Origin of the sequence: Shewanella sp. GXUN23E, assembly GCF_050865035.1 — a bacterium.
GTDB lineage: Bacteria > Pseudomonadota > Gammaproteobacteria > Enterobacterales > Shewanellaceae > Shewanella.
In genome coordinates, this window is record NZ_JBOZWP010000001.1 from 461,370 (window position 1) to 510,174 (window position 48,805).

At 52.6% G+C, this 48,805-nt stretch carries 49 protein-coding genes (1 of these 49 running past the window's edge); 19 read left to right on the plus strand and 30 right to left on the minus strand.

The annotated features are described in order from the left end of the window. Together ACRRUX_RS01965 and ACRRUX_RS01970 are read left to right on the plus strand one after the other, a co-directional pair. Window positions 1-997: the 3' portion of an aminoacyl-histidine dipeptidase gene (locus ACRRUX_RS01965; RefSeq protein WP_432526625.1), read on the plus strand. It extends 464 nt beyond the left edge of the window; the window shows 997 of its 1,461 coding nt (coding positions 465-1,461); its start codon lies beyond the left edge, outside the window; the stop codon is at window positions 995-997. 239 nt (window positions 998-1,236) lie between these two features. Beyond that, a complete protein-coding gene (locus ACRRUX_RS01970; protein ID WP_432526627.1) occupies window positions 1,237-2,682 on the plus strand; it encodes a helicase HerA-like domain-containing protein in 1,446 nt (481 codons plus the stop codon). A 118-nt stretch (window positions 2,683-2,800) separates the two neighbouring features. On the opposite strand, the gene ACRRUX_RS01975 is transcribed toward ACRRUX_RS01970, so the two are convergent. Beyond that, window positions 2,801-3,244, minus strand: coding sequence for a GNAT family N-acetyltransferase (locus ACRRUX_RS01975; protein ID WP_432526629.1), 444 nt, complete (start codon window positions 3,242-3,244; stop codon window positions 2,801-2,803). 193 nt (window positions 3,245-3,437) lie between these two features. Here ACRRUX_RS01975 and ACRRUX_RS01980 point away from each other — a divergent pair, with 193 nt between their 5' ends. Next, window positions 3,438-3,806, plus strand: a complete 369-nt coding sequence (locus tag ACRRUX_RS01980) for a hypothetical protein (RefSeq protein WP_432526631.1) — start codon at window positions 3,438-3,440, stop codon at window positions 3,804-3,806. Here ACRRUX_RS01980 and dinB read toward each other — a convergent pair. The 18 genes from dinB to ACRRUX_RS02070 all read right to left on the minus strand — a co-directional run bounded on the left by dinB (window position 3,785) and on the right by ACRRUX_RS02070 (window position 20,080). Further along, on the minus strand, window positions 3,785-4,852 hold the full coding sequence (gene dinB / locus ACRRUX_RS01985) for a DNA polymerase IV (RefSeq protein ID WP_432526633.1): 1,068 nt from the start codon (window positions 4,850-4,852) through the stop codon (window positions 3,785-3,787). The two genes, ACRRUX_RS01980 and dinB, sit on opposite strands and share 22 nt — an antisense overlap. 63 nt (window positions 4,853-4,915) lie before the next feature. Further along, window positions 4,916-5,392, minus strand: a complete 477-nt coding sequence (gene bfr / locus ACRRUX_RS01990) for a bacterioferritin (protein ID WP_432526635.1) — start codon at window positions 5,390-5,392, stop codon at window positions 4,916-4,918. Window positions 5,393-5,403: 11 nt separating this feature from the next. Further along, window positions 5,404-5,868, minus strand: a complete 465-nt coding sequence (gene bfr / locus ACRRUX_RS01995) for a bacterioferritin (protein WP_432526637.1) — start codon at window positions 5,866-5,868, stop codon at window positions 5,404-5,406. Window positions 5,869-6,097: 229 nt separating this feature from the next. Next, window positions 6,098-7,174: a GGDEF domain-containing protein gene (locus ACRRUX_RS02000; RefSeq protein ID WP_432526639.1), complete on the minus strand. Its 1,077-nt coding sequence runs from the start codon at window positions 7,172-7,174 to the stop codon at window positions 6,098-6,100. Between the two features lie 110 nt (window positions 7,175-7,284). After that, entirely contained in the window at window positions 7,285-7,512 is a 228-nt protein-coding gene (gene nqrM / locus ACRRUX_RS02005; protein WP_432526641.1) for a (Na+)-NQR maturation NqrM, read from the minus strand. A 37-nt stretch (window positions 7,513-7,549) separates the two neighbouring features. Next, window positions 7,550-8,581, minus strand: a complete 1,032-nt coding sequence (locus ACRRUX_RS02010; RefSeq protein ID WP_432526643.1) for an FAD:protein FMN transferase — start codon at window positions 8,579-8,581, stop codon at window positions 7,550-7,552. A 72-nt stretch (window positions 8,582-8,653) separates the two neighbouring features. Beyond that, complete coding sequence (nqrF, locus tag ACRRUX_RS02015; protein WP_432526645.1) at window positions 8,654-9,910, minus strand: NADH:ubiquinone reductase (Na(+)-transporting) subunit F; 1,257 nt, start codon at window positions 9,908-9,910, stop codon at window positions 8,654-8,656. A gap of 47 nt (window positions 9,911-9,957) precedes the next feature. Then, window positions 9,958-10,566: an NADH:ubiquinone reductase (Na(+)-transporting) subunit E gene (nqrE, locus tag ACRRUX_RS02020; protein WP_432526647.1), complete on the minus strand. Its 609-nt coding sequence runs from the start codon at window positions 10,564-10,566 to the stop codon at window positions 9,958-9,960. A 6-nt stretch (window positions 10,567-10,572) separates the two neighbouring features. Further along, complete coding sequence (locus tag ACRRUX_RS02025; protein WP_432526649.1) at window positions 10,573-11,205, minus strand: NADH:ubiquinone reductase (Na(+)-transporting) subunit D; 633 nt, start codon at window positions 11,203-11,205, stop codon at window positions 10,573-10,575. Next, complete coding sequence (locus ACRRUX_RS02030) at window positions 11,205-12,002, minus strand: Na(+)-translocating NADH-quinone reductase subunit C (RefSeq protein WP_432526651.1); 798 nt, start codon at window positions 12,000-12,002, stop codon at window positions 11,205-11,207. The genes ACRRUX_RS02025 and ACRRUX_RS02030 overlap by 1 nt, the downstream gene beginning before the upstream one ends. After that, window positions 11,995-13,194 (minus strand): NADH:ubiquinone reductase (Na(+)-transporting) subunit B, encoded by a 1,200-nt coding sequence (locus ACRRUX_RS02035; RefSeq protein WP_432526653.1) that lies wholly within the window; start codon window positions 13,192-13,194, stop codon window positions 11,995-11,997. Before ACRRUX_RS02035 ends, ACRRUX_RS02030 begins: the two co-directional genes overlap by 8 nt. Then, window positions 13,191-14,525 carry a Na(+)-translocating NADH-quinone reductase subunit A gene (locus ACRRUX_RS02040; RefSeq protein WP_432526655.1) on the minus strand — a complete coding sequence of 445 codons (1,335 nt, stop codon included), beginning with the start codon at window positions 14,523-14,525 and terminating at the stop codon, window positions 13,191-13,193. The genes ACRRUX_RS02035 and ACRRUX_RS02040 overlap by 4 nt, the downstream gene beginning before the upstream one ends. 608 nt (window positions 14,526-15,133) lie before the next feature. After that, complete coding sequence (gene luxS / locus ACRRUX_RS02045; protein WP_432526657.1) at window positions 15,134-15,643, minus strand: S-ribosylhomocysteine lyase; 510 nt, start codon at window positions 15,641-15,643, stop codon at window positions 15,134-15,136. A gap of 229 nt (window positions 15,644-15,872) precedes the next feature. Further along, window positions 15,873-16,973 (minus strand): TRAP transporter substrate-binding protein, encoded by a 1,101-nt coding sequence (locus tag ACRRUX_RS02050; protein ID WP_432526659.1) that lies wholly within the window; start codon window positions 16,971-16,973, stop codon window positions 15,873-15,875. 24 nt (window positions 16,974-16,997) lie between these two features. Continuing rightward, on the minus strand, window positions 16,998-18,362 hold the full coding sequence (locus tag ACRRUX_RS02055; protein WP_432526749.1) for a TRAP transporter large permease: 1,365 nt from the start codon (window positions 18,360-18,362) through the stop codon (window positions 16,998-17,000). Next, complete coding sequence (locus ACRRUX_RS02060; RefSeq protein WP_432526661.1) at window positions 18,362-18,910, minus strand: TRAP transporter small permease subunit; 549 nt, start codon at window positions 18,908-18,910, stop codon at window positions 18,362-18,364. Before ACRRUX_RS02060 ends, ACRRUX_RS02055 begins: the two co-directional genes overlap by 1 nt. A gap of 155 nt (window positions 18,911-19,065) precedes the next feature. Next, complete coding sequence (locus ACRRUX_RS02065) at window positions 19,066-19,365, minus strand: BolA family protein (RefSeq protein ID WP_432526663.1); 300 nt, start codon at window positions 19,363-19,365, stop codon at window positions 19,066-19,068. A gap of 109 nt (window positions 19,366-19,474) precedes the next feature. Continuing rightward, the gene (locus ACRRUX_RS02070) at window positions 19,475-20,080 is read right to left on the minus strand and encodes an alpha-ketoglutarate-dependent dioxygenase AlkB family protein (RefSeq protein ID WP_432526665.1); all 606 of its coding nucleotides are present in this window, start codon (window positions 20,078-20,080) and stop codon (window positions 19,475-19,477) included. Between the two features lie 100 nt (window positions 20,081-20,180). Here ACRRUX_RS02070 and ACRRUX_RS02075 point away from each other — a divergent pair, with 100 nt between their 5' ends. Further along, window positions 20,181-21,323 carry a methyltransferase gene (locus ACRRUX_RS02075; RefSeq protein WP_432526667.1) on the plus strand — a complete coding sequence of 381 codons (1,143 nt, stop codon included), beginning with the start codon at window positions 20,181-20,183 and terminating at the stop codon, window positions 21,321-21,323. Here ACRRUX_RS02075 and ACRRUX_RS02080 read toward each other — a convergent pair. After that, window positions 21,316-22,500: a DUF1501 domain-containing protein gene (locus ACRRUX_RS02080; RefSeq protein WP_432526669.1), complete on the minus strand. Its 1,185-nt coding sequence runs from the start codon at window positions 22,498-22,500 to the stop codon at window positions 21,316-21,318. The two genes, ACRRUX_RS02075 and ACRRUX_RS02080, sit on opposite strands and share 8 nt — an antisense overlap. 31 nt (window positions 22,501-22,531) lie before the next feature. Next, window positions 22,532-23,962: a DUF1800 domain-containing protein gene (locus ACRRUX_RS02085; protein ID WP_432526671.1), complete on the minus strand. Its 1,431-nt coding sequence runs from the start codon at window positions 23,960-23,962 to the stop codon at window positions 22,532-22,534. A gap of 198 nt (window positions 23,963-24,160) precedes the next feature. On the opposite strand from ACRRUX_RS02085, the gene ACRRUX_RS02090 reads away from it, so the two are divergent. The 3 genes from ACRRUX_RS02090 (at window position 24,161) to ACRRUX_RS02100 (ending at window position 27,443) form a co-directional block, all read left to right on the plus strand. Continuing rightward, complete coding sequence (locus tag ACRRUX_RS02090; RefSeq protein WP_432526673.1) at window positions 24,161-25,384, plus strand: DEAD/DEAH box helicase; 1,224 nt, start codon at window positions 24,161-24,163, stop codon at window positions 25,382-25,384. A gap of 425 nt (window positions 25,385-25,809) precedes the next feature. Beyond that, complete coding sequence (locus tag ACRRUX_RS02095) at window positions 25,810-26,853, plus strand: GMP reductase (protein WP_432526675.1); 1,044 nt, start codon at window positions 25,810-25,812, stop codon at window positions 26,851-26,853. A gap of 236 nt (window positions 26,854-27,089) precedes the next feature. Then, window positions 27,090-27,443 (plus strand): DUF4870 family protein, encoded by a 354-nt coding sequence (locus ACRRUX_RS02100; protein WP_432526677.1) that lies wholly within the window; start codon window positions 27,090-27,092, stop codon window positions 27,441-27,443. 52 nt (window positions 27,444-27,495) lie between these two features. Here the strand turns inward: ACRRUX_RS02100 and djlA are convergent, their stop codons facing one another. Genes djlA through ACRRUX_RS02115 form a run of 3 tightly spaced genes read right to left on the minus strand, consistent with a single transcriptional unit; the run spans window position 27,496 to window position 30,025 of the window. Continuing rightward, window positions 27,496-28,275, minus strand: coding sequence for a co-chaperone DjlA (gene djlA / locus ACRRUX_RS02105; protein WP_432526679.1), 780 nt, complete (start codon window positions 28,273-28,275; stop codon window positions 27,496-27,498). A gap of 41 nt (window positions 28,276-28,316) precedes the next feature. Beyond that, on the minus strand, window positions 28,317-28,997 hold the full coding sequence (gene murU / locus ACRRUX_RS02110; RefSeq protein ID WP_432526681.1) for an N-acetylmuramate alpha-1-phosphate uridylyltransferase MurU: 681 nt from the start codon (window positions 28,995-28,997) through the stop codon (window positions 28,317-28,319). Beyond that, window positions 28,994-30,025, minus strand: coding sequence for an aminoglycoside phosphotransferase family protein (locus ACRRUX_RS02115; RefSeq protein ID WP_432526683.1), 1,032 nt, complete (start codon window positions 30,023-30,025; stop codon window positions 28,994-28,996). The genes murU and ACRRUX_RS02115 overlap by 4 nt, the downstream gene beginning before the upstream one ends. Before the next feature lie 162 nt (window positions 30,026-30,187). Here ACRRUX_RS02115 and lptD point away from each other — a divergent pair, with 162 nt between their 5' ends. From lptD to ACRRUX_RS02150, 7 genes are all read left to right on the plus strand, one after another. Continuing rightward, window positions 30,188-32,500, plus strand: coding sequence for an LPS assembly protein LptD (gene lptD / locus ACRRUX_RS02120; RefSeq protein ID WP_432526751.1), 2,313 nt, complete (start codon window positions 30,188-30,190; stop codon window positions 32,498-32,500). Between the two features lie 148 nt (window positions 32,501-32,648). Further along, window positions 32,649-33,947, plus strand: a complete 1,299-nt coding sequence (gene surA / locus ACRRUX_RS02125; RefSeq protein WP_432526685.1) for a peptidylprolyl isomerase SurA — start codon at window positions 32,649-32,651, stop codon at window positions 33,945-33,947. Between the two features lie 4 nt (window positions 33,948-33,951). Further along, window positions 33,952-34,935: a 4-hydroxythreonine-4-phosphate dehydrogenase PdxA gene (gene pdxA / locus ACRRUX_RS02130; RefSeq protein ID WP_432526687.1), complete on the plus strand. Its 984-nt coding sequence runs from the start codon at window positions 33,952-33,954 to the stop codon at window positions 34,933-34,935. An 11-nt stretch (window positions 34,936-34,946) separates the two neighbouring features. Continuing rightward, on the plus strand, window positions 34,947-35,753 hold the full coding sequence (rsmA, locus tag ACRRUX_RS02135) for a 16S rRNA (adenine(1518)-N(6)/adenine(1519)-N(6))-dimethyltransferase RsmA (protein WP_432526689.1): 807 nt from the start codon (window positions 34,947-34,949) through the stop codon (window positions 35,751-35,753). A gap of 44 nt (window positions 35,754-35,797) precedes the next feature. Then, window positions 35,798-36,178 (plus strand): Co2+/Mg2+ efflux protein ApaG, encoded by a 381-nt coding sequence (gene apaG, locus ACRRUX_RS02140; protein WP_432526691.1) that lies wholly within the window; start codon window positions 35,798-35,800, stop codon window positions 36,176-36,178. 15 nt (window positions 36,179-36,193) lie between these two features. After that, the gene (locus ACRRUX_RS02145) at window positions 36,194-37,018 is read left to right on the plus strand and encodes a symmetrical bis(5'-nucleosyl)-tetraphosphatase (protein ID WP_432526693.1); all 825 of its coding nucleotides are present in this window, start codon (window positions 36,194-36,196) and stop codon (window positions 37,016-37,018) included. A gap of 209 nt (window positions 37,019-37,227) precedes the next feature. Then, a complete protein-coding gene (locus ACRRUX_RS02150; RefSeq protein WP_432526695.1) occupies window positions 37,228-39,249 on the plus strand; it encodes a methyl-accepting chemotaxis protein in 2,022 nt (673 codons plus the stop codon). 38 nt (window positions 39,250-39,287) lie between these two features. Here ACRRUX_RS02150 and ACRRUX_RS02155 read toward each other — a convergent pair whose 3' ends face one another. From ACRRUX_RS02155 to rplU, 5 genes are all read right to left on the minus strand, one after another. Next, on the minus strand, window positions 39,288-39,671 hold the full coding sequence (locus tag ACRRUX_RS02155) for a DUF3718 domain-containing protein (RefSeq protein ID WP_432526697.1): 384 nt from the start codon (window positions 39,669-39,671) through the stop codon (window positions 39,288-39,290). Window positions 39,672-39,807: 136 nt separating this feature from the next. After that, window positions 39,808-40,290 (minus strand): type 3 dihydrofolate reductase, encoded by a 483-nt coding sequence (folA, locus tag ACRRUX_RS02160; RefSeq protein WP_432526699.1) that lies wholly within the window; start codon window positions 40,288-40,290, stop codon window positions 39,808-39,810. Window positions 40,291-40,435: 145 nt separating this feature from the next. Further along, window positions 40,436-41,602, minus strand: a complete 1,167-nt coding sequence (gene cgtA / locus ACRRUX_RS02165) for an Obg family GTPase CgtA (protein WP_432526701.1) — start codon at window positions 41,600-41,602, stop codon at window positions 40,436-40,438. A gap of 152 nt (window positions 41,603-41,754) precedes the next feature. Continuing rightward, window positions 41,755-42,009, minus strand: coding sequence for a 50S ribosomal protein L27 (rpmA, locus tag ACRRUX_RS02170; RefSeq protein WP_037439204.1), 255 nt, complete (start codon window positions 42,007-42,009; stop codon window positions 41,755-41,757). Between the two features lie 15 nt (window positions 42,010-42,024). Beyond that, window positions 42,025-42,336, minus strand: coding sequence for a 50S ribosomal protein L21 (gene rplU, locus ACRRUX_RS02175; protein WP_115136185.1), 312 nt, complete (start codon window positions 42,334-42,336; stop codon window positions 42,025-42,027). A 277-nt stretch (window positions 42,337-42,613) separates the two neighbouring features. On the opposite strand from rplU, the gene ispB reads away from it, so the two are divergent. Both ispB and ACRRUX_RS02185 read left to right on the plus strand, forming a co-directional pair. Continuing rightward, window positions 42,614-43,585 (plus strand): octaprenyl diphosphate synthase, encoded by a 972-nt coding sequence (gene ispB, locus ACRRUX_RS02180; protein ID WP_432526705.1) that lies wholly within the window; start codon window positions 42,614-42,616, stop codon window positions 43,583-43,585. 160 nt (window positions 43,586-43,745) lie between these two features. Continuing rightward, window positions 43,746-44,291 (plus strand): type II secretion system protein, encoded by a 546-nt coding sequence (locus tag ACRRUX_RS02185; protein ID WP_432526707.1) that lies wholly within the window; start codon window positions 43,746-43,748, stop codon window positions 44,289-44,291. A gap of 53 nt (window positions 44,292-44,344) precedes the next feature. Here the strand turns inward: ACRRUX_RS02185 and ung are convergent, their stop codons facing one another. Next, entirely contained in the window at window positions 44,345-45,013 is a 669-nt protein-coding gene (gene ung, locus ACRRUX_RS02190) for a uracil-DNA glycosylase (protein ID WP_432526709.1), read from the minus strand. A gap of 167 nt (window positions 45,014-45,180) precedes the next feature. Between ung and ACRRUX_RS02195 the strand changes: the two genes are divergently transcribed. From ACRRUX_RS02195 to ACRRUX_RS02205, 3 genes are all read left to right on the plus strand, one after another. Continuing rightward, window positions 45,181-45,792 (plus strand): type II secretion system protein, encoded by a 612-nt coding sequence (locus ACRRUX_RS02195; RefSeq protein ID WP_432526711.1) that lies wholly within the window; start codon window positions 45,181-45,183, stop codon window positions 45,790-45,792. 408 nt (window positions 45,793-46,200) lie between these two features. After that, a complete protein-coding gene (locus ACRRUX_RS02200; protein ID WP_432526713.1) occupies window positions 46,201-48,018 on the plus strand; it encodes an ABC transporter transmembrane domain-containing protein in 1,818 nt (605 codons plus the stop codon). A gap of 51 nt (window positions 48,019-48,069) precedes the next feature. Then, the gene (locus tag ACRRUX_RS02205) at window positions 48,070-48,627 is read left to right on the plus strand and encodes a type II secretion system protein (protein ID WP_432526715.1); all 558 of its coding nucleotides are present in this window, start codon (window positions 48,070-48,072) and stop codon (window positions 48,625-48,627) included. The last annotated feature ends 178 nt before the right edge of the window (window positions 48,628-48,805 follow it).

The window sequence follows — 48,805 nt, forward strand, 5'->3', positions numbered from 1 at the left end:
GGAAGCTGGTTTGCTGCAAGCGGATATTCTGATCAACACAGATTCCGAGCAGGAAGGCGAAATCTACATGGGCTGTGCCGGTGGCGTAGATGCTGCGATTACCCTGCCTATGGTCTGGGAAGCACCGGCTGAAGGTTATCAGAGCTTTGAATTGAATCTCAGTGGCCTTAAAGGTGGTCACTCAGGGGTGAATATTCATCTGGGCCGAGGCAATGCCAACAAGTTGCTGGGACGCTTCCTGTTTGAACACGCCGATGCACTGCAGCTGGAACTGGCCAGCTTTACCGGTGGCTCGCTGCGCAATGCCATTCCCCGCGAAGCTGGCGTAGTGATCATGGTGCCCGAGGAACAGATTGCTGCCCTGCACACCAAAGTCGCTGAATTTGAAGCCCTGATCCGTGCAGAGCTGGCCGTTGCCGACCCAGCCGGAACCCTGACTTTGAAAGCCGTTGCCACCCCGACCAAGGTGATGAGCGAACAAAGCCAGAACACCCTGATCGATCTGCTCAATGCCTGCCCTAACGGTGTGATGCGCATGAGTGACGAAGTTGCCGGCGTGACCGAGACCTCACTGAATGTCGGCGTGATCAGCACAGATGAACAGGAAGTGAAAATTCTCTGCCTTATCCGTTCTCTTATCGACTCTGGTCGCACTCAGGTAGAAGGCATGCTGATTGCACTGGCCAATCTGGCAGGCGCTGAAATCGAACTCTCCGGCGCTTACCCAGGTTGGAAGCCTGACAACAGCTCACCTGTCATGGCCATCGTGCGTGAAACCTATCAGGACATCTATCACAAAGAACCTGTGATCATGGTGATCCACGCGGGCCTGGAGTGTGGTCTTTTCAAGAAGCCTTATCCTGAAATGGATATGGTTTCCATTGGCCCCACCATCCGCTTCCCACACAGTCCGGATGAGATGGTGAATATCGAAACCGTAGGTCAATACTGGGATCTGCTGCTGGCGGTGCTGGAACGCATCCCTGAAAAAGCCTGAGCCAGAGCCAGAACCTGAGCAGCAATCATTTGATTGAGATGAAAAGGCCACCGCAAGGTGGCTTTTTTGTGGCCGTCACTCAGAGATCTACCTCAATTCCGGTTCATCCTGTCAGCATCCAGCAAATTCATTGATCAATATTGACCAATAAAGGCCACAGTGCCTAAGTTGGAGACTTAGAGGCTGACTGCAACAGTTGCAGTCAACGGGCTGGAGCACCAAGGCGTGGAGAGCAATCCATGAATCAAATTCTTCTGGGTGGAAATGGCAACAATCAGGTGTTTCTCAATGCAGCCATGGCCAATCGCCACGGCTTGATAGCCGGTGCCACGGGAACCGGTAAAACCATCAGCCTGCAATTACTGGCAGAGTCCTTCTCACAACTGGGCACCCCCTGTTTTCTGGCCGATGTGAAAGGGGACCTCAGTGGCCTGGCAGCGGCAGGTTCCGGCAGCGACAAACTGCAAAGTCGCTGTGAACAGATAGGCGTCCCCCTGCCCGCCTTTGCCCCCTGTCCAGTGCTGCTGTGGGACATTTTTGGCAAACTTGGCCTCAGTGCCCGTACCACCATCAGCGAAATGGGTCCGCTGCTGCTTGCCAGCCTGTTGGAACTCAATGACACCCAAACCGGTGTGCTGTACGGCTGTTTTGACTATGCCGACGAGCAGGGGCTGTTACTGCTGGATATGAAAGATCTGCGGGCATTGCTGGCATTTATGGCCGAGAACGCCAAGTCCCTCTCAGGCCAATATGGCAATATCAGCGCATCATCTGTGGGAGCCATTCAGCGCCGCCTGCTGGTACTTGAGCAGCAGGGCGCTGAGCATTTCTTTGCCGAACCGGCACTGGCACTGACCGACCTGATGCAGACCGACTTCTCCGGCAAAGGAGTCATCAGCATTCTGGATGTCACCACACTTATCCATCAATCTCCGAAACTGTACGCCACCTTCCTGCTCTGGTTACTTGCCGAGCTGTTTGAACAACTGCCCGAGCAGGGCGATGCCGACAAACCCAGACTGGTATTGTTTTTTGATGAGGCCCACCTGCTGTTCAACACCGCGCCCAAACCGCTCATCGATAAAGTAGAACAGGTCGTCAGGCTGATCCGCTCCAAGGGAGTTGGGGTGTTTTTTATCAGCCAAAGCCCCATGGATATTCCCGAAGCAATACTGGGACAACTGGGGTGCCGTATTCAGCATGCCCTGCGCGCCTTTACCCCCAAGGATAAAAAGAACGTCAAAGCAGTCGCCGATAACTTCCGGCCCAATCCCGGGTTGAATACTGCCGAGGTCATCACCGAATTGGGCACAGGTGAGGCGCTGGTGTCAGTGCTGGATACCAAGGGCAGACCACAACCGGTAGAGAAGATCCTCATGTGCCCACCGGCAAGCCGCATTGGCCCCCTGAGCCAAGCTGAACGCGAGCAATTACTGGCTCGCTCTCCACTGACCAACCGATATCGGGATACCATCGACAGAGAGTCTGCCTTTGAACTGCTCGCCAAACGTCGCGACAAAGCCGATACCGACGCCCCCCAGCCCAAAGCAGATACCAGGGCCCCACAGCCTTCAAGACGCGGCGATTCCGCCGGTGATGCCTTTTTCAAAAGTCTGGCACGCACCTTTGGCAGTAAACTGGGTCAAAGTCTGGTTAGGGGAATTCTCGGCGCGCTGAAACGCTGACAATGACATCGCGCAACACCGAATGATTTACAGCTTACCGGGATTAACCAGACAACATGGTCTCTGGTTCCGGCTTCATTGTCTGCCTGCTGGCAATCCACACATGGCAAGGCAGGCATTAAAGATAGAGTGAATAGCTGTAGAAGTCCTCATTCACTCGTCGATAGCCCTGCTTTTCATACAAGTGCTGGCCCGCGATATTGGTATTCTGGGTCGACAGATCCATTCTGCTGGCCCCCGATGCCTGCGCGAATGCTCTGGCAGTCTGCATCAGGGCTGAAGCAACGCCGGATTGCCTTGCGCCGGCGGCCACATACAGGTCGTACAGAATCATAATGCGGCAGGCTTCAACAGAGCAAAAAGAGGGATATAACTGGGTAAAACCAATCGTCTGCCCTTGTTGCATAGCCAGAAAAATCACTGATTCATCATGGTTTAAGCGTGCCGAGATAAAGTCACGCGCAAGCTGAAGATCCGATGGACACTGATAGAATATCCGGTAATCGTTAAACAGGCTGGCAAGTGCATCAAGGTGCGAAAGATCGGCGCGAATTATGTTCATCAGCAAATCTCGCTGAGGCTCGGAGTTAATTACATCAGGCTAGCGGCTTTTGTCAGAAAGTCTATTGTTGGCTGGCCATAGCGGATGAAGATCCTGTGCATGTCCTCGCAAGAGTGCAGCCAAATCGACCGGTACCAATAAGAATTGACGAGCAGATCCTGTGTTTATTGTGTTGTTTGTTTTCTCACTTATCTTGATCAAACTTTCGCTGACCGGCCTTGGTTTCACCAGCATAGCCGCAGGCAGTATAAGCTGGTTGTGCTGCCACTGTCTGGGCAATTCTGTTACACCGCAGTTGCGGCGCAAATTCTCCAGACTGTTTGCCACCACGGTGGTGCTGCACACCGGTATCTATATCGCACTTATCGCCAAGATGCTGCTGATGGATGAACTGGCCGATTTCCCCGGATTCCTGCTCAGCCACCTGTTATTACACCAAATCCTGAGCGCACTTATCAGTGCGCCATTAGTATTGATGGCCGTGGATATCTATAACTGCCGACGTCAACTCAAAATCCAACTTATGGGTACCGGCAATCATCAGAGCGCCAAATCCAGTTGACATACCGAGGCCGGTTGCTCATGACGGGGCTCAGCCAGTCCGGCTGAAATGCCCACCAGACGAATGCCCCGCCCTTCAGCGCGCGCCATTGCCTGAGCCAACAACTCCTGAAACAGATTCACCGACAGACTGTCACTGCGATGCTCTATGGTTGTCTGCTTAAAATCGGCAAATTTAAGCTTCACCACTTGTTTGTGAATTGCCCGGTCCGCCGCACCTCTGCTCATCCGGGTCGACAATTCAGGGATCAGCCCTGAAAGCACAGAACTTGCCTGAGACAGGCTGAAGATATCCTGCGCCAGGGTGGTTTCCACCCCGACGGACTTCCTGACCCGATTGGGCGACACCCCTCTGGGGTCAATCCCCTGGGCCCGCTCAACCAGTAAGGCACCAAATTTACCAAATCGCTCCCTGAGCATGCGGGCGTCCGCTTGCTGTATATCGGCGCAGGTAAGCAGTCCCATATCAGCCAATTTTTCACCAGTAACCTTGCCAACACCCGGGATCTTACTCAGGGGCAGGGTTTTGACAAACTCCGCCACGGCTTCAGGGGGGATAACATACTGGCCATTGGGTTTGTTGAGATCTGAGGCAACTTTGGCGAGAAACTTGACCGGCGCGACACCTGCTGATGCCGTCAATCCGGTTTCCTTAAAAATGTCATTGCGAATAGATTCGGCAATCAAAGTGGCAGAGCCCCGACAACAGCGACAGTCAGTCACATCAAGATAAGCTTCATCAAGCGAGAGTGGTTCGATAAGGTCGGTATAACGGGAAAAGATAGTGCGGATCTGTGCTGAGACCTGTTTATATACTTCCATACGACCTGGCACCAAAGTCAACGCGGGACAAAGACGCAAAGCATAAGCTGATGCCATGGCGCTGCGCACCCCAAACTTACGGGCCTCATAGTTACAGGTGCTGATAACTCCCCGGCGGTCACTGCGGCCACCAACGGCAACCGGCTTACCTCTGAGTTCAGGAAAGTCTCGCATTTCGACTGCTGCATAGAAGCAGTCCATATCAACGTGGATTATTTTACGCACAGTGTTCCTCCATCACAAAGAATACTGTACATATAAACAGTGTCAAGTCCCTAATTCACGGGGTCAACCAGTCCCTATTTTTGATTGCAGATAATTGGCCAGTCCCATTCTGTCGATCAATCTCAATTGCTTCTCCAGCCAATACATATGGTCAGACTCTGTTTCTTCGAGCAAAACTCCGAGAACGTCACGGGTTTGAAAGTCCCCTTTCTGCTCACACAGGGCGATGACCTGACGCAAATCTTCGGCGACCTTGTATTCATATTGCAGATCGTTTTGAAGCATTTGCTGAGTATCTTTACCTATAGTCAGAGGCCCACGGGATGCGACATCCGGCGTCCCCTCAAGAAACAAAATACGCTGAATCAACTTGGATGCGTGGACTCTTTCATCATCTGACTCATGATTGATTCGCTCGTATAACTCGTTAAGCCCCCAGTCCTCATACATTCTGGCATGCACAAAATACTGATCCATGGCGGTCAGTTCATTGGTTAACAAGCGGTTTAATGCATCAATCACTTCTGCATGGCCTTTCATCTCGCGCCTCCTCAAATCTGAGATTGCAGGTAGTTTTCAATCCCTGTCATTCCAATCAACTCAAACTGGGCTTCCAGCCAGTCCAGATGTGCTTCCTCATCTTCGATGAGCTCCTGGAGGAGCTCCCTGCTGACGTAATCCCTGTGTAGCTCGCAAATTACAACTGAATCCCGCAGCAAAGTCAGCTCTGCCCGTAACATCTGCATGTCGCAGTCCAGCATCTCTTCTGTATGCTCACCAATCATCAGCTTATCGAGCATCTGCAGATTCGGTAGTCCCTCAAGAAACAGGATTCGCTCCATCAATTTATCGGCGTGCTTCATGTCCTGAATGGACTTGCGGTATTCCGCACCATTAAGCCCATCCAACCCCCAATGCCTGAACATACGGGCATGAAGAAAATACTGATTGATAGCCGTCAACTCAGATGTCAGCACTTTATTTAGCTGGCTTATCACGACGGTTTGGCCCCGCATGCTGGCCTCCTGATTTTGGTTGCTTCAATTTCAGTAAATCATGCCGTCTGGAATATTCAATTTGTTTATTTCCGCCGACGAAGTTGCGATACCTGTGATCTTTCAGCCAATAACGCCCCTTGCCGGAATTAGCGATATAACCCGTTGTTTAAGGCCTGAATAAATAAAATGCCACCCAACAGGGTGGCAATCTTTAACAACAGGGGGATATAAAACGATGAATGGACATTTAAAAAAGTTCTATGTCATCCTCAAAATGTTCCGTGGCAACAATCCCCTGCTCCAACAAATCACAATAAAAAGCGATCTCGCCCCGGCCATGTTCTTTCACGTGATACAAAGCTCTGTCTGCCTGTACCAACAAGTCAGTCGGATTCTCGGCCCCGGAAGCATTAACGCCTCCCATAGAGCAGCGAACCGGCCAGAGTTTATCGTTACGGATCACTGCTATCTGCTCCTGAAATTGCTTGAGGATAGCGCGGGCCTGCTGCTTGGTGCGTGGAGCCAGCAATACGACAAATTCATCACCACCAAAACGGAACAGCAAATCTTTCTCATCAAATACCTGGATCATGGTATTGGCCACCAGCAGCAATATTTCATCACCATAAAGATGACCAAAAGTGTCGTTGATTTTTTTGAATTTATCGACATCAAAGATCACCAGCCAGAAATACTTTGGTTCGCCACTTTGTTCACAATAGCTTTGGTTATCGTCCTCAAGTACGGCCAGCACCTGGGAGTAATAGGCCTTTTTATTCAATAATCCGGTCAGGCTATCTGTTTCCATATCCAGCATCACATTGAGGAAGTTCTCATAGATGCGGGCAAAACCATTGAGTAACACCAATTGGTGACTACTCATGGGCATCAGAGATTGCAACAACAAGACTTTGACCGTGATGCCATTGACCATAATCGGTAAGGCCGTGAGTACCCCTTCTTCATGCTGCTCACTCACCAACTCCCCTGAACGGGCGCAGGCCTGTACACAGTTGTTCAGTGAAGAAACCGGTAAAGAGTTGTTCCTGGGTAACATACAGGCAGGAAAATGCACGGGACTTTTGACAGTGACAAAGGCTACAGCCGGAACGTCCAGAGCACTGCGGATAGTTTCCACCAGACTCTCGCCCAAAGCTCTTATCTGGCGCTTCCCGGTCAGTTGCACTACCGAATTAAGTACAGTCTCTGAAGCTTTACCAACCAGCTCAGCAGCTACCTCCACTGAACTGGCCTTCAGTGAGTCAACGCTGGACTCATTGTTGAATTCTGTGTGCGCTATCCCCTGCACGGATGAAGCTGTCATGCGTTGGCACCTATATCACTCTGGATACTTATCAGTATAGTCAGGATTAACAGGCGCAATGACGGAAACAAAAAACGGCGCCCACCGGGCGCCGCTTTAATTCTGACAACTCAGAGAATGCGGTTTTGGGTTAACCTTTCCTTGCGCGCGGCTTCTTCCGCAGCCATTTTTGCCTTGCGATTATCACAGGGCTCTTCGCAATCACAGGCTTTCTCTATACCCAGAGCGCCAAGACCGCCGCAGCTACCGGCAACCGCTTTGCGTTTAATGATGTATCCAATTGACATCAGCACAAAAAACAACAACAACACCACAAATGCCGCCAGAAATGTACTCATAATGTACTCCTACTGCTGAGTTAACTTCCCACGCTTCCTATGCATTATCCGCGGACTTGGGAATATAGCGTTTGAATGCTTCACTGTAATAGGTTTTAAACCCTTCGTCCTGCTTTTCAATCAGCATGACGGCCAAGCCCAACTGTTGCGCCAGCGCCAGCGATTCATCGGTTCCCATTACCATCATCGCAGTCGCCAGACCATCAGCAACCATACAGCTCTTATCCAGCACAGTCACAGACGCCAGCTTATGCTTCACCGGATAGCCGGTTCGGGGGTCGATAATATGGGTAAAACGCTGCCCTTCCTCTTCATAGTAATTACGATAATCACCTGAAGTGGCAATGGCGATATTTTCAGGTTCAATCACCAGCTGCACTGTTCGGGCATCTTCTGTGGGACGCTCAACAGCGATACGCCATGGATGCCCGTCAGCCTTGGTACCTTTGAGCGACACTTCCCCACCGATTTCGACCAGATATCCGGTAACACCGTATTTGTCGAGAATGGCAGCGATCTTATCAACCCCAAAGCCCTTGGCAATGGACGAAAGATCAACATAAAGCTCTGGTTTGGTTTTTTCCAGTCGGTCACCGGAAATACGAATACCATCAATCCCCGTGTGCGCCATGGCGTCTTCAATGTCAGTTGCCGATGGTACGGTGGTCGGGCGCGCATCCGGTCCAAACCCCCACAAGTTAACCAAGGGGCCCAGAGTGATATCCAGCGCACCATCGGTCAATTGATACAATCTTATCCCTTCCTGCACGACCTTGAGGGTGTCCGGAGAAACCACCACACTCTGCGCCAGCGCCAATTGATTGAAACGGGACAACTCGGAGTTGGGACGATAGGTCGACATCTGATCGTTGACCTGCTCCAAAGCCATATCCACTTCAGCCTGAAGCAACTGAGCATCAGGCAATCTGTCATTTGGAACCAATTTAATGTGGTAGGTGGTGCCCATTGTGCTGCCGGACAAAGACATCAACGGCGAAGAGTTGGAACAGGCAGTAATAAAAAAGGCCAACCCCACCAAGGCCAGCCAGTTTCCTACGGTCTTAATCATTTTGACCATTACCCTCAAAAACCTATCAAAGAAAAACGCTGCGTGACAGTATATCACGCAGCGCACCGGGTATTAGCCGCCGAAATCATCCAACAGGATATTTTCGTCTTCCACACCAAGGTCTTTAAGCATACTGATTACCGCCGCGTTCATCATTGGCGGGCCACACATGTAGTATTCACAATCTTCCGGCGCTTCGTGGTCACGCAGATAGTTCTCATACAAAACGTTGTGAATGAAGCCGGTGTAACCATCCCAGTTGTCCTCAGGCTGAGGATCAGACAGCGCCACATGCCATACGAAGTTATCATTCTCTGCCGCCAGGCCATCGAAATCTTCCACATAGAACATTTCACGCTTGGAGCGAGCACCGTACCAGAAACTCATCTTACGCTTTGACTTCAAACGCTTGAGCTGGTCGAAAATGTGTGAGCGCATTGGCGCCATACCGGCGCCCCCGCCGATAAACACCATCTCGGCATCGGTGTCCTTGGCAAAGAACTCACCGAATGGGCCGGAGATAGTGACCTTGTCACCTTCCTTCAGGCTCCAGATGTAAGAAGACATCTTACCGCAAGGCAGCGACAGGTTACGTGGAGGTGGCGTAGCAATACGCACGTTCAGCATAATGATGCCAAACTCTTCCGGGTAGTTCGCCATAGAGTAAGCACGAATAGTTGGCTCATCCACCTTGGACTCCAGTTTGAAGAAGCCGAAATGCTCCCAGTCACCACGATATTTCTCTGGAATATCGTAATCGGCATAGCGTACGTGGTGGGCAGGCGCTTCAATCTGAATATAACCACCGGCGCGGAAAGGTACTGACTCGCCATCGGGGATCGCCAGTTTCAGCTCTTTAATAAAGGTCGCCTTGTTATCATTGGAGATAACAGTACATTCCCACTTCTTGATGCCGAAGATCTCTTCATCCAGCTCAATGTCCATATCAGATTTCACGTTAACCTGACAGGACAAACGACAACCCTTCTTGGCGTCACCCTTGCTGATATGATCCAGTTCAGTGGGCAGAATATCACCGCCACCTGACTTCACTATCACCCGGCACTGACCGCAGGAGCCGCCGCCGCCACAGGCAGATGATACGAAAATACCGTTGTTGGCCAGCGCCCCCAACAACTTACCACCGGCTCCGGTTTTGATGGCCTTTTGTGGGTCATCATTGATGCCAATGGTCACGTCACCGCTGGATACCAGCTTGGACTTGGCGAATAAAATCACCAACACCAACACCAGTACAATGGCGGTAAACATACTCACGCCAAGATAAACATCCAGCGGAGTCGACTTAAAAATACCAAGAATATCCATGTACTTATCCTTAGAAGGTCGATTCTGAAAAGTCGCTCAGGAGCCTCTTACAGAGACACACCGGAAAACGACATAAAACCTAAGGCCATCAGACCTGCTGTGATAAATGTAATCCCAAGACCGCGCAGCCCATCGGGCACGTCGGCATACTTCAACTTTTCACGGATACCGGCCAGCAACACGATTGCCAATGCCCAACCGATACCTGAGCCGATACCAAACACCAGACTCTCGCCCAGGGTATAGTCACGTTCAACCATGAAGGATACCGCACCGAAAATCGCACAGTTCACGGTAATCAGCGGCAGGAAGATACCCAGCGCGTTGTACAGTGGTGGGAAGTACTTATCCAGCGTCATTTCCAGAATCTGCACCAGCGCTGCAATCACACCGATGAAGGTAATGAACTTCAAAAAGCTCAGGTCCGCTTCAGGCAATCCCGCCCATGACAACGCGCCCGGTGCCAGAATACCCTGATAGATAATCTGGTTAACCGGCACGGAAATCGCCAGTACCACAATGACCGCAATCCCCAGGCCCATTGCTGTGGTCACCTTTTTGGAAACCGCCAGGAAAGTACACATCCCCAGGAAGAAGGCCAGCGCCATGTTCTCGATAAAAATGGAGCGGATTAACAGACTGATATAATGTTCCATCTCATCTTATCCTTTTGCTTCAACTTGCTCTGGCTTGTAGGTACGGATAACCCAGATGATGATGCCGATCAGGAAGAAGGCACTGGGTGGCAGCAACAACAAACCATTGGGCTGATACCAACCGCCTTCGGACACCTTGGAAAAAATCTCCACGCCAAACAGGCTGCCGTTACCAAACAGCTCACGGAAGAAGCCTACAGTCAGCAAAATCGCACCGTAACCCAGGCCGTTTCCGATACCGTCCATAAAGCTCATCAGGGGAGGCGTCTTCATCGCATAAGCTTCAGCGCGGCCCATTACAATACAGTTGGTAATGATCAGACCCACGAACACCGACAGCTGTTTGGCCACATTGTAGGCGTATGCCTGCAACACCTGATCCACCACGATTACCAGGGAGGCAATAATGGTCATCTGTACAATAATCCGCACACTGCTTGGAATGTGGTTACGGATCAGCGAGATAAACAGGTTCGAAAAGGCCGTTACTGCGGTCAGTGCAATGGTCATAACCAGTGCAGTTTCCAGCTTGCTGGTCACCGCCAGCGCACTACAAACCCCAAGGATCTGCAGCGCAATCGGGTTGTTGTTGATAATAGGTCCGGTGAGAACCTGCTTCAGTTCTTTAGCGTCAGCCATTAGCTCAGTCCTCCATTACGGGCCTTGTTGATAAACTGCTCAAAGCCTTCTTTACCCAGCCAGAACTGCAGGGAATACTGTACGCCGTTACTGGTCAGGGTGGCGCCAGACAGGGCATCTACACCGTACTCAGTTTGAGCAATAGCAGGGTTCTTGGTGACCTGAATCGCCAGCTCACCTTTGTCGTTATACAGCTTCTTGCCGTGCCACTTGGCTATCCACTTGGGGTTCTGTACTTCACCACCCAGACCCGGTGTTTCACCTGAACCGGTGAAGTCGTAATACACCAGGTTCTGCACTGTGTTCATGTCAGGGTCCAATGCCAGGAAGGCATACATGGTCGACCACAAACCGTATCCCTTGATGGGCAGAATGACCGAAGTCAGCTTGCCGGCATCATTGTGCACCAGGTACACCACGGCCTCATTGGCAACACGCTTGACCGAAGCAATGTCTTTTTCCGGCACAAACGACTTCTTGGGATCCCGGGCAGCCTTTTCCATGTCAAAGTTGTTGCCATCAACACCTTCAAGAAAGTCTCCGGTTGCCAGTGAAATCACTCTGGCCTGCACATACTTGTCGTAGGTATCCAGGATCTGCTGTTTGCTCATTCCCGCATTCTTGGCATTGAGCAGGTTAGCGGCTTCCAGAATATACTTCTGGCGATCCAGCAATTTGTTTTCCTGCTGAATGGGCTTGAGCACCACCGCTGCCGTCGATACGAAGATAGAGCAAATCAGACACAAGCCTACGACTACAAAAAGTGTTCTTCCGAACGAGTCCTTCTTACTAGCCACGAGCGATCCTCCGCTTGATATTGGCCTGAACCACAAAATGGTCGAACAGGGGAGCAAACAGGTTGGCAAACAGAATCGCCAGCATCATCCCCTCAGGAAACGCAGGGTTGATAACACGGATAAAGACCGCCATTGCGCCGATAAGCGCACCGTAAGCCCACTTGGCCTGGTTAGTGAAAGAGGCAGACACAGGATCAGTCGCCATAAACATCATACCGAAGGCAAAGCCACCCAAAACCAGGTGCCAGTACCATGGCATGGCGAACATTGGATTGGTTTCGCTGCCAACCACATTCAGCAGTGTTGAAACAGCAATCATACCCAGCATTACACCGGCGATAATTCGCCAGGACGCGATACGGGTATAAACAATCACCAAGCCACCGAGCAGAATCGCAAGAGTCGATACTTCACCCATGGAACCGGGGATAAAGCCGAAGAAAGCATCCCACCACTCAGGCGTCACACCGTATTGCAGATTGCCGGTTGCAGCCTGACTCAGCGCAGTTGCACCTGAATACCCATCGGCGACAACCCAGGTGGTATCGCCGGACATGTTCAGTGGATAAGCAAAGAACAGGAAGGCGCGGCCAGCCAGCGCAGGGTTCAGGAAGTTGCGTCCGGTACCACCGAACACTTCCTTGGCAACCACTACACCGAAGGTGATCCCCAGCGCCACCATCCACAGCGGAATGGTGGCCGGCAGCGTGAGAGCAAACAGGATAGAAGTGACAAAGAAGCCCTCGTTGACTTCATGGCCACGCACAGAGGCAAACAGCACTTCCCAGAAACCACCGACCACAAAGGTCACCGCATATATCGGCAGGAAGAAACAGGCGCCGTACCACATCAGTGCAGGCCAGCCTGAAGCCGCGCTCAGTTCAGTACCGAACAAACCAAACAGCGATACCTGCCAAACATCAGGCGTACCAAAGCCGGCAATCAGCGCTTCCTGTGCCTGCAGACCCACGTTGTACATACCGACAAACATTGCCGGAAAGGTACAGGCCCACACGGTGATCATCATGCGCTTCAGATCCAGATTGTCGCGAACATGGGTACGCCCCTTGTTCACTTTACCCGGCGTATAGAAAATCGTGGCGGCGGCTTCGTACAGAGCGTACCACTTCTCGTATTTACCGCCCTTTTCAAACTGCGGCTCAATACGTTCGATAAAATCCTTCAAGCTCATAAGCCTTCCCTCTCGATCGTATCCAGACAATCCCGCAGGTAGACACCATAGTCATACTTACCGGGACAAACGAACGTACACAGGGCCAAATCTTCTTCATCCAACTCCAGTGCACCCAATGCCATGGCTTCTTCGGTATCGCCGGCCACCAGGTCACGCAACAACATAGTCGGCAGAATATCCAGAGGCATCACACGCTCATACGCACCAATGGGCACCATGGCGCGATCTGAACCACCGGTAGAGGTAGTCATATTAAACAGGCCAGAAGACAGGTGACTCAGGAAAGCCCGGGTCAGCGAGTATTTGTCTTTACCCGGCAGTGCCCAGCCAAAGAGCTCTTTCTCGGTACCTTCTTCCAGAATCGTTACCTGATTATGGTAACGACCCAAGAAATCCTGAGGTCCCTTGGCGGTACGGCCATTAAGTACAGAGCCGGAAACCACGCGCAGATTGCTGCCTTCAGTTTCTCCGGCAGTCAGTTCACTGATCTGAGCACCCAGACGCGTACGCAGCAAACGCGGCGCTTTGGCCTTGGGCCCACCGATAGCGACAACCCGATCAGTAAACAGCTCACCCGTGGTGAACAGTTTGCCGATGGCAATCACGTCCTGGTAACCGATATACCATACGGTACGTTTATTGGAGGCAGGCAGTAAAAAGTGAATGTGGGTGCCCGCGTTTCCTGCCGGGTGAGGTCCAGCAAACTCCTCTACCTGAGTATCGCCCGCAGGAATATCAGCTCCGGCAGCTTTACACAGGTAGACCTTGCCGTTGGTCAACTTGCCAAGCAGAGTCAGACCATTGGCAAAATCATCCTTATACTCTTTGATGATTACCGAAGGATCTGCAGCCAGCGGCTGAGTATCGATAGCTGTGACAAAAATCCCGGCCGGAGTTGCGTCAATGGCAGGCACTTTGCTGAAAGGGCGGGTTCGCAGGGCTGTCCACAAACCTGAATTGATCAGATTGCTGCGGACCTGAGAATCGGTCAGGGTGCCGAGGCTTTGGGCATCGTATTTATCGAACGCGACGGCATCGTCACCTTCAACTTCGATGACCACTGACTGCAGTACACGCCTCGCGCCACGGTTAATATCGGTTACAGTACCACTGGCTGAAGCTGTATACAGGACTCCAGGATTCTTCTTGTCTTCGAAGATCACCTGGCCCTTTTGCACCTTATCTCCTACCCGAATCTTCATGGTAGGACGTAAGCCGATATACTCTTCACCCAATGTAGCTATGTGTTTTATGGCTGGGCCATCATGGATGGCTTGCTCTGGTCTGCCTGAGATAGGCAGGTCCAATCCTTTCTTAATTGTAATCATATCCACAAGCACTACGTTTGAAGGAAAGACAATGCGCCGCATTCCCGCCTCAATTTCAAAGAGTTAGTCCCAACCCCCAAATTGAGCTAGCGCAGATTTATCACAGAAATGCGACAACAATCACGCTGTTCGCGCGCATTTTACCCCAATAACCACATCTCTGCTACGAAAATAACGACCATTTATCTGTGATCCAACAGTAAAAATGCCAATATTTGCGACAGCATGCAGCTTATGTGAGCAGCAAACCTAGTAAAAATCACAATTTGCAATAAATGCAAAAATAAAACATTAGTTTTTAACGATTTACTGTAAAAATTCGCGATAAATAACGGAAGTTGTCGAATTTACAGACTCAACACCGGGTTTATAGACTAAAGCCCGCCAACCTGCCATCAGGTAAGGCACACCTCAGAGTCTCCGGTAAGACTGCCAATCGGTTCATTGGCATGCCTCTCATAAAAAAGTAGCAGCGAACAATCAAAAACCAAGTTCCGCCGCCCAATCGCCATGACAAACATCACAAATCAGAATGTAACAATACTGCACGGCGCACACTCGAAAATGAATGATGGCAACATGGTTAAGTTCAAACAGGGAAACCGGCCTTACAGACCTTTAAGAATGTCATCGCTCAGCGTCAGATCCTGATTGCGGTTAATCCCTACGCCGGCAGCCAGAATACTGCGGGCGATTTCCTGAGCTTGACTCAGTGAATGCATGGCATAAGTACCACACTGATATTCATTCAGTTCGGGGATTTTGCTTTGGTCGGCAACCTCGAGAACATCTTGCATGGCAGCAAGCCAGGCATCAGCAACCTGCTGCTCATCAGGCTGACCGATAAGACTCATATAAAATCCGGTTCGACAGCCCATGGGAGAAATATCAATAATCTCGACCTGGTCGCCATTCAAATGGTCTCGCATAAAACCAGCGAACAGATGCTCCAGGGTGTGAATCCCCTTCTCGCTGAGGATAGCCTGATTGGGAATACAGAAACGTAAATCAAAAACAGTGATGGCATCACCTGAGGGGGTACTCATGGTTTTGGCGATGCGCACAGCAGGGGCCTGCATGCGGGTATGATCAACGGTAAAACTGTCCAGCAATGGCATAAACGTCTCCAGGGTACATTCCATTTCCCAACGGAAGGGACAGCATGGCCCTTTGATACCTGTCATCGCCTCCGAAAACAGACCTGTTTTACAGAGGACCGGACAGCGCCGGACTGCCTCTTCCTTGAGCAAGCGCCTGTTAATCAAGGCACAACAGACGCTCACAAGCGAATTACAAGGATATCACCAATTACACACCCAAGAGTAGCCTGTGATTGACAGACTGACATCAATGGGGTTTTCGTGCCTCTGTGTAGGCATCCTCTGCGATGGCGTGGTATCGACGCACTCCCTGCTCATATTGGCGATAAGCATCATGAACCTTTTTCATCATAGGATCTTTCTGGGACTGCTCGGCGATAACCTCGTAAGATACCTCCCGTAACCTGTCGAGCACCTCATCGGGAAATGCCCGCAGCTGTACCCCATTGTCGTTGACCAATACATCCAGCGCCTCTACGTGACGGGTGGTGTATTCATCCAGCATGTCCTGATTGATGGCTTTGGCAGCGACTTTAACCATCGCCTGCAAGTCCCCGGGCAATTGCTCGAAAGCCTGCTTGTTAATCAGAAACTCCAGGGTCGTGCCCGGCTCATGCCAACCCGGGTAATAGTAGTATTTGGCCGCCTTGTGCAGACCAAAAGCCAGATCATTGAAAGGCCCGACCCATTCAGTGGCGTCTATGGTGCCGGTTTGCAGGGCGGTAAAAAGTTCACGACCAGGCAAGGTCACCGGGGTGCCCCCCAAACGCTCCAGCACTTCGCCACCCAGTCCGGGCAAGCGCATCTTGAGCCCTTTAAGATCATCCAGTGAATTGATCTCCTTATTGAACCATCCGCCCATTTGCACCCCGGAATTACCACCGGGCAAAGGCAGAATACCGAAAGGAGCGTACACTTCTTCCCACAGCTGCTGACCACCGCCGTATGTCAGCCAGCCGTTCATCTCTTTGGCATTCAGTCCGAAAGGTACTGAGGTGAAAAACTGCGCGGCCGGTGCCTTGCCTTTCCAGTAATAGGCCGCACTGTGGCCCATTTGCACTGTGCCCTGACTAACCGCATCAAATACCTCAAAAGCCGGTACCAACTCACCGGCACCATAAACTTTGATCTTCAGTCTGCCTGCAGACATCTCATCGACCAGCACGGCAAAACGCTCCGGTCCCATTCCCAGACCAGGGAAATTTTTCGGCCAGGAGGTTACCAGATTCCACTCATAGCTTTTCCCTGTATCAGCAGGAGTATTGCCCTGCTGCGGCTTTGTTTCATCACCACAGCCGCCAAGCCAACCCACTAGCATCAATAACCCCACTGCATATATGCGCTTCATCTTCATTCCCTTTCCCTGTTCCCGTTACCCGTAGATCTGCTGGGGCAGCCAGGTGGCCAGCTCCGGCCAGAAGCTCAGCAGTACCATCAGCAGTAATTGAATGATCACAAAAGGCACCACCCCTTTGTAAATCTGTCCACTGGTCACCAGCTCCCCCGCGACACCCCTCAGATAAAACAACGCAAATCCGAAAGGCGGTGTCAAAAAAGAGGTCTGCAGGTTGACTGCTATCATGATGCCCAACCACACCGGGTCCAGCCCCATTGCCAGTAAAATAGGTGCTACCAGAGGCACCACCACAAAGGTGATTTCAATAAAATCCAGAATGAAACCAAGCAGGAATATAACCGTCATCACCAGCAACATGGCGCCCAGTGCGCCGCCCGGCATATTGGAAAACAACTGGTGGATCAGCGCCTCCCCACCCAAACCGCGAAACACCAGCGAGAAGATAGAGGCACCGATTAGGATCATGAACACCATGGAAGTCACTTTCACGGTACTGAGCATCACCTCTTTCAATCCCTGAAAAGACAACTGACGTTTCAATAAGGCAATCAACAGCGCCCCCGTACCGCCTACTGATGCCGCTTCGGTTGGCGTGGCAATGCCCATCAGGATTGAGCCCAGCACCAACAGGATAAGCGCCAGCGGCGGCAGCAAAGCGGCTATCGTCCGTAGCCAGAAGCCATTGTCGAATTTTTCGGCATCATTGCCCGGCGGAAACTGTCCGGGCCTGCGCCAGATCAGCACCAGTGTGTAACCGCAATAAAGCAGCACCAGTACCACGCCAGGGATCAGCGCACCGGCGAACAGATCGCCGACAGACACAGATTTGGGACTGAAAATCCCCATGGACAACTGTGCCTGCTGATAGGCGTTGGACAGTACATCACCAAGTAAAATCAGTGCAATAGACGGTGGAATGATCTGCCCCAGAGTACCGGTGGCACAAATCGCTCCGGCACTGAAGCTTGGACTGTATCCCCGGTTGATAAGCGCCGGCAGCGACATCAATCCCATGGTCACGACCGTGGCCCCGACAATGCCGGTGCTGGCTGCCAGCAACATGCCGACAAAAAACACGCTGAAAATCAGGCCACCCCGCAAACGTCCGAACAGATCAGCCATACTGGTCAGCAATTGCTCTGCAATCCGCGATTTTTCCAGCACAGTGCCCATAAACACAAATAGAGGTACAGCGATAAGAATCGGGTTATTAAGTACGCCGTAAAGGCGACTGGGAAGCGCCTTGAGCAGCAGCGGATTAAATTCACCGATAAGCGTTCCGACACCGGCGAACATCAGGGCGACACCCGCCAGCGTAAAGGCCACTGGATACCCCAGCATCAGCACCAGACAAATGCAGACAAACAATAGCAGCGCCATCACAGTACATCGCCCTCCCGGCTGTTTGTCTCATCCGGACAACCGGCTGTTTCCCGGCCAAACAACGCCTGGCTGTGGGTCCACAACTCAACTATGCCCTGTATCAGCAGGCTGACCACCAGCGCCAGTAACAGCGACTTTTGCAGATACACCAAAGGCAAACCGCCCGCTTCTGCAGACTTCTCGGTGATCCGCCAGGACGCAAGCACATAGTCCCAACATTCCCAGGCAATGAACAAGCTGACCGGCAGGAGTAACAACAGCGTGCCGAGTAAATCGACCCAATGGCGTGTCCGGATCGAAAAACGGCGATAGAAAATATCTACCCTGACATGGGCATCGTGTTTGAGGGTGTAACCGGCGGCCAGCGTAAATACAGCCCCGTGCAAATACAAAGCGCTGTCCTGCAATGCGGTGGCGCCGGTATTAAAAGCATATCTGAGGATTACCACCGCCAGAGTCAGCAGCAAGAGCAGCAATGTAGCCCAACTCACGGTGCGACCGACTTTCTCAGTCAACCATGACAGGCCGGAAATCAATTTGTCCATGCAATTTCACTGTTTTGTTGTTCTGATTTTTTGGCAACATATTGATAACAGAAAAATTGCAAACAGGGAATTGACCAACTGGAGTAAAACGGGGAAGGAAACGAATTGGGTAGAGAGCACCGGTAACGGCAGGGCGTCACCGATGCATGAAAAAGTTAACCTTTACACTTGGGAGACACTGGCGCCCCATCACGGCTCTGCCACTCTTTGTCGGTATAAGTGTGCATAGTCAGGGCATGAACGCCACCGGCGAGCTCATCCGCCAGCAGATCATTGATCAATCTATGCCTGGTAATCAACCGCTTGCCTTCAAATTCACCACTGACAATCACCACTTTGAAATGGGTTTCAGAATTAGGCGGTACGTGGTGACGGTTACTTTCATTGAGGACTTCCAGGAAGGAAGGGGAAAATGCCTGGGTCAGTTTATCGGTAATGCTGGTCTGAACGCTCATACTTCAGCTCTCTGAAAATAAAAATGCTCCCGAAGAGTACTGGCGCCCCGGCCAACAGTCAAACCCGTGCAGCAGCGCGGGTAACATCGTCCGTCAAATAAATGAAACATTACACTGTGCAGGAGTGGAAACCCGGGATCAAACAACGAAAGGTAAAATTCCAGCGGGTGCCCTGCTGACGCAGACGTTTGGGCAGTGCATGCTGCCAATCCTGTTGCATGGGAAAATGCATCAGCAGCAAATCACCGGACTCAAGATGTAAAGTTTGCTTTTGCCCGGTGCGGTTGTGCCGCACCACAAAATCCCGCCCGTCACCAAGGGATACGGAGGCAATATCACTGCCTGGCAGCAACTCGGCCTCATCATCCGCGTGCCACCCCATACAATCGCGGCCACCGGCATAACGGTTAACCAGTACGCCATTGCTCATTAATCCAAAGTCGCGCCGCAACTGTTCTCTGAGTCGCTGCGCATAGTGAGGCCAGGGCGTGGGAGATACCAGCAATCCCGAATACTGATATTCAACACCTGCATCGCCAAACCAAATCTGGGTTCTGGGGATCCGGTGGGCCTTACCATAAACCGTCACTTCCGGGCGCTCATAGGGGTAAGTTTCCGCCTCCTCCATCAACAGAGTTTGCTGGCGGCCGGACAGATACCCCTTAACCCAGGTCCAGGGTTCATCCGCCGATGCAAACAGTAGCTGCTGTCTCATCAAAGTCTCTCCAGGTTACCGCCGATACTGAATATTCGCACCCGCCACAGTTTTGTAGGTTATAATTCCACTTTTGATTTTCTCCATCGCAGTGTGACATATGACAACCCAGTTTTCAGCCACAGGTGTCGAGCTCGACCTACACCGTTACCCTCAGACCCAGATCTCCAATCTGCAGGCCTGGGATGCCGCCGATGAGCATTTGCTCAAGTGGTTGGATGAACACACTGACACCCAGCCATTAACCGGCCCGCTGTGCCTGATAAACGACAGCTTCGGCGCACTGACCTGCGTCATCAGGGCCAAATGGCCGACGGTACCTTTATGGCTGGAGACCGATGCCAGAACCAGTTTGCTGGGATGCCAGCAAAACCTGCAGCGCAATCAACTGAGCACTGACGGTATCCAGTGGTACAACAGCCGTGAAATCCTGCCCGGGACACCTCAGCAGGTCTTGATGAAACTACCGAAAAACCTGGCCTATTTTGCCCATCAGCTAAGCCGCCTGTCAGCCGTGTTGCCGCAGGGCAGCCAACTGCTTATTGGGGCCAAAGCCAAGTCCATCAACCAAAGCCTGCTGTCGTTGATTGCCAAACACCTGGGAGCTGCCAGCGCCAGTCTGGCCTGGAAAAAGACCCGGATCATCACGGTCATTGCCGATGGCAAATCAAGACCCGAACCTGCGCCTTTACACTGGAACGTACCAGAGCTCAATCTGACGCTGAGCAACCTGTCCAACGTGTTTGCCGCCAATAAACTGGATATTGGTGCCCGCATCATGCTCGACAATTTGCCCGTTGACGAATTTCAACAGGTGATCGATTTGGGCTGTGGCAACGGCATCCTGGGACTGCGGGCGGCGCAATTGTATCCCAAAGCCAGCATTCACTTTGTAGATGACTCAGAAATGGCCATTGCCAGTGCCAGGTTTAACTGGCAAACCAATGGCTTTGAGCCAGAGCGGGGACATTTTCACTGGGATGATTGCCTGACTAATCTGGATGCCGGAGTACAGGCCGATTTGGTACTCTGCAACCCGCCCTTTCATCAGGGTGAAGCCATCACAGACCATATCGCCTGGCAGATGTTCAATGATGCGCGCAAGCGCCTCAAACCCGGCGGGTTGCTGCACATAGTCGGCAACCGGCACCTGGGCTACCACATCAAACTCAAAAGACTGTTTGGCAACTGTAAAACCGTTGCCAGTAACGGCAAGTTCGTGATCCTTCAGTCGGTTAAGTAAGCAGGTGTTGCGGCGTATTTTCAACAGAAGAGCGCCGCACCAGGCCCGGCAATGGAACGATACTTTCGCTGCCGGGAAATACCTGCTGCAGCTCAGCCAGTCCCAGCCCAAGATGCGCTGCCAACACCCCTTTTATCACCGCACGCAAGTCTGTAGTGGGCGCCAAATCCCGTCCCTGATACAACTCTGCGGCGCCAAGCCCGGGCCAATCCGCCAGCACTTGCCCACCATTAACGGCGCCGCCGGCCAGCAGCACCACGTTGGCAGTGCCATGATCCGTTCCTTTGGTGCCGTTTTGTGCCGCTGTGCGGCCAAATTCGCTGGCAGCAATCACCACAGTGTCCTGCCAGTGCTCACCCAGACTGGTTTTCAACGCGGCCAGTCCTTCATCCAGCAGCTGCAGCTGTCGCTTCAGCCTGCCGGCCTGATCAGCATGAGTATCCCAGCCGCCCAGCTCCAGCGCGGCAATATTGGCGCCGCCTGGCTGAGACAGAAATTCACCGGCCTTGGCCGCCAGTGCAGTAAACTCCCGATTGAGTTTGGCTGAGCCCGCCATTTGCTCCACCTTTATCGCCTGCGCAAAATTGCTGGCTAATTGCTCATCAGCGACCAGCATCTGCCCAATCAATCTGGCCTGTCGGTCCCTGAGCTTGAGTCTATTGGGATACCAGCTCAGAGGCTGCGCTTCTCCCTGCATGATCAGCGGCAAACCGGCATCAATGGCAATGCCCTGCCGCTGTCTGTCCAGTAGCAACAAACGGTTCAACCAGCCTGTGGCGAAAAACGGGTCAGCCGTACCATTTTCCATGACTTTCTGACCATCGAAATGGGAGCGATCCCGATAAGGCGTAGCGCAGGCATGCACCCAGGCCAGCTGCCTGTCAGTAAACCAGGTATGCAGCACCGGCAGACTGGCATTGAGTGCGAAAAAATTATCCAGCGGCAGCAACTCGTTGTTTGCCAATGCCAGAGAGGGCCTGAGCTGTGCATAATGCCGATCGCCCACTGGCACCACCACATTCAGGCCATCCATGCCGCCACGAAGACTCAGCCACACCAGGCGTTTAACCCTGTTCACAGGCGCAGACCCGGCGCTGACCTTTGCCAGCGCCAGACCGGGACACATCGCCAGCGCACCACTGGCCGCCAGCGCCATCAAAAATTGCCGTCGCTCCATGTCTATCTCCATCGGCGGTTAATAGTTGCTTTCAGCAATATTGAAACTGTGGGCTGAGCCACAGCAGCGTAAGTGCCGTTACCGGATCCTGTGCCTGCCGGACGGCTGACGTCAGATGCTCGTCAGCCTCACCTTCAAACACATTATCCAGCATCCCGGAATAAAGGCTGGAGGCGTACTCATCGCCCCTGAATTTGGCCTCCCTGAGCAACAGTCCGGCCATGACACCGGCTACCTGCCACCTTTGCATCAGCGCCGAGGGGCTATTGTAATCGCTGTCGCGATCACTCCATCCTGCCGGAGAGCCTGCATAAAATGGCTGCTGCCCCAACAGCATCAGTGCGCGCTGAATACTGCGACAGTCTGCAATTAAGGCACCTCCCCGCAAAGCCGCAAACAGCCACAGCTGCGGCGGTCGAAATCGCACCTTTTGCGCTTGCCAAACTGAGGGATGGGAAATAAGCGCCTGATAAACCGGCAACAATTCGCCTTTGTGCTGGAGATATACCCGGGTGAGTTCATCAACCAGCTCACCGTCATCGCGACCGATAAAATGCTGGCTGAGTTTTCCGGCAAGATGCCGGGCAGTCTCTGGATGCAGCGCCAAATCTTGAAGGCAGCTCCTTGCCTGCTCAATGCCCTTACCCGAATAGCAATTACCCAGTACAGTGACATCGCCCGGTTGATGCATGCCCGCCACAAAGCCAAAGGTGCCGGCCCGTTTGCCCTTGTACACCACTGTCCAACCGGTCAGGGCATGAGCCAGTTGGCGTACATCCTGTTGTTGATAACCGCCGTTGACCCCCAGGGTGTGCAGCTCCAGAATTTCCCGGGCCAGGTTTTCATTCAGCCCCCGCCCTTTTTTCTTGTTCTGCGGATTCTTGCCCTGAGCATGTTTTCCCAGCGCATTCTCGCCCTGAGCAGAGTCTGGGCCGGTGGAAACCGCATTATCCAGATACAGCAGCATGGCAGGATGCTGAATCACAGCAATCAACAGGGCCGCGAAATTGCCCCTGAAACCGGGACGGATCACCTCATTTTCGATACAGGCGGTCAGCGCCCTGACCTGACGGGCATCGCCGGAAACGGCAAAATGATTACTCCAGAATTGTACCAGCCGCTCATTGAACCCCTGCCGTGTCGTCAGGGTTTGCGATGCTCTGGCCGCCATCTGCTCAAGATAAGTTTGCCTCAGATACTGACTGACCTGATGCTGGGCAGCGCGTTTGGCTTCGGCGCCCTGCGCCTGCTTTCTGAGGTTTTTAAGGGAATCAATCTGCAGCAGGATCTGCTGGCTTGAGGGCAGAGCCTGCAGGTCCGCATGCTTTGATAAAGGCGCTGTCAGCTGCACCTCAAGCCAGCGCCTGGCCCCCAGCACGCGGACATCGGCCAATTCCCCGGGCAGCGGGCCAAAACCTAAGCGCTGACAGGCCAGCACAGTTTGCGAGTATTGAAAATCCATAGGCGCCTTAAATTAAATCTCTGGCTCCTGAGTGTATCGGCTTGAACGTCAATGGACAGAAGCCGCAGGTAAAGTTAGGTAAAGGCAGACAACGCCAACCAACAAGCAGATAAACAGCCCAGCAACTATTGTCAGTCGCTTTGCGCAGCAGTGCCCCCCTGCTACAATCGCGGCCTGTTTATCCGCCGGTAATCTCTTATGTCCTTTGCTTCACTCAATCTCGCCCCAGTTATTGTCGCCAACCTGCAGCAGCTTGGGTTTATCACGCCCACAGCCATTCAGGCCAGTGCGATTCCTGTGGTGCTGGATGGCAAGGATGTGATGGCCGGCGCCAAAACCGGCAGTGGCAAAACCGCCGCTTTTGCCCTGCCGATACTGCAAAAACTGCTGGGCAGTGACGCAGATGGCTCAAGCAAAGCCCTGGTGTTGGTGCCCACCCGGGAGCTGGCGCAGCAGGTACAGGCCAATATCAGCCAATACGCTCAGGGACTTGGTCTGCATTGCGTATGCCTGTACGGCGGCGCCGCGTTTGAGGCTCAGCAAAAAGCGCTGGCGCAGGGAGCGGATATTCTGGTGGCTACCCCGGGGCGACTGCTCGACCATGTGCGCAAACGTACAGTAGACCTTCGCCATATTGATTTCCTGGTGCTGGATGAAGCCGACCGCATGCTGGATATGGGCTTTAAAGATGAAATCCAGATGGTGCTGAAGAAGATCAACAAGCAGCGTCAGACTCTGCTGTTTTCCGCCACTTTCGATGACAACATCTTCCGCTTCAGTAAAGGGCTGCTGCAAAGCCCTGTGCTACTGGAAGTGGATAAGCGCAATGCAGGCAATCAGGATATCGAGCAGCAGATTTATGAAGTCGATGATGACAGGAAAGCAGGTTTGCTGTGCCACTTGCTGCGCCATAAAGCCTGGCCTCAGGTGCTGGTATTCAGCCGTACCAAAGAAGGCGCCGACAAGCTGGCGACAGCTCTGACTGCAGCGCAAATCAAGGCACAGGCATTTCATGGAGATCTGTCACAGAAAGCCAGAGACACAGTGCTGACCAGTTTCAAAAATGGTGAACTGCAGGCACTGGTCGCCACCGACGTCGCTGCCCGCGGGCTGGATATCGACGAATTACCTGTAGTGATCAATATGGAGCTGCCGTTTGTGGCCGAGGATTATGTGCACCGCATTGGTCGTACCGGTCGCGCCGGCAACAAAGGTCTCGCCATTACCTTTTTCACTCAAAAAGATGCCCGCGCCATGGAAGAGCTGGAGGCGCTGCTGGATACCCGTCTGCCACGCCAGTGGTATCCCGGATTTGAGCCGGATCTGACCCGGGAGGATGATAATCCACGGCTGTCCAGGGCAGCGCAGAAACAGAGGGCCCGCAAACGGGCACTCGGTGGCAATACTCGCAGACGTCGCTGAGTAACGGATAATGCCTGTCTAGCGACGGTCGGTTCAGGTGCTCAGGATAAGTCGCAAAACGAGCGTAACAGCCCGTCTACAAAGATAAAGGCACAGACAACCCAAAAACACAGTGTTCCAAAACAAAAACACTATCAGGACATATTGCCAGAAAATAAAAAAGCCCTTACTAAACAGTAAGTAACAATGGGTGTGAATTGAAAAGTGGGGAAGTGGCGGTGAATTACTGTGCAAATAACAGGATAAAAAGGACAGACGTCTGACTTTAGCTATTGCCTTGGTAAAATCCCTGCCTATAATGCCGAAAACCGGAGCGTCTGCCAACGCTCCGGTTTTTTTGTGCCTGCTCGACAACAACTTAGAGACTTATCTGCCAACAGGACTCTAAGGAGAGCACGCGTCCGATAGATGTAGAGGAACTCCAAATGCGTATCGAACAAGACCTGAAATTGGGTTTTAAAGATGTTTTGTTTCGCCCGAAACGCTCCACCCTGAAAAGCCGCTCTCAAGTTGAATTAACCCGCGAGTTTACCTTCAAGCATAGTGGCCGTCAATGGGCCGGCGTACCTGTAATCGCCGCCAATATGGACTCAGTGGGTTCATTTGCCATGGCCGCCGCACTGGCCAGACACGGATGCATGACCGCAGTGCACAAGCACTACACAGTGCAGGACTGGAGTGAGTTTGTGGCCAGCGCCGACAAGCAAACCCTCAACAATGTCATGGTGTCCACCGGTACCTCTGATGCTGATTTCCAGAAAACCAAAGACATCATGGCCATGTCCGATGAGTTGATTTTTATCTGCGTCGATATAGCCAATGGATATTCCGAGCATCTGGTGGAATATGTGCAGCGTGTGCGTGCCCAATTCCCTGACAAAGTGATCAGTGCCGGCAACGTGGTGACCGGCGATATGGTGGAAGAGCTGATCCTGGCCGGCGCCGATATCGTCAAAGTGGGCATTGGCCCAGGCTCAGTGTGTACCACCCGGGTGAAAACCGGGGTTGGCTATCCACAGCTGTCAGCCATTATTGAGTGTGCTGATGCAGCTCACGGTCTGGGCGGTCAGATTATTGGTGACGGCGGCTGTACCTGCGCCGGCGATGTGTCCAAAGCCTTCGGTGGCGGCGCCGATTTCGTGATGCTGGGTGGCATGCTGGCCGGTCACGAAGAGAGTGGCGGTGAAGTCATTGAACAGGATGGCAAACACTATATGAAGTTCTACGGCATGTCGTCCCAGTCTGCCATGGACAAGCACTCTGGCGGCGTGGCCAAATACCGAGCTGCCGAAGGTAAAACCGTGTTGCTGCCCTACCGCGGCAGTGTGGAAAACACCATCGCCGACATCCTGGGCGGCGTGCGTTCTACCTGTACCTATGTGGGTGCTGCCAAGCTCAAAGAGCTGACCAAGCGCACCACCTTTATCCGGGTGCAGGAGCAGGAAAACAACGTGTACGGCAAAGAGTAATCCTCTGCCATACCAATTAAGGCCACCTCAGGGTGGCCTATTGGTTTATCCCTTCAGCAAAGTCGCCGGCAGATAATCAATCCCCTGATTACCGTCTTGCCAACTCATTTTCCTGTCCCTCTGCACATCGGCAGATTGGCGTTGAACCTCCCGCGGATTTCAACGCAACGCGAACACTTTCTATCTGTAAACAAGCTTGGCATACTCTCTCGTTCAACACTCAGGGAGGCCATCTTATGGAACGAGAAATAACCACAGCCGGCGACAGCGGTGCAGGTGGTGCGAAAATTGTGTATCTGCTGTATCTGGTGGGGTTGGTATTTGGTATCACCGGCATAATCGGTGTGATATTGGCGTACATCAACAAAGATGATGCCCAGCCGTGGGTGCAGACCCACTATCAATACCAAATCCGCACCTTCTGGATTGGTTTGCTGATGATGTTTGTCGGTATCCTGCTGGCACTGATTGTGGTCGGCTATCTGATTTGGCTGTTCTGGTTGGTCTGGTTTATCGTTCGCAACATCAAGGGCTTCCAGGCGCTAGAAAAGCAACAACCTATTGCCAATCCAACCAGCTGGCTGTTCTGAGCTGATAACACAACGGGGAGCAATGCTCCCCGTTAGTGATTAATGGCAAATATCAGCGCATGCCACGCTCAGCTTTAATCCTGTCGTAAGCCCTTTGCACATCCTGCGCAGTTTGTTTGGCCAGCTCCATCATCTCAGGAGGCAAGCCTTTGGCTACCAGTTTGTCCGGGTGGTGCTCGTTCATTAATTTGCGATAGGCCCGCTTCACATCCTGATCCGCAGCACTGGCAGCAATCCCCAGCACTTTATAGGCCTGCTCAATCGGCTGCACCTGAGTCCCACCGGACTGACGGAACCTGAACTCCGCCTGCCAACGACTCAACAATTCGTTCAGCTGCGATGCCTTAAAGCCCAGTTCAGTGGCAATCACCTGCAATATCTTTTGCTCTTTGGGTTGCAACTCGCCATCGGCCAGCGCCGTCTGGATCTGGATTTCCAGGAACATCTGCAGCAACTCTGGGCGCCCCAGAGTCAACAAGCGAAACGCCCGCAAACAGCCTTTCAAATCGAAGTCAGCCGCTTTGCCATCGCGAAATGCCTGCTGTGCATCTCTTCTGGCATCGCCGGTCAGACGCATCTGATCCATCACCAGTGATGCCAGCCGGATATCATCTTCAGTCACCCGGCCAGAAGCTTTGGCTACATGCCCCATAACAGCAAAGGTAGAGTTGAAAAATACCGCCTGACGATTGGTGCCCCGACGGCGGATAGCCTTGAGCTTGCCACCGCGAGTATCCCACCAGTGACCAATCACCAGCCCCAACAGGGCGCCGGCAAACTTGCCGAACATAAAGCCAATACCGACCCCGAAAAATTTGCCCCACAAACGCATGGAAAATCCTGTGTTATCAGATTTGATTATTGTTGCTGGCCTTATTTGGCCAGAAGTCTGGCTTCCAGTCCGGCCAGTCGCTCTACTGTGCCAACATCGCACCAGTAGCCGGTAAAATGCTCCCCGGCAATTCTGCCCGCCGGCATCTCGCGGCGCAGCAGCAGTGGAGTGCCGAAGGCACCTTCTGGGCTGTCTGCAAACAGTGCCGGATGATACACGCCCATCCCGGCAAATGTCAGTCGGCTCTGGTCACAGGATTCAAATACCAGCCCGTCCTGTAGCAAAAAATCGCCATTGGGATGCTGCGGTGGATTATCCACCAGAAACAGTTTGGCCAGCGCACCTGCGGGCAGTTGCAGTGCAGATTTGGATGGCAGGTCATCGATGAAGATATCGCCGTTGATCACCAAAAAGGGCTCTCTGCCGTCAGGTGCCAGCAGCGGCAACGCCTGCTTGATGCCGCCACCTGTCTCCAGTGCCGTGGCTTCCGGACTGTAGGCGATGCTCAGCCCCCAGCGACTGCCGTCGCCCAGCGTCTGCTCCAGCATGTGCCCAAGCCAGGCGTGATTGATGATCACAGAGGTAAAGCCAGCCCGCGCCAGATTTTCCAGGTGGTATTCAATCAGTGGCTTGCCACCGGCTTTGACCAGAGGTTTGGGGCAGGAATCCGTCAGTGGTCGCAACCGCTCACCGCGCCCTGCGGCCAGGATCATGGCTTTCATTGCTCGTCCTCCAGACGCAGTGAAGGTTGCTCCTGCCATTGCAACACTGCAGGCTGCACAGTGCTTACCATCCACTCACTGAGGGCGTGCAGCTCGGGATAACGCCGGGCGATATCCACTATATAGGTCAGGGTCAGCGGAATATCTTTAAGGTAACCGGCTTTGCCATCGCGATGGAACAAACGGGCAAAGATACCGGCAGCCTTGATATGGCGCTGCAGTCCCATCAGATCGAACCAGCGCTGGAATTGCCCGCGTGATACGTCCACAGGCAACAGCCCTTGCTGACGAAGCATGTCAAAATACTCATCCCGCAGGGTATTGATCAGAGCGTCATCCCAGCGCACATAACAGTCCCGCAGCAAAGAGACGGCATCGTATGTAATCGGCCCAAGCACCGCATCCTGAAAATCGATAAGCACCAGCTCATCATTTCTGACCATGATATTGCGACTGTGAAAATCCCGGTGCATCCCGCCTTTGGGCTGCGCCATGGCGCTTTCCGTCAACAGCGCGAAACTGCGCTCAAGCAGGGCTTCAGGTATATCTTCCAGTTTGAGATGTACCTGAAGCAGCCATTCAGAGAAAATGGCCAACTCACGCTCAACAAAGGCAGCATCATAATCGGTCAGCACTCCAAGCTCACTGCGCTGAATACCAAGTACCTGTGGCAGCATGTTCAGCGCCCTGCGATACCAGTACGCCACATTGTCGGCATTCAGCAAACTGCCCAGTTGCACATCCCCAAGATCTTCGAGCAACATCAGTCCATCTTTGTCATTGGCAGCAATCACTGCAGGTACGGCAAGTCCAGCATTGGCAAAGGCATTATCCAAGGCCAAAAATGGTGCAATGGGAACCAACTCGGGTGGAGAATCCACGGCGATCAGACTATTTTCAGCAGTTTGCACCCGGAAATAGCGACGAAAACTCGCGTCCCCGGATATCAGGCAAACAGAAAAACCTGCTGGCAATTGCTGCTGCAACCAGGCCTGCAGACAAAGAAATCTCGGGTCTTGCAAAGTCATCTCGTGGCTCTTGGAGAAAAATTGCTTTATTATACCCGCCATAACATCCGGAAACAGCCAAGAGTATGAATTTCTTGGTTTGACTGAGTTGCGCAAGGATAAGTGCAACCTTTCCCTCCGATTTTTGTCCAGACAAAGAAATCACATACTTTATTGTTCAAGATGCAGATCCGTTACCTTGTGGCCCTGAGCCTGTTACCTCAACTCGTTATGGCAGGCGAAGCACCCGCTGAGCAAGCGTCTCAGTGCGTTGTTCAACCTCCTGTGCCGGTTCCCGATCTCCAGTCAGACAAACAAAATAAAGATCAACTGATCCGTATCAGCTCGGTTGATTCCCAGGCCCAGATGGGCAAGCAGGCCAGATTCTCCGGCGACGTGACAGTGACGCAGGGCAATCGGCTTATCAAAGCCGACGAAGCCGTACTGGATCAGCACAAAGAGCAGCTGGATGCCAATGGCAATCTGGTATTTCAGGACAGCGCCTTTACCGTGACGGCCGACGCGCTGCAGGCTCGCATGAAGAACAACAGCGCCACACTCAAGGGCGCTCAGTACTGGCTCCATGGCCAACAGGTACATGGCGATGCCAGCGAACTGGAAATTACACCTGACAACAACCTGCTGCTGAGCGAAACCAACTTTACCACCTGTCCCCCGGGAGACAGCTCCTGGTTGCTGGAAGCCGACAAAATCAAAATCGATTCCAAAGAGGAATGGGGTGAAATCTGGGATGCCAGACTCAGAGTAGGCGGTATTCCGGTACTGTATGTGCCTTACATGACGGTACCTGTATCGGACAAACGCAAGACAGGTTTGCTGTTCCCGACGTTCAGCACCAGCTCAACCAATGGGGTTGAGTTTGCCCTGCCCTGGTACTGGAACATTGCACCTGAATACGACATGACCTTTACCCCGCAGTACATGTCCAATCGTGGTCTGTTTCTGAAGAACGAGTTCCGTTATCTGGCCGGTGAAGCACAACAGGGCAAAATCAATCTGGAATATCTGGGCAGTGACCGCAGTCTGGCGGGCAGCCCGGACCGGTATCTGTACCACTGGGATCACCAGGGCGCCATCGATAAGAACTGGCGGGTACTGGCAGACTACACAGATGTGTCCGACAACAACTTCTTTAACGATCTGGATTCTGACGTTGCGCAGGCGACCGATAACCAGCTGTCCCGGGTGGGAGAACTATCCTATTTCCAGAACAACTGGAACGCCGGTATCAGGGTACAGGACATCAAGGTACTGGGGGAAAATGACGAACCCTATCAGGTGATGCCCCAGGTTAATTTCAATTATTTCTCACCGGATCTGTGGCAATACCTGGATTTCAACTTTGCCTCAGAAGTGACCAATTTTGCCCATAAAGATGCCGGTGAACTGGCTTCCAGCGGACAACAGATCCCAACGGCAACCCGTTTGCATCTGGAACCCTCGCTGACCTTCCCGGTTTATGGACCTGCAGGTTCGTTCGTCAGCGAACTGAAGCTGTACCAGACCAATTACTGGCAGCGTGATTTCGCCACGGATTCCGGCATGGCGTCCCATGTCAGCCGCACTATCCCGCAAGCCCGCCTCTATGGTCAGGTGAACTTCGAGCGTCAGACCCGCCTGTTTGACGCCAACTATCGCCAGACACTTGAGCCACAAATTCAATATCTGTACGTCGGCTATCAGGATCAATCTGACATCGGCCTGTACGATACTGCAGCGCTGCAGGATGACTTCTACGGTTTGTTCCGTGACCGTCGCTATGCCGGCCTGGATCGCATTGCCAATGCCAATCAGGTCACACTCGGGGTCACAACCCGCTTGTTTGACGACCACAATGAAGAGCAGCTGAAGTTCAGTCTGGGACAGATTTTCTATCTGGAAGACAACAAGGTCAGTTTGCAGCCGGATCTGGTGGAGGAGACGCCGTCCTTCTCAGTACTGGCAGCTGAAATGGACGCCAAACTCTATGAGGATTTCTACTTCAGCGGCGCGCTGCAGTACGACACCCGTGAGCGTGACAACAAAAAAACTGAATTTACCCTAGACTACCGTCCCGGCGCCAATAAGCTGGTGCAGCTGAGCTACCGCTATGTACCGGATCTGCTCAACACCAACACCAATGACAGAGTCGATATTTCCCAGGCCGGTATTCGGGGTGCCTGGCCGATCATGGATGACCTCTACTTTGTCGGAAACTGGTATTACGATCTGAACGAGAGCCGCAGTATAGAAACCTACACCGGCTTCCAATATGAGTCATGTTGCTGGGCGGTGCGCCTGAGCTATCACTATCGCATCAAGACCAATTACGATGATGATATTGCCACTGTGCAGGATCCCCGTGACCAATTCGAAAGCGGTGTGTATCTTAACTTTGTAATCAAAGGCTTGGGTGGTTCAGGTCCGCTAGGCGTCGAAGATATGCTGAACGAAGGTCTGTTCAACTACCGCAAACCTCTCTACCTGAGAAACTGAACTTTGGCCACCTTGGGTGGCCGAAAATTTAACCCGCCTCAAGGGCATAAAAATGTGATAGATTGCTGAACCACTTAGCGGACCGGCAGTCCAATAACGAAACCAAATCAGGCATTGGGCCTGATTCTGTGAGGCCAAGGATTTTTGGATGAAACCCATTAACAGACTGATAGTAGCTTTTCTGACCCTGGTAATGAGCCAAATGGCTTTTGCCGCACCACAGCCGCTGGATTCAGTGGCGGTGCAGATTAATGATGGCGTGATCCTGCAAAGTGAAGTCGACAATATGATGGCCGACGTTAAGCGCAATGCCGCGGAATCCGGGCAGGTACTGCCGTCAGATCAGGCGTTGCGTACCCAGGTCATTGAACGTCTGATCCTGACCCGTCTGCAATTGCAGATGGCCGATAGAATGGGGCTGCATGTCGGTGATCTGCAACTGGACCAGACCATTGAAAATATCGCCAAAGATCAAAAAATGACGGTTGACCAGCTGCGCAAAGCAGTGGAAGCATCCGGAATCAGCTTCAGTCAGTATCGTGAGCAACTGCGGGAAGAGATCACTCTGGGTGAAGTACAGCGCATTCAGGTGCAGCGCCGCATCCAGATTTCCCCACAGGAAATCTCTGCGCTGGTGAAATTGATTGAAGAACAGGGCATGAAAAATGTGGATTTCCAGATAGGCCACATCCTGATTGAACTGCCATCCAACCCGACCTCTGCTGAGCTGGATGCGGCCCAGAAACGTGCCGAAGCAGTACTCAAACGGCTGAATGAAGGCGCTGACTTCCGTCAGGTTGCGATAGCGGCCTCGTCAGGCCCCAAAGCGCTGGAAGGCGGCATCTGGGATTACATGAACATCAATGAGATGCCAACCCTGTTTGCCGAAGTTGTGGAAGGCGCCAAGAAAGGCGACATCATTGGTCCGATTAAAAGCGGCAGCGGTTTTCACATCATCAAAGTGATGGATATCCGTGGCATGCAGACTCAGGAAATCGACGAAGTGAAATCCCGTCATATCCTGCTCAAGCCATCACCCATTCTGTCCGAAGACAGAGCCAAGGCGATGCTGGACAAGTTCGTTAAAGAGATCCGTGAAGGTAAGGCCAACTTCGCTGATTTGGCCCGCCAGTACTCTGAAGATCCGGGCAGCGCTGCGAAAGGGGGCGAACTGGGCTGGGCTGAGCCAAGTCTGTATGTGCCGGCGTTTGCCAACACCCTGAACGAACTGAAGGTCGGTGAGCTCAGCGAGCCTTTCCGCTCCAGCCATGGCTGGCACATAGTGCAGCTGGAAGATCGCCGCAAAACTGATGCCACCGACAGATTCAACACCAATCGTGCCCACCAGTTGATCTTCCGTCGCAAGTTCAATGAAGAGCTGCAGAACTGGCTGGACGAAATGCGTGCCGATGCGTACATTCATGTGTACGATCAGAGCGGGGAGTAACAGATTGGACATCAAGCGTATCGCAGTCACACCGGGGGAACCGGCAGGTATTGGACCGGATCTGGTGGTTCAGTTGGCTCAGCAGGCCTGGGACGCTGAACTTATTGTGTGCGCAGACCCCAGCCTGCTCCAGGCCCGGGCAAAAATGCTCGGATTGCAGCTGCAACTTCGTCCTTATCAGCCCGGTCAGGCGCCCAGAGCGCAGGAAGCCGGGACACTGACCATTGTGCCTTTCAATCTGCGGGCCGATGTAAAGTGCGGCCAGTTGAATGAAGCCAACAGCAGCTATGTGGTTGAAACCCTGAAGTATGCCGGTGAAAAGAACATTGCCGGTGAATTTGACGCTGTGGTAACCGGGCCGGTACACAAAGGTATTATCAATCAGTCCGGGATCTCTTTCAGCGGCCATACCGAGTTTTTCGCCCATCAGGCCAATTGTCAGGATGTGGTCATGCTGCTCTCCTGTCCCGGGTTGCAGGTTGCGCTGGTTACCACCCATATTCCGCTGGCCTATGTATCCAAGGCCATCACCAGGGATCGTCTGCATCATATTATTCGAATTCTGCATCAGGATTTGATTAACAAGTTCGGGATCGAGAATCCCCGAATCTACGTCTGCGGCCTCAACCCCCATGCGGGAGAAGATGGCCATCTGGGACGGGAAGAGCTGGATGTGATTATTCCGGCGCTTAATGAGCTCAGAGAAGAGCAAATCAGTATCGTCGGCCCACTGCCGGCGGATACCTTGTTCCAGCCCAAATATCTGCAGGATGCCGATGTGGTGCTGGCGATGTACCATGATCAGGGTCTGCCTGTGCTCAAGGCGCAGGGCTTTGGCAAAGCAGTGAATATCACTCTGGGGCTGCCTTATATCCGCACCTCGGTCGATCATGGTACTGCACTGGAATTGGCAGGCACAGGAAAAGCCGACACAGGCAGTTTTGTCTGTGCCCTGAATAAGGCCATTGAACTGGCCTCAAAGAACTGAAATCTGAGTTAATGAGCAATAAAGTCCATTTGGGCCACACGGCCAGAAAACGCTTTGGTCAGAACTTTCTGACCGACGGCAATGTTATCAATCGTATCGTGGGCGCCATCGCCCCAGACAATGACCATGTCATGGTCGAAATTGGCCCGGGTCTGGCAGCACTGACTGAACCGGTTGCTGCGGCAATCGATAAGCTCACCGTCGTCGAGCTGGATAAAGACCTGGTTGAACGCCTCAAGGTCCACCCAACCCTGAAAGACAAGCTGGAAATCCATCAGGGCGATGCGCTGCAGTTTGATTTCGCCCAGTTGCTGGTACCGGGTAAAAAACTCAAGGTGTTTGGTAACCTGCCTTACAACATCTCCACCCCGTTGATGTTCCATCTGTTCGAATATGCCGAGCAGATCGAAAACATGCACTTCATGTTGCAAAAAGAAGTGGTGCTGCGTCTGTCTGCGGCGCCGGGCAGCAAGGCCTATGGTCGCCTGACGGTAATGGCTCAGTATTTCTGCCAGGTCGTGCCGGTACTGGAAGTACCACCAGGCTGCTTTACTCCGCCACCTAAAGTGGATTCTGCTGTGGTGCGTCTGGTGCCTTATGCCCAGAAGCCATTCCCCTGTAAAGATGTGGATGTACTGCGTCACCTGTGCTCAACTGCATTCAATATGCGTCGTAAAACACTGAGAAACAATCTCAAGCAGCTGTTGAGCGATGCAGATTTTGAGGCTCTGGGCATTGACGCCAGCCGCCGTCCCGAAGAGATCAGCGTCGAGCAATACGTTGCCATGGCCAATCTCCTGTGTGACAAACAGGCATAATCCTCACGGGCGCTTTGGCGCCCGCTTTATATCAGGACAGATAGATGACAGCATTGGAAGCCAGCATCAGAATCGAAGTGGAAACCCAGTATATAGAACAGCAATCTGATCCGGAGCAGGACAAATTTCTGTTCAGTTACACTATTACCATCATCAACGAAGGTACCGCCCCCGCAACACTGGAAAGTCGTCACTGGATCATTACCGACGCCAATGGCCACAAGAGTGAAGTTCAGGGCGCCGGTGTTGTTGGTGAAACCCCAACCATCGCCCCCAACGCCTCCTATCAATATACCAGTGGCACAGTACTGGAGACCCCTGTAGGCGTGATGCAGGGCAGCTACCAGATGCAGTCCGCTGATGGCCAGATCTTCAAGGCACAAATCCCCGCATTCCGCCTGGCTGTCCCGGGACTGTTACACTGATCCACAGGAGTTGTTGTGGCACATTATTTTGTTGGCGACCTTCAGGGTTGCAATGACGAATTCCAGCGTCTGCTGGCCAAAGTCGACTTTAATCCCTCGCGGGATCAACTCTGGGCCGTGGGCGATCTGGTCGCCAGAGGTCCGGGCTCCCTTGATGTACTGAGATTTTTTGCCGCCAATGAAGGCGCTGTTCACACAGTGCTGGGCAATCATGATCTGCATCTGCTGGCGGTATATGGCGGACTGAAGCGGTCCAAACCCGGTGACAAGCTTGAGGCATTGCTTGAGGCGGATGATGCGTCTTGTCTGATTGACTATGTACGCGAGCAGCCACTGATGCACGAGCTGGCCGATAAAAACCTGATTGTGACCCATGCAGGCGTTCCTCCCCAATGGGATCTGGACACCCTGAGACAGGAAGCGGCAAATGTCAGTGCTGCGCTCAAACAACCAGACTATCTGAATGCGCTGATCAACAAAATGTACGGCGGCGAGATGGACTGTTGGTCGCCACAGCTCTCCGGGACCAATCGACTGATTTATTGCATCAATGCGCTGACCCGTATGCGATTTTTGCATCCAGATGGCAGATTGGATTTTGACTGCAAACAACCTCCGGCCAAGGGCAAGAATGGCAAATTACGCCCCTGGTTTGAGTATCCTCTGGCGTTGCCTGAGAATACTACGCTGGTGTTTGGTCACTGGGCCGCACTCATGGGTCAAACCCACTCTCCCCGCTTTCAGGCTTTGGACACCGGCTGCTGCTGGGGTGAATACCTGACCATGCTTCATCTGGAAACCGGTGAAAAAATTACCCAAAAAGCGTTAAAAAGACGTTAAGATAACGCCTTGTCCGGCCGATACTATTCAGTATCGGTCGCGTTCCCGGGTCCGGTAGTCGTACGCTTTTCGTATCTGACACATTAAGTTCCGTCCGCCAGCGGAGCCAGTTTTTGCTGCCTCAAGGATGACAGCTGTCGACACTGACAGGGCCCCCGGAATTGCATACGGATAAGCGCAGCCAATAACAATAAGAACCGGAGTCGTCTATGAATATCAACATGACCACCAGGGTCATTGGGGGATTCAGTATTGTCACCCTTTTGCTGGTTGTACTGGGAGGAGATTCCCTCTACACCCAAAATGGTCTGAAAGCTACTACCGCCAGCCTGAAAGAAAGCAGCATGCCCTCTCTAATCACCACCAACCGTATTGCTGCCAATCTGGCCGGCCAGCAGCGTTTACTGCTCAGCCTGTACCATAATCAGAATGCGGCTGATATCCCATCACTGGTGTCTGATGTTGACCAGGAAGACAGAGAAATCCGCAGTGAAATGCAGCGACTGGAGCAGTTGCTTCAGGGACAACCGACCGCGATTCAGGTGCGGCAACTGGCCAGCCGTTATGACGACTTTGCGGCCTCGGCCCGACAACTGCACACCGCTCATTTGAGTGCTCTCAACATCACCTTGCAGCTGGTTCAATCCCGGGATGCCCTGGAAAATGATCTGGATGATATCGCTGCCAATCTGCTGGATATCACAGAGCTGGAAAACAGCAGCAATGAGCAGGAGCGCAATATTGCCGCTGCGGCCGCTGCACTCGACAACAACCTGACCACGCTGGTCACTGCTGTGTATGAACTGAACTCTGCTAAAGACCGACAAAAATACGAGATTGTGGTCAGTGACCTCAATTTCCTCACCAGTGATATCTCCGGCAAACTTGATTATTTGCAGCGCCATGGCAGCAATCTACCGGCGTTGACGACCACATTGGCAGACATAGCCGCCCGGCTGAGTGACGTAATGACGACCGTCAGCAGTGCTGATGGGCTTATCAAACAAAAGTCGATGCAATTAAGCAAGCAAGAGCAGGCCGCCGCGACGCTGAAGCAGACCCAAAGGGCCGCCGTTGCACTGGAGTCACAGATGGTATCCATCAGTGGTGAGATAGAATCTGCGGCCAACCTTCTCAGTCAGCAGGCTATCAATGCCATTGAACGGGCCAGTATTCAGACTCTGGTATTGATGGTCATCGCCATCATAGCCGCCGTTGTCGTCAGTTTTGCCGTAATAGGACCACTGCGTCGCTCACTTAGCCGCATCAATCAGGCGCTTGAAATTCTGGCTGGCGGCGATCTCACCCACACGCTGGACGATTCAGGTAAAGACGAATTTGCCGAACTGGCGCGTAATTGCAACCGCCTGATTAACAGCTTAAGCAGCCTTATTCAGGGTATTTTGGACCGTTCAACCCAGCTGGCTGCTGCCGCAGAGGAAACTTCGGCCATCACGACTCAGACGGAATCAGGTATCCGTGAACAGCGCACTCAGGTCAATCTGATAGCGCAGGCAACCAGCGAGCTGAATGCCCGCGCCAACGACGTAGCCCAGAGCGCCAATGCCGCGCTGGAGCAGGTCGAAAAAGCCGATGCTCAGGCCCGGCATATGCAGACCATTGCCGATGAGAACAAACAGATTATCCAGAATCTGGCCGATGAAGTCGCCAAAGCGGGACAGGTGATCAATAAAGTTCATACAGACAGCGCCGCCATCAGCACCATTCTGGATGTGATTCGCGGCATCGCAGATCAGACCAACCTGTTGGCGCTCAATGCAGCCATCGAAGCGGCCCGCGCCGGCGAACAGGGCCGTGGATTTGCGGTGGTTGCCGATGAAGTGCGTAGTCTGGCATCCCGGACCCAGGATTCGACTCAGGAGATCCACCAGATGATCGAGATCCTGCAGAAGGGTGCGCAGGATGCGGTATCTGTCATGGAAAATGGGCGTTCTCAGGCTACTGCCTGTGTACAGAAAACCGAGCAGGCCAACACTGCGCTGGCAGCCATCAGCGAGTCAGTCCACCGCGCCTATGATGCAGGAAATCGTATCAACCAGGCCGCTGATGAGCAAAGCCAGCTAAGTCAGGAAGTGTCCGCCAAGCTTGAGCAAATATCGGCTATCGCCGATGAAACCGCCACTGGCGCTGGGCAAACCGCGTATTCCAGCGCTGAGGTGGCCAAGCTGGCCGAAGAGCTGCAATCGTCAGTCAAAGAATTCAGGGTCTAAAAAAATACCGGACATCAAGTCCGGTATTTCAGCATCTCTTATCCACCGATACGGGCTTTCAGCGCAGCAACGATGGGGCTGACACCATGCCCCTGAGATTCCGCCCATGCTTCAACAGTCAGGCCGTCACTTTCGGCCTGCTGCAGCATGGATGATGGCAAGCGGGAGACAATGAACTCACCGGATTCGTTGGCGCCGGATACCATGGCGAAACGGACCAGAGTATGACCGTCACAGCGGATCCCATCATAGATCTGCCGTAACTTGAGACGACTGTCCTTCAGCTTCTGTCGCAGCAGGTTTCTGTCGTCCGACTTAACATACTCACAAATGTTGGCAACCAGCATATCGCTGGCCTGCACCGGTCTGGCTATCCCGCCTGCCAGTAACAGCGCCATCATCGCCACGGGCAATACACGCATCTGAATCTCCTTGTCCATTCCTGTTATTTGAAGAGTCCATTCATCAGGGACTCTGTATCAAACCAGACACCAGAGCCTCTGAGCCTTCCTCCCAGGAGACATACAAGCAGAAGCGCTGTGCCAAAGAATCAACAAGTTAACATTTTTTTATCAGTTTGATAAAGCGATAACCCAGCCCTTGCTCACTAATGCCTTTCCCAAGCTCAGATTCCTGCCACTGATCGGCCTGCCACTCAGGAAAACGGGTATCGCCCTGTACCTGCAGATCAATTTCGGTCAGATACAAAATATCCGCCTCCGGTAGCAACTGGGCATACAGTTGCCCGCCGCCTATCACCATCAGTTCCTCACACTCACCACACAAAACGAGCGCCTCATCAAATGAGGTCACACAGCTGACGCCTTCGATCTTGAGCTCTGGATTGCGGCTGATGACAATATTCAACCTGCCGGGCAAAGGACGGCCGATGGATTCGTAAGTCCTGCGCCCCATCACCACAGGCTTACCCATGGTGACCGCCTTAAAATGCCTGAGATCTTCAGGCAGATGCCAGGGCATCTGATTGTCCAGGCCTATCACCCGGTCGTGGGCCATTGCGGCTATCATCGCGATTTTCATCGATATTCCTTGGTTCTTGAGACAGGTCGGCGCAGGTTAACAAAATATCGGTGGGATGGGCAGTCATCTGCCCCTAATTTGGCTTTGGGAGCGGTATAACAAAAAGGGCAATGTCATCACATTGCCCTTGTAGATTCAGCGGTTATCAGCGCTGATATACCACTTCGACGTCATAATCGTCATCATCGAAGTCATCATCCCACTCATCATCGAAGTCTTCGTTAACATCTTCGATGCTGGCCTGATGATAGTTGTCCCACTTGAACTCGACATCTTCATCAGGATCACGACGCTTATCGTCAGGTGGCAAGCTGTTGATGAAGTCCATCAACTTCTCTGACAATGCCTGAGTACCTTCACGGGCATAAGCGGAAATGGTGTAAACCTCACCTTCCCAGCCCAATTCAGATACGATGCGATCAACTTTTTCCTGAACTTCCTCTTCGAGCATCAAGTCAATTTTGTTGAACACCAGCCAACGTGGCTTGCCTGCCAGTTTGGGAGAATATTTCTCAAGTTCACCCACAATAGCACGGGCCGCATCAACCGGGTCGCTGCCATCAATCGGCTCAATATCCAGAATGTGCAGCAGAATACGGCAGCGCTCGAGATGCTTGAGGAAACGGATCCCCAAACCCGCACCATCAGCCGCGCCTTCGATCAGACCCGGAATATCGGCGATCACAAAGCTCTGACCAGGACGAGGGTTAACCACACCCAGATTCGGTACCAGCGTGGTAAACGGATAATCCGCTACCTTTGGCTTGGCACGGGACACTGCGCGGATAAAGGTCGATTTACCGGCGTTAGGCATACCCAGCAGACCGACATCGGCCAGCAACATCAGTTCCAGACGCAGGCTACGCACTTCGCCCGGTGTTCCCAGCGTCTTCTGACGGGGAGCACGGTTAGTACTGGATTTAAAACGGGTATTGCCCAGACCGTGGAAACCACCTTTGGCGACCAGCAACTTCTGACCATGAGTGGTCAGGTCGCCCAATACCTCTTCGGTTTCTTCATCAGTTGCCCGGGTACCCACCGGCACCTTCAGCACCAGGTCATTACCGCCTTTACCGGTACAGTCACGGCCGCGGCCATTCTCGCCACGCTCCGCCATATGGAAACGCTCGAAACGGTAGTCAATCAGCGTGTTGAGGTTTTCATCCGCCTCCAGATACACACTGCCGCCATCACCGCCATCACCGCCATCTGGACCGCCGTCAGGCACATATTTTTCGCGACGGAAACTGACACAACCGCTGCCACCATCACCCGCTTCGACGCGGATCACTGCCTCATCGACAAACTTCATACTTACTCCTGACGCCAACCATAGCCGGGAATTATACCGCGCAGCCCGGGTTGCGCCAAACAATCAGACCAGACTCCGATGGAATCCCAGTCACCAAATAAAACAAAAGCCCCACCAATGGCGGGGCTTATGATTCGAATTAAGGTCGAAGATTACTCTTCGATGCTAACGAACTTACGGTTGTTAGGACCTTTAACTTCGAACTTAACTTTACCGTCAGTCAGAGCAAACAGGGTATGGTCACGACCAATACCTACGTTTACACCTGCGTGGAACTTGGTGCCACGCTGACGAACGATAATGTTACCAGCCAGAACAGACTCACCGCCGAAGCGCTTTACACCAAGACGTTTGCTTTCTGAATCGCGGCCGTTACGAGTAGAACCGCCAGCTTTTTTGTGTGCCATGAGTTAGACTCCTAATTAAGCGTTGATAGCAGTGATTTTAACTTCAGTGAACCACTGACGATGGCCCATCTTCTTTTCGTGGTGCTTACGACGGTTGAACTTTTGAATAGTTACCTTCTCGCCGCGACCGTGGCTGATAACTTCGGCAACAACTTTGCCAGCTTCAACCAGTGGAGCACCCACTTTCACGTTTTCGCCATCAGCAACCAACAGAACCTGATCGAACTCGATAGTTTCGCCGGTAGCAACTTCAATTTTTTCCAGACGCAGAGTGTGGCCTACAGACACACGGTGCTGCTTACCACCACTTTGAAAAACAGCGTACATAGCTATTTTACTCCAAACATTTGACGTACTGGCCAGCTTTCGGGCATGGGCAGTCGCCATAAAAACTTTATTGACAATGGGCGCGGAGTTTACGCGAAGAATGCCAGTCAGGCAACCCTTTTTGCTCAAAGATTAAAAAAAGATCGCATCCAGCATTACAAAGCCTGACCCCGTGCTGTCCTGGGGGATTAATTTCGGTAAAATCTGGGCTATCATAGCACTTTCGCCGAACTACGGGCAGTATTCAGTGGCCCTAAAGTAAACCTAGAGTCTTTATATGGATTTAAATGCCATCCGCCAATTGGCGGACGCTGATATGCAAGCGGTCAATCAGCTGATTTACAAGCAACTCGAATCTGATGTTGCTCTTATTAACCAGCTGGGTTTTTACATTATTAATGGTGGCGGCAAACGATTGCGCCCATTGCTGACAGTTTTGGCAGCCCGAGCGATCCAATATGAAGGCGAAGCCCATCTGAAATTGGCGGCCATTGTCGAGTTCATTCATACCGCTTCACTGCTGCATGACGATGTGGTGGATGAGTCCACCATGCGTCGGGGCCGCGAAACGGCCAATGCCATGTTTGGCAACAGTGCCAGTGTGCTGGTCGGCGACTTCCTTTATACCCGTTCTTTCCAGATGATGACTGAGCTGGAGAATATGCAGGTGCTGACGGTACTGGCTGATGCCACCAACGTGCTGGCTGAAGGTGAAGTGCTGCAATTAATGAACTGCAATGACCCGGATACCACTGAAGAAAGTTACATGCGGGTGATTTACTGCAAAACCGCCAAGCTGTTTGAAGCGGCAACTAAACTGGCAGCCGTGGTTGCTGGCAGCGACCCGGCATGGGAAAGCGCATTGGGTGAATATGGTAAATACCTGGGCACCGCTTTCCAATTAACTGATGACTTGCTGGATTACACCGCCGACGCCGAAGAGCTGGGTAAAAATATCGGCGATGATTTGGCGGAAGGCAAACCGACTCTGCCACTGATTTTCGCCATCGCCAATGGCAATGAGCAGGAACAACAGATGATCCGCCGCGCCATTGAGCAGGGTGATGGCACTCGAGATATCGACGCCATCATTCACGCCCTGAATCACTGTGGCGCGCTGGATTATACCCACCAGCGTGCGATGGAAGAGTCCAACAAAGCCATTGCGGCCCTGGCACCTCTGCCGGAGACCGAATTCAAAATGGCGCTGGTTTCTTTAGCTAAACTGGCTGTCGCCCGTAATCACTGATTGCGCACTTCCAGGCTCTGCAGAAATGCCGCACCCAGTGCGGCATTTTTTATGCGACCGCCCCAACTCCAGTAACATATCCGATATATTTCACCTACTTCTCATCCCATGGTGCAACTGATAAGCTGACCTTTAATTACAATAACAGCCGTACCTGACATTGAATCTTACTCACAGCCAAAGCCACTCTGAAGGCTTCACCCTGATAGAGTTGGTTGTCGTTATTATCATCCTTGGGATCCTGGCCGTAACTGCTGCGCCCAAATTTATCAATCTGCAGTCTGACGCCCTGACGTCCAGCGTGCGCTCAACGGGCGCGGCATTTAAAGCCAGTGTCAATCTGGCTCATGCCGCCTGGATAGCCAAGGGCGCAAGCGGGCCGCTGGAGGACTATCCGCTCTACAGTAACGCCAGCGACCGTTCAGGAACCATTGATATCAATGCCCAAGGATGGCCTGCACAGCATTACCTAGGGCCAGTGGAGGCATTACCTAATCTGGATAATGTTGAGGACTGTGTTTCAGTGTGGCAAATCCTGTTCGCCAACAATGAGCCAACCGTATCCAGGGCAGGCATAGATCCTGACGCCCAATATCAGGCCAGCTATACCGGCGTGCATCAATGTACCTATGCGCTGACCCGGGATACTGGTTATCAAATCTTCTACGACGCCGGTAACGGTGATGTCATCACCACCATTCCCTGATCCCAAGACAACAACGCCGCATCAGTATGCGGCGTTTTCAATCCTCAATAGTGTCAAACCTGCCAGTCAATCCCGGTTTCACCACGGGCATTAAGCAATTCATTGACCCTGGAGAAATGACGACAGCCAAAGAATCCCCGGTAAGCTGACAGTGGTGACGGGTGTGGCCCGGTGATGACCTGATGCTGAGGCGCGGTGATCACCTTGCCCTTTTTAATGGCGTGACTCCCCCACAGCACAAAAATGATAGGCTGTGGCTGAGCATTCAACAGCTTCATAGCCTGAGTCGTAAACTCCTCCCACCCGGCTTTGGCATGGGAGTGAGCCTTGCCCTGCTCAACAGTCAGTACAGTGTTAAGCATCAGGATGCCCTGTTTTGCCCAGGATTCCAGATAGCCATGAGCCGGAATAGTGAATCCGGCAACGTCAGTCGCCAACTCTTTGTACATATTGGCCAAAGATGGCGGCGGTTTTATCCCCGGCTTGACAGAAAAACACAGGCCATGGGCTTGCCCCGGACCGTGATAAGGGTCCTGCCCCAGAATAACTACCCGGACCTGCTCCAGTGGTGTCAGCTCGAATGCACGATAGACTTCATCTGCCGGCGGAAAAATCGCTTTGCCCGCTTGTCTCTCGCCATCGACAAATGCCTGCAGAGATTGGAAATAGTCCTGTGATTGTTGTGAGTCAATAAATGCTGACCAACTGCGCGGAAGCGTCATAAGTCGTACCTGTAAGATTAAAAGCGGCCACAAGGGTAAAACCCTGCGCCACTGTGAACAAGTCCCGGCGTCAATATTCCTGCTCAAGGCGTGATGACGCAAATCTAGTGCAATTACTCTATACCTGCTATCATTTGCTGCTTTTTCAAGAGATCCGGCCGTACTCCATGAAGAAATTTGCAACAACTCACCAAACTGCTCACCATCAGCAGGGCTTCACCCTGATTGAGTTGGTGGTGGTTATTATCATCCTGGGTATTCTGGCCGTCAGTGCCGCTCCCAAGCTGCTCAGCCTGCAGGACGATGCCAATATCGCCTCAGTGCAGGGCACTGCCGGTGCTTTCAAATCCGGCATAGATATGGCCAGAGCAGTCTATCTGGTAAAAGACGGCGATGGCGAGGCCGAGGACCTACCCGTGTTTTCCACGGCCGGTTTATCAGACGAAAACCACCCCTATGAAAAACCAGGACATCTGGATTTCAACAAATACGGCTGGCCAGTACAGAATTACATGTACGCCGATACCGATATAGTACAGTTGGATAACGCAGCCGACTGCGTCTCTTTGTGGCATACTCTGTTTGCGCATGAAGAACCCAGTGTTTCCGAAGCCGGGCAGGACCAGCCTACCGATTACATTGCGCATTTTGGCGGAAACGGCGATGGTGGCGTAAGCAGCCAGCAGTGCCGGTACGAACTGCGCGTCGATCCAAGGCTCGCCATCAATTACAACGCCATAACAGGAAAAGTCACCACAGATACCGATCTGGGCTCCTGAGCAATATCCTGACAAGCACCGCATAGACTTCAGCCCTGCGGCCGGCAGGGATAACGCAGATGCAGGTCAGGCATTTAGACCATTTAGCTACCGCCAATATTTCAAAACATGAAAGCAATGTGCCGCAGTGGTCAATACCATTCAGACCTCAATCAGCCTTTTGTGCCGACTGGGGCACAAACAAATGTCACACCAAAAATACAATAGCCAATTGAATGCTCCGGCCAAAAACAACCAACAGCGCACAAGACCATTCAGTTAGCTGCGGTGTTACCCCACAGTCAGTAATTCCTGCAGGCCTTCATTGAACGCCGCACCCGGCAGAAGAGTTTTCCATGCAGGCAGTGATTAACTGCCAAGCAGCTGTGTTACAGTCATGATGACTTCGACAGACACAGGGAATATTAGGTGACAGACTTAGCTGCCAGTGCTGCAGATCAGCCCCAGTCCTCCAAATCAGTCATACCAAAGACCGAAGTGTATCGCTGGGTCGGCAAATTTCTCTTGCCTTATAGGCGTCGGGTGATTGCCGCACTGTGTTTTTTGCTGTTGGGATCACTGGCCTGGTTGGCAATTGGCCAGGGAGTTCGTATGTTGGTCGATCAGGGCTTCAGCGATTCCAGTGAAACCCGACTGGATCAGGTCATCCTCTGGCTCGGCGGGATTGTCACCGTCAGTTCCGTCGCCGTGTTCGGCCGCTTTTATCTGATGAGTTGGCTGGGTGAAAGAGTCAGCGCCGATATCAGGCTGACGGTCTATCGCGCCTTACTCACACTGTCTCCCGCCTTTTACGCCAAATCCCGCACCGGCGAAGTGATCAGCCGCTTCACCTCAGACACCACACTGCTTGAAAACGTCGTCGGTTCCAGCTTTTCCATGGCACTGAGATCCGCGGTTTCCCTGCTGGGCGGCTTGGTGATGATGGCATTCACCAGCTGGAAACTCACCGCACTGGTACTGATAGCAGTTCCTCTGGTCGTTGCTCCCGCTATCTTTCTTGGCAAAAAAGTCAGGCAACTCGCCAAACGCAGTCAGGACAGAATTGCCGATCTGGGAGCATATGTGGATGAAAGTATTCACGAAATATACACAGTGCAATCTTATGGTCATGAGGTCCAGGACGATAAGCATTTCAGCAACCATGTAGAGGCCATTCTGGCTGCCGCCAAAGACAGAATCTTCTACCGGGCGCTGCTTATCTGCCTCATCATGACCCTCGCCTTCTTTGCCATCCTGGCCATCACCTGGGCCGGCGGCAACGCCGTCATGTCCGGCAGTATCTCAGCCGGGGAACTGTCGGCCTTTATGTTCTACGCCGTTCTGGTCGCCGGCGCCGTTGGCACCATCAGTGAAGTGTTCAGTGATATACAGCGGGCTGCCGGGGCCAGTGAGCGCTTAATGGAGCTGGCACATTCCGTCAGTGACATTAGCCAGCCTGCGCATCCGGAGTCACTTCCCCATCCGGTTCAGGGCAACCTGCACATCAGCAACCTCAGTTTCCGCTATCCGGGACACGATGAAACTGTATTGCATGAGCTCTGCTTCAGCGTGTCAGCTGGCGAGCGAGTCGCACTGGTCGGCGCCAGCGGTGCCGGGAAAAGCACCCTGTTTGCCCTGCTGCAACGCTTTTATCCCGCACCTGAAGGAGTTATTACGCTGGATAATATTCCCATCGAGCAACTCAGTCTCAGTGAACTAAGGGCCCAGTTTGCCCTGGTACCTCAGGAATCGGTCATCTTCGCCACCAGCGTACTGGAGAATGTGCGCTACGGCAGACCCGATGCCACTCAAGGTGAGGTGATAGCGGCTTGCAAGGCAGCCAGAGCCCATGACTTTATCGCTGAATTTGTAGATGGCTATGACACCTACCTGGGTGAGCGTGGCGTGCGGCTTTCCGGCGGACAAAAGCAACGTATCGCCATTGCCAGAGCAATTCTGGCTGACAGACCGGTACTTTTGCTTGATGAAGCCACCAGCGCACTGGATGCCCGCAGCGAAGTCCTGGTGAAACAGGCGCTGGACACCCTGATGCAGGGTAAAACCACCCTGGTCATCGCCCACAGGCTGGCAACGGTGGTGAATGCCGACAGAATTCTGGTGATGGACAAAGGCCGACTGGTCGCCAGTGGAACCCATGATGAACTGCTGAAAAGCAGCGAATTATATCGTGAATTCGCATCTCTTCAGTTAATTGACAAATTAAATAACCAAGAATCAGTATATTGACACACAAAAAACAGGCCAATACCATTAACAAAAAAACAACCTGATATTGCCATGAAAAAAGCGTTTTCCGGATTCACCCTTATTGAACTTGTTGTCGTGATTATTATTCTGGGTATTTTGGCTGTGACTGCTGCGCCCAAATTTATCAATCTGCAAGACGATGCCAAAATATCCGCTCATCAGGGATTTACCGGCGCGCTGGCATCTTCGGTACAATTGGCTCACTCAACCTGGGAGATCCGCAAATCCAGTGCCGATCCTGCCACTGTGGGAAATGGCGGCTATTTGAATTACGGTGGTGTGCGTATTGGTTTTTGGGGAGTATCCGGTTATCCGGAATGTGAAAACGGCTGTACTCTCAATGGCGGTATCGCCAATGCGGGAGGCTGTAATGGTGGAATCCCAAAACTATTGGATGACCCGGCCGCGTTTCTCAACAACTACAATACTGCGGCATTCCCACCGGCTGGCGGGGATTGCGTATTTACCGATAAAGAAAATTCCAACCTTAAAATCCGTTACAGCGCGGTCAATGGCAAAGTAAAGAGCTGCACAGATACCGAATCCTGTACAGCGCTGCTTGCCAACAGCGGTCCGGGTAACTTCTAAGCTGACAAGTGGAGAAATTTAAGGGAGCCCTCAATCGCTCCCTTATGCCCGCCCTACTCACCTTTCTGGAGGACAGAAAACTGACTGAAGTCCACCACCAATGACGCGGTTGGGTAAATAGACTCAGCAAAGCCGATACGAATAGAGATACGCCCGAGCCATCAGAGAATCTTGCGTT

Excerpts from the sequence above, each read along its gene's own strand:
- ACRRUX_RS02205 (WP_432526715.1), top strand. The coding sequence starts at position 48,070 with ATGAAAAAAGCGTTTTCCGGATTCACCCTTATTGAACTTGTTGTCGTG.
- rsmA (WP_432526689.1), top strand. The coding sequence starts at position 34,947 with ATGAGCAATAAAGTCCATTTGGGCCACACGGCCAGAAAACGCTTTGGT.
- ACRRUX_RS02095 (WP_432526675.1), top strand. The coding sequence starts at position 25,810 with ATGCGTATCGAACAAGACCTGAAATTGGGTTTTAAAGATGTTTTGTTT.
- nqrM (WP_432526641.1), bottom strand. The coding sequence starts at position 7,512 with ATGAGTACATTTCTGGCGGCATTTGTGGTGTTGTTGTTGTTTTTTGTG.
- apaG (WP_432526691.1), top strand. The coding sequence starts at position 35,798 with ATGACAGCATTGGAAGCCAGCATCAGAATCGAAGTGGAAACCCAGTAT.
- bfr (WP_432526635.1), bottom strand. The coding sequence starts at position 5,392 with ATGAAAGGCCATGCAGAAGTGATTGATGCATTAAACCGCTTGTTAACC.
- ACRRUX_RS02085 (WP_432526671.1), bottom strand. The coding sequence starts at position 23,962 with ATGGATTTTCAATACTCGCAAACTGTGCTGGCCTGTCAGCGCTTAGGT.
- ACRRUX_RS02025 (WP_432526649.1), bottom strand. The coding sequence starts at position 11,205 with ATGGCTGACGCTAAAGAACTGAAGCAGGTTCTCACCGGACCTATTATC.
- ACRRUX_RS02090 (WP_432526673.1), top strand. The coding sequence starts at position 24,161 with ATGTCCTTTGCTTCACTCAATCTCGCCCCAGTTATTGTCGCCAACCTG.
- rplU (WP_115136185.1), bottom strand. The coding sequence starts at position 42,336 with ATGTACGCTGTTTTTCAAAGTGGTGGTAAGCAGCACCGTGTGTCTGTA.
- ACRRUX_RS02065 (WP_432526663.1), bottom strand. The coding sequence starts at position 19,365 with ATGAGCGTTCAGACCAGCATTACCGATAAACTGACCCAGGCATTTTCC.
- nqrE (WP_432526647.1), bottom strand. The coding sequence starts at position 10,566 with ATGGAACATTATATCAGTCTGTTAATCCGCTCCATTTTTATCGAGAAC.
- rpmA (WP_037439204.1), bottom strand. The coding sequence starts at position 42,009 with ATGGCACACAAAAAAGCTGGCGGTTCTACTCGTAACGGCCGCGATTCA.
- ACRRUX_RS02080 (WP_432526669.1), bottom strand. The coding sequence starts at position 22,500 with ATGGAGCGACGGCAATTTTTGATGGCGCTGGCGGCCAGTGGTGCGCTG.
- cgtA (WP_432526701.1), bottom strand. The coding sequence starts at position 41,602 with ATGAAGTTTGTCGATGAGGCAGTGATCCGCGTCGAAGCGGGTGATGGT.
- nqrF (WP_432526645.1), bottom strand. The coding sequence starts at position 9,910 with ATGGATATTCTTGGTATTTTTAAGTCGACTCCGCTGGATGTTTATCTT.
- ACRRUX_RS02070 (WP_432526665.1), bottom strand. The coding sequence starts at position 20,080 with ATGAGACAGCAGCTACTGTTTGCATCGGCGGATGAACCCTGGACCTGG.
- surA (WP_432526685.1), top strand. The coding sequence starts at position 32,649 with ATGAAACCCATTAACAGACTGATAGTAGCTTTTCTGACCCTGGTAATG.
- ACRRUX_RS02040 (WP_432526655.1), bottom strand. The coding sequence starts at position 14,525 with ATGATTACAATTAAGAAAGGATTGGACCTGCCTATCTCAGGCAGACCA.
- ACRRUX_RS02195 (WP_432526711.1), top strand. The coding sequence starts at position 45,181 with ATGAAGAAATTTGCAACAACTCACCAAACTGCTCACCATCAGCAGGGC.
- luxS (WP_432526657.1), bottom strand. The coding sequence starts at position 15,643 with ATGCCATTGCTGGACAGTTTTACCGTTGATCATACCCGCATGCAGGCC.
- ung (WP_432526709.1), bottom strand. The coding sequence starts at position 45,013 with ATGACGCTTCCGCGCAGTTGGTCAGCATTTATTGACTCACAACAATCA.
- lptD (WP_432526751.1), top strand. The coding sequence starts at position 30,188 with ATGCAGATCCGTTACCTTGTGGCCCTGAGCCTGTTACCTCAACTCGTT.
- bfr (WP_432526637.1), bottom strand. The coding sequence starts at position 5,868 with ATGCGGGGCCAAACCGTCGTGATAAGCCAGCTAAATAAAGTGCTGACA.
- ispB (WP_432526705.1), top strand. The coding sequence starts at position 42,614 with ATGGATTTAAATGCCATCCGCCAATTGGCGGACGCTGATATGCAAGCG.
- ACRRUX_RS02155 (WP_432526697.1), bottom strand. The coding sequence starts at position 39,671 with ATGCGTGTATTGCCCGTGGCGATGATGGCGCTGTTACTGGCAGGCGGG.
- ACRRUX_RS02000 (WP_432526639.1), bottom strand. The coding sequence starts at position 7,174 with ATGACAGCTTCATCCGTGCAGGGGATAGCGCACACAGAATTCAACAAT.
- ACRRUX_RS02050 (WP_432526659.1), bottom strand. The coding sequence starts at position 16,973 with ATGAAGCGCATATATGCAGTGGGGTTATTGATGCTAGTGGGTTGGCTT.
- ACRRUX_RS02150 (WP_432526695.1), top strand. The coding sequence starts at position 37,228 with ATGAATATCAACATGACCACCAGGGTCATTGGGGGATTCAGTATTGTC.
- djlA (WP_432526679.1), bottom strand. The coding sequence starts at position 28,275 with ATGCGTTTGTGGGGCAAATTTTTCGGGGTCGGTATTGGCTTTATGTTC.
- ACRRUX_RS02115 (WP_432526683.1), bottom strand. The coding sequence starts at position 30,025 with ATGACTTTGCAAGACCCGAGATTTCTTTGTCTGCAGGCCTGGTTGCAG.
- ACRRUX_RS02010 (WP_432526643.1), bottom strand. The coding sequence starts at position 8,581 with ATGATTAAGACCGTAGGAAACTGGCTGGCCTTGGTGGGGTTGGCCTTT.
- ACRRUX_RS01970 (WP_432526627.1), top strand. The coding sequence starts at position 1,237 with ATGAATCAAATTCTTCTGGGTGGAAATGGCAACAATCAGGTGTTTCTC.
- murU (WP_432526681.1), bottom strand. The coding sequence starts at position 28,997 with ATGAAAGCCATGATCCTGGCCGCAGGGCGCGGTGAGCGGTTGCGACCA.
- folA (WP_432526699.1), bottom strand. The coding sequence starts at position 40,290 with ATGAAAATCGCGATGATAGCCGCAATGGCCCACGACCGGGTGATAGGC.
- ACRRUX_RS02100 (WP_432526677.1), top strand. The coding sequence starts at position 27,090 with ATGGAACGAGAAATAACCACAGCCGGCGACAGCGGTGCAGGTGGTGCG.
- ACRRUX_RS01975 (WP_432526629.1), bottom strand. The coding sequence starts at position 3,244 with ATGAACATAATTCGCGCCGATCTTTCGCACCTTGATGCACTTGCCAGC.
- ACRRUX_RS02035 (WP_432526653.1), bottom strand. The coding sequence starts at position 13,194 with ATGAGCTTGAAGGATTTTATCGAACGTATTGAGCCGCAGTTTGAAAAG.
- ACRRUX_RS02075 (WP_432526667.1), top strand. The coding sequence starts at position 20,181 with ATGACAACCCAGTTTTCAGCCACAGGTGTCGAGCTCGACCTACACCGT.
- ACRRUX_RS02055 (WP_432526749.1), bottom strand. The coding sequence starts at position 18,362 with ATGGCGCTGCTATTGTTTGTCTGCATTTGTCTGGTGCTGATGCTGGGG.
- ACRRUX_RS02060 (WP_432526661.1), bottom strand. The coding sequence starts at position 18,910 with ATGGACAAATTGATTTCCGGCCTGTCATGGTTGACTGAGAAAGTCGGT.